This window comes from Streptomyces sp. NPDC043854 (assembly GCF_056436005.1).
This window is the reverse complement of the sequence record NZ_JBWKDK010000008.1, coordinates 115344-170532: the sequence shown is the minus strand read 5'-3', so window position 1 is coordinate 170532 and position 55189 is coordinate 115344. Positions and strand designations below refer to the sequence as shown.

General features: G+C 72.8%; 55 protein-coding genes, 8 tRNA genes, 1 other RNA gene and 1 pseudogene (1 of these 65 running past the window's edge). 32 read left to right on the top strand and 33 right to left on the bottom strand.

The genetic code is table 11. The features are described 5' to 3' along the window. Window positions 1–398: the final stretch of an ATP-dependent RNA helicase HrpA gene (gene hrpA, locus AC068A_RS10860; RefSeq protein ID WP_478583569.1), read on the top strand. It extends 3535 nt beyond the left edge of the window; 398 of the gene's 3933 nt are visible here — the last part of the coding sequence; its start codon lies off the left edge, out of view; its stop codon occupies window positions 396–398. A gap of 98 nt (window positions 399–496) precedes the next feature. Then, a tRNA-Asp gene (locus AC068A_RS10855) sits at window positions 497–570 on the top strand. Window positions 571–1169: 599 nt separating this feature from the next. Here the strand turns inward: AC068A_RS10855 and bldC are convergent. Then, complete coding sequence (gene bldC / locus AC068A_RS10850; protein ID WP_003949541.1) at window positions 1170–1376, bottom strand: developmental transcriptional regulator BldC; 207 nt, start codon at window positions 1374–1376, stop codon at window positions 1170–1172. Window positions 1377–1879: 503 nt separating this feature from the next. Beyond that, window positions 1880–2734 (bottom strand): DUF8083 family protein, encoded by an 855-nt coding sequence (locus AC068A_RS10845; protein ID WP_478583567.1) that lies wholly within the window; start codon window positions 2732–2734, stop codon window positions 1880–1882. Between the two features lie 205 nt (window positions 2735–2939). Between AC068A_RS10845 and AC068A_RS10840 the strand changes: the two genes are divergently transcribed. Further along, the gene (locus AC068A_RS10840; protein WP_478583565.1) at window positions 2940–4055 is read left to right on the top strand and encodes a Leu/Phe/Val dehydrogenase; all 1116 of its coding nucleotides are present in this window, start codon (window positions 2940–2942) and stop codon (window positions 4053–4055) included. A gap of 242 nt (window positions 4056–4297) precedes the next feature. Next, window positions 4298–4615 (top strand): DUF3073 domain-containing protein, encoded by a 318-nt coding sequence (locus AC068A_RS10835; protein ID WP_478583563.1) that lies wholly within the window; start codon window positions 4298–4300, stop codon window positions 4613–4615. Window positions 4616–4751: 136 nt separating this feature from the next. Here AC068A_RS10835 and purM read toward each other — a convergent pair whose 3' ends face one another. Both purM and purF read right to left on the bottom strand, forming a co-directional pair. Further along, on the bottom strand, window positions 4752–5822 hold the full coding sequence (gene purM, locus AC068A_RS10830; RefSeq protein WP_478583561.1) for a phosphoribosylformylglycinamidine cyclo-ligase: 1071 nt from the start codon (window positions 5820–5822) through the stop codon (window positions 4752–4754). 117 nt (window positions 5823–5939) lie between these two features. Then, window positions 5940–7457 carry an amidophosphoribosyltransferase gene (gene purF / locus AC068A_RS10825; RefSeq protein WP_478583559.1) on the bottom strand — a complete coding sequence of 506 codons (1518 nt, stop codon included), beginning with the start codon at window positions 7455–7457 and terminating at the stop codon, window positions 5940–5942. Between the two features lie 311 nt (window positions 7458–7768). On the opposite strand from purF, the gene AC068A_RS10820 reads away from it, so the two are divergent. Then, window positions 7769–8362 carry an HIT family protein gene (locus tag AC068A_RS10820; RefSeq protein WP_478583557.1) on the top strand — a complete coding sequence of 198 codons (594 nt, stop codon included), beginning with the start codon at window positions 7769–7771 and terminating at the stop codon, window positions 8360–8362. 112 nt (window positions 8363–8474) lie between these two features. Here the strand turns inward: AC068A_RS10820 and AC068A_RS10815 are convergent, their stop codons facing one another. From AC068A_RS10815 to purS, 5 genes are all read right to left on the bottom strand, one after another. Beyond that, window positions 8475–9308 carry an META domain-containing protein gene (locus tag AC068A_RS10815; protein WP_478583555.1) on the bottom strand — a complete coding sequence of 278 codons (834 nt, stop codon included), beginning with the start codon at window positions 9306–9308 and terminating at the stop codon, window positions 8475–8477. Window positions 9309–9423: 115 nt separating this feature from the next. Beyond that, window positions 9424–10215 (bottom strand): maleylpyruvate isomerase family mycothiol-dependent enzyme, encoded by a 792-nt coding sequence (locus AC068A_RS10810; protein ID WP_478583553.1) that lies wholly within the window; start codon window positions 10213–10215, stop codon window positions 9424–9426. A 173-nt stretch (window positions 10216–10388) separates the two neighbouring features. Further along, the gene (gene purL, locus AC068A_RS10805) at window positions 10389–12638 is read right to left on the bottom strand and encodes a phosphoribosylformylglycinamidine synthase subunit PurL (protein ID WP_478583551.1); all 2250 of its coding nucleotides are present in this window, start codon (window positions 12636–12638) and stop codon (window positions 10389–10391) included. Beyond that, window positions 12635–13315 carry a phosphoribosylformylglycinamidine synthase subunit PurQ gene (gene purQ / locus AC068A_RS10800; RefSeq protein WP_478583549.1) on the bottom strand — a complete coding sequence of 227 codons (681 nt, stop codon included), beginning with the start codon at window positions 13313–13315 and terminating at the stop codon, window positions 12635–12637. Before purQ ends, purL begins: the two co-directional genes overlap by 4 nt. Beyond that, window positions 13312–13557, bottom strand: a complete 246-nt coding sequence (gene purS, locus AC068A_RS10795; protein ID WP_179174904.1) for a phosphoribosylformylglycinamidine synthase subunit PurS — start codon at window positions 13555–13557, stop codon at window positions 13312–13314. The genes purQ and purS overlap by 4 nt, the downstream gene beginning before the upstream one ends. 373 nt (window positions 13558–13930) lie before the next feature. On the opposite strand from purS, the gene AC068A_RS10790 reads away from it, so the two are divergent. The 6 genes from AC068A_RS10790 (at window position 13931) to AC068A_RS10765 (ending at window position 16706) form a co-directional block, all read left to right on the top strand. Then, window positions 13931–14248 (top strand): histone-like nucleoid-structuring protein Lsr2, encoded by a 318-nt coding sequence (locus tag AC068A_RS10790; RefSeq protein ID WP_478583547.1) that lies wholly within the window; start codon window positions 13931–13933, stop codon window positions 14246–14248. Between the two features lie 101 nt (window positions 14249–14349). After that, window positions 14350–14421 (top strand) — tRNA-Gly (locus AC068A_RS10785). A gap of 80 nt (window positions 14422–14501) precedes the next feature. Then, a tRNA-Gly gene (locus AC068A_RS10780) sits at window positions 14502–14574 on the top strand. 187 nt (window positions 14575–14761) lie between these two features. Continuing rightward, window positions 14762–16000: a sensor histidine kinase gene (locus AC068A_RS10775; protein ID WP_478583545.1), complete on the top strand. Its 1239-nt coding sequence runs from the start codon at window positions 14762–14764 to the stop codon at window positions 15998–16000. Beyond that, on the top strand, window positions 15997–16608 hold the full coding sequence (locus AC068A_RS10770) for a response regulator (RefSeq protein ID WP_385431474.1): 612 nt from the start codon (window positions 15997–15999) through the stop codon (window positions 16606–16608). The genes AC068A_RS10775 and AC068A_RS10770 overlap by 4 nt, the downstream gene beginning before the upstream one ends. 22 nt (window positions 16609–16630) lie before the next feature. Then, window positions 16631–16706: transfer RNA gene (locus AC068A_RS10765), tRNA-Gly, on the top strand. 154 nt (window positions 16707–16860) lie between these two features. On the opposite strand, the gene AC068A_RS10760 is transcribed toward AC068A_RS10765, so the two are convergent. The 6 genes from AC068A_RS10760 to ffs form a co-directional block, all read right to left on the bottom strand. After that, window positions 16861–17763 (bottom strand): phosphoribosylaminoimidazolesuccinocarboxamide synthase, encoded by a 903-nt coding sequence (locus AC068A_RS10760; RefSeq protein ID WP_478583543.1) that lies wholly within the window; start codon window positions 17761–17763, stop codon window positions 16861–16863. Between the two features lie 87 nt (window positions 17764–17850). Continuing rightward, a complete protein-coding gene (locus AC068A_RS10755) occupies window positions 17851–19356 on the bottom strand; it encodes a N,N-dimethylformamidase beta subunit family domain-containing protein (protein WP_478583541.1) in 1506 nt (501 codons plus the stop codon). Window positions 19357–19554: 198 nt separating this feature from the next. Continuing rightward, entirely contained in the window at window positions 19555–21153 is a 1599-nt protein-coding gene (locus tag AC068A_RS10750) for a hypothetical protein (protein WP_478583539.1), read from the bottom strand. A gap of 297 nt (window positions 21154–21450) precedes the next feature. Beyond that, window positions 21451–22707 (bottom strand): phosphoribosylamine--glycine ligase, encoded by a 1257-nt coding sequence (gene purD, locus AC068A_RS10745; RefSeq protein WP_478583537.1) that lies wholly within the window; start codon window positions 22705–22707, stop codon window positions 21451–21453. A 60-nt stretch (window positions 22708–22767) separates the two neighbouring features. Continuing rightward, a complete protein-coding gene (locus tag AC068A_RS10740) occupies window positions 22768–24963 on the bottom strand; it encodes a DNA polymerase III subunit gamma and tau (protein WP_478583535.1) in 2196 nt (731 codons plus the stop codon). Between the two features lie 67 nt (window positions 24964–25030). After that, an RNA gene (gene ffs / locus AC068A_RS10735) (signal recognition particle sRNA small type) lies at window positions 25031–25129 on the bottom strand. 71 nt (window positions 25130–25200) lie between these two features. Between ffs and AC068A_RS10730 the strand changes: the two genes are divergently transcribed. Both AC068A_RS10730 and AC068A_RS10725 read left to right on the top strand, forming a co-directional pair. Continuing rightward, a tRNA-Ser gene (locus AC068A_RS10730) sits at window positions 25201–25285 on the top strand. A gap of 347 nt (window positions 25286–25632) precedes the next feature. Continuing rightward, entirely contained in the window at window positions 25633–26529 is an 897-nt protein-coding gene (locus tag AC068A_RS10725; protein ID WP_478583533.1) for a phosphorothioated DNA-binding restriction endonuclease, read from the top strand. Window positions 26530–26640: 111 nt separating this feature from the next. Here the strand turns inward: AC068A_RS10725 and AC068A_RS10720 are convergent, their stop codons facing one another. After that, a complete protein-coding gene (locus AC068A_RS10720) occupies window positions 26641–27006 on the bottom strand; it encodes a cupin domain-containing protein (protein ID WP_478583626.1) in 366 nt (121 codons plus the stop codon). A gap of 117 nt (window positions 27007–27123) precedes the next feature. Between AC068A_RS10720 and AC068A_RS10715 the strand changes: the two genes are divergently transcribed. Continuing rightward, window positions 27124–27762: a TetR/AcrR family transcriptional regulator gene (locus tag AC068A_RS10715; RefSeq protein WP_478583532.1), complete on the top strand. Its 639-nt coding sequence runs from the start codon at window positions 27124–27126 to the stop codon at window positions 27760–27762. 45 nt (window positions 27763–27807) lie between these two features. Here AC068A_RS10715 and AC068A_RS10710 read toward each other — a convergent pair whose 3' ends face one another. Both AC068A_RS10710 and AC068A_RS10705 read right to left on the bottom strand, forming a co-directional pair. Then, window positions 27808–28227, bottom strand: a complete 420-nt coding sequence (locus AC068A_RS10710; protein ID WP_478583530.1) for a TOBE domain-containing protein — start codon at window positions 28225–28227, stop codon at window positions 27808–27810. A gap of 151 nt (window positions 28228–28378) precedes the next feature. Then, entirely contained in the window at window positions 28379–29197 is an 819-nt protein-coding gene (locus AC068A_RS10705; RefSeq protein ID WP_478583528.1) for a VOC family protein, read from the bottom strand. Window positions 29198–29314: 117 nt separating this feature from the next. On the opposite strand from AC068A_RS10705, the gene AC068A_RS10700 reads away from it, so the two are divergent. Both AC068A_RS10700 and AC068A_RS10695 read left to right on the top strand, forming a co-directional pair. Continuing rightward, window positions 29315–29923 carry an HhH-GPD-type base excision DNA repair protein gene (locus AC068A_RS10700; RefSeq protein ID WP_478583526.1) on the top strand — a complete coding sequence of 203 codons (609 nt, stop codon included), beginning with the start codon at window positions 29315–29317 and terminating at the stop codon, window positions 29921–29923. Between the two features lie 101 nt (window positions 29924–30024). Then, entirely contained in the window at window positions 30025–30567 is a 543-nt protein-coding gene (locus AC068A_RS10695; protein WP_478583524.1) for a cupin domain-containing protein, read from the top strand. On the opposite strand, the gene opcA is transcribed toward AC068A_RS10695, so the two are convergent. Then, window positions 30516–31448 (bottom strand): glucose-6-phosphate dehydrogenase assembly protein OpcA, encoded by a 933-nt coding sequence (gene opcA, locus AC068A_RS10690; RefSeq protein WP_478583522.1) that lies wholly within the window; start codon window positions 31446–31448, stop codon window positions 30516–30518. The genes AC068A_RS10695 and opcA overlap by 52 nt on opposite strands. Window positions 31449–31542: 94 nt before the next feature. Beyond that, window positions 31543–31695, bottom strand: a complete 153-nt coding sequence (locus AC068A_RS10685) for a hypothetical protein (RefSeq protein ID WP_478583520.1) — start codon at window positions 31693–31695, stop codon at window positions 31543–31545. Between the two features lie 85 nt (window positions 31696–31780). Here AC068A_RS10685 and AC068A_RS10680 point away from each other — a divergent pair, with 85 nt between their 5' ends. After that, window positions 31781–32077, top strand: a complete 297-nt coding sequence (locus AC068A_RS10680; RefSeq protein ID WP_114058229.1) for a type II toxin-antitoxin system VapB family antitoxin — start codon at window positions 31781–31783, stop codon at window positions 32075–32077. Between the two features lie 208 nt (window positions 32078–32285). Further along, complete coding sequence (locus tag AC068A_RS10675) at window positions 32286–32939, top strand: LytR C-terminal domain-containing protein (RefSeq protein ID WP_478583519.1); 654 nt, start codon at window positions 32286–32288, stop codon at window positions 32937–32939. A gap of 91 nt (window positions 32940–33030) precedes the next feature. Here AC068A_RS10675 and upp read toward each other — a convergent pair whose 3' ends face one another. Next, window positions 33031–33666: a uracil phosphoribosyltransferase gene (gene upp, locus AC068A_RS10670; protein ID WP_478583518.1), complete on the bottom strand. Its 636-nt coding sequence runs from the start codon at window positions 33664–33666 to the stop codon at window positions 33031–33033. Between the two features lie 304 nt (window positions 33667–33970). Between upp and AC068A_RS10665 the strand changes: the two genes are divergently transcribed. The 10 genes from AC068A_RS10665 (at window position 33971) to AC068A_RS10620 (ending at window position 40941) form a co-directional block, all read left to right on the top strand. Next, window positions 33971–34912 (top strand): universal stress protein, encoded by a 942-nt coding sequence (locus AC068A_RS10665; RefSeq protein ID WP_478583517.1) that lies wholly within the window; start codon window positions 33971–33973, stop codon window positions 34910–34912. Window positions 34913–35024: 112 nt separating this feature from the next. Then, window positions 35025–35231 carry a hypothetical protein gene (locus tag AC068A_RS10660; protein ID WP_478583515.1) on the top strand — a complete coding sequence of 69 codons (207 nt, stop codon included), beginning with the start codon at window positions 35025–35027 and terminating at the stop codon, window positions 35229–35231. 414 nt (window positions 35232–35645) lie between these two features. Further along, on the top strand, window positions 35646–36191 hold the full coding sequence (locus tag AC068A_RS10655; protein ID WP_478583514.1) for a tRNA adenosine deaminase-associated protein: 546 nt from the start codon (window positions 35646–35648) through the stop codon (window positions 36189–36191). Window positions 36192–36253: 62 nt separating this feature from the next. After that, a complete protein-coding gene (tadA, locus tag AC068A_RS10650; RefSeq protein WP_478583624.1) occupies window positions 36254–36682 on the top strand; it encodes a tRNA adenosine(34) deaminase TadA in 429 nt (142 codons plus the stop codon). Between the two features lie 93 nt (window positions 36683–36775). Beyond that, window positions 36776–36860, top strand: a tRNA-Ser gene (locus AC068A_RS10645). A 148-nt stretch (window positions 36861–37008) separates the two neighbouring features. After that, complete coding sequence (locus AC068A_RS10640) at window positions 37009–37296, top strand: hypothetical protein (protein WP_478583512.1); 288 nt, start codon at window positions 37009–37011, stop codon at window positions 37294–37296. A gap of 455 nt (window positions 37297–37751) precedes the next feature. Continuing rightward, complete coding sequence (locus AC068A_RS10635) at window positions 37752–37913, top strand: hypothetical protein (RefSeq protein WP_360621039.1); 162 nt, start codon at window positions 37752–37754, stop codon at window positions 37911–37913. Between the two features lie 212 nt (window positions 37914–38125). Further along, complete coding sequence (locus AC068A_RS10630) at window positions 38126–38974, top strand: RNA polymerase sigma factor SigF (RefSeq protein WP_478583510.1); 849 nt, start codon at window positions 38126–38128, stop codon at window positions 38972–38974. A gap of 220 nt (window positions 38975–39194) precedes the next feature. Then, complete coding sequence (locus AC068A_RS10625; RefSeq protein ID WP_478583508.1) at window positions 39195–40034, top strand: RNA polymerase sigma factor SigF; 840 nt, start codon at window positions 39195–39197, stop codon at window positions 40032–40034. Window positions 40035–40143: 109 nt separating this feature from the next. After that, entirely contained in the window at window positions 40144–40941 is a 798-nt protein-coding gene (locus AC068A_RS10620) for a hypothetical protein (RefSeq protein ID WP_478583506.1), read from the top strand. Window positions 40942–41005: 64 nt separating this feature from the next. On the opposite strand, the gene AC068A_RS10615 is transcribed toward AC068A_RS10620, so the two are convergent. Then, entirely contained in the window at window positions 41006–41245 is a 240-nt protein-coding gene (locus tag AC068A_RS10615; protein WP_478583504.1) for a hypothetical protein, read from the bottom strand. A gap of 124 nt (window positions 41246–41369) precedes the next feature. On the opposite strand from AC068A_RS10615, the gene AC068A_RS10610 reads away from it, so the two are divergent. Together AC068A_RS10610 and AC068A_RS10605 are read left to right on the top strand one after the other, a co-directional pair. Further along, entirely contained in the window at window positions 41370–41834 is a 465-nt protein-coding gene (locus AC068A_RS10610; RefSeq protein WP_478583622.1) for a MarR family winged helix-turn-helix transcriptional regulator, read from the top strand. Window positions 41835–41926: 92 nt separating this feature from the next. After that, window positions 41927–43423, top strand: a pseudogene (locus tag AC068A_RS10605) (MDR family MFS transporter); the annotation flags it as partial. A gap of 167 nt (window positions 43424–43590) precedes the next feature. Here AC068A_RS10605 and AC068A_RS10600 read toward each other — a convergent pair. The 9 genes from AC068A_RS10600 to AC068A_RS10560 all read right to left on the bottom strand — a co-directional run bounded on the left by AC068A_RS10600 (window position 43591) and on the right by AC068A_RS10560 (window position 52948). Beyond that, window positions 43591–44241, bottom strand: a complete 651-nt coding sequence (locus AC068A_RS10600) for a TetR/AcrR family transcriptional regulator (RefSeq protein WP_478583502.1) — start codon at window positions 44239–44241, stop codon at window positions 43591–43593. A gap of 89 nt (window positions 44242–44330) precedes the next feature. Next, complete coding sequence (locus tag AC068A_RS10595) at window positions 44331–46586, bottom strand: ArnT family glycosyltransferase (RefSeq protein ID WP_478583500.1); 2256 nt, start codon at window positions 46584–46586, stop codon at window positions 44331–44333. Next, window positions 46583–47851, bottom strand: coding sequence for a bifunctional glycosyltransferase family 2/GtrA family protein (locus AC068A_RS10590; protein ID WP_478583498.1), 1269 nt, complete (start codon window positions 47849–47851; stop codon window positions 46583–46585). Before AC068A_RS10590 ends, AC068A_RS10595 begins: the two co-directional genes overlap by 4 nt. Window positions 47852–47876: 25 nt before the next feature. Further along, window positions 47877–49457 carry a sensor histidine kinase gene (locus tag AC068A_RS10585; protein WP_478583496.1) on the bottom strand — a complete coding sequence of 527 codons (1581 nt, stop codon included), beginning with the start codon at window positions 49455–49457 and terminating at the stop codon, window positions 47877–47879. Further along, window positions 49457–50224, bottom strand: a complete 768-nt coding sequence (locus AC068A_RS10580; protein WP_478583494.1) for a response regulator transcription factor — start codon at window positions 50222–50224, stop codon at window positions 49457–49459. Before AC068A_RS10580 ends, AC068A_RS10585 begins: the two co-directional genes overlap by 1 nt. 71 nt (window positions 50225–50295) lie before the next feature. Beyond that, window positions 50296–51180 carry an amidohydrolase family protein gene (locus tag AC068A_RS10575; protein ID WP_478583492.1) on the bottom strand — a complete coding sequence of 295 codons (885 nt, stop codon included), beginning with the start codon at window positions 51178–51180 and terminating at the stop codon, window positions 50296–50298. After that, window positions 51158–51496, bottom strand: a complete 339-nt coding sequence (locus tag AC068A_RS10570; RefSeq protein ID WP_478583490.1) for an antibiotic biosynthesis monooxygenase family protein — start codon at window positions 51494–51496, stop codon at window positions 51158–51160. Before AC068A_RS10570 ends, AC068A_RS10575 begins: the two co-directional genes overlap by 23 nt. A gap of 136 nt (window positions 51497–51632) precedes the next feature. Continuing rightward, entirely contained in the window at window positions 51633–52517 is an 885-nt protein-coding gene (locus AC068A_RS10565; protein ID WP_478583488.1) for a DUF2797 domain-containing protein, read from the bottom strand. After that, the gene (locus tag AC068A_RS10560; protein WP_478583486.1) at window positions 52514–52948 is read right to left on the bottom strand and encodes an Lrp/AsnC family transcriptional regulator; all 435 of its coding nucleotides are present in this window, start codon (window positions 52946–52948) and stop codon (window positions 52514–52516) included. Before AC068A_RS10560 ends, AC068A_RS10565 begins: the two co-directional genes overlap by 4 nt. 109 nt (window positions 52949–53057) lie before the next feature. Here AC068A_RS10560 and AC068A_RS10555 point away from each other — a divergent pair, with 109 nt between their 5' ends. Then, window positions 53058–53969 carry an SMP-30/gluconolactonase/LRE family protein gene (locus AC068A_RS10555; protein WP_478583484.1) on the top strand — a complete coding sequence of 304 codons (912 nt, stop codon included), beginning with the start codon at window positions 53058–53060 and terminating at the stop codon, window positions 53967–53969. 72 nt (window positions 53970–54041) lie between these two features. On the opposite strand, the gene AC068A_RS10550 is transcribed toward AC068A_RS10555, so the two are convergent. Next, window positions 54042–54114, bottom strand: a tRNA-Arg gene (locus AC068A_RS10550). 238 nt (window positions 54115–54352) lie between these two features. Beyond that, window positions 54353–54443, bottom strand: a tRNA-Ser gene (locus tag AC068A_RS10545). A gap of 202 nt (window positions 54444–54645) precedes the next feature. On the opposite strand from AC068A_RS10545, the gene AC068A_RS10540 reads away from it, so the two are divergent. After that, window positions 54646–55080 carry an SSI family serine proteinase inhibitor gene (locus tag AC068A_RS10540; protein WP_478583482.1) on the top strand — a complete coding sequence of 145 codons (435 nt, stop codon included), beginning with the start codon at window positions 54646–54648 and terminating at the stop codon, window positions 55078–55080. Window positions 55081–55189 lie beyond the last annotated feature (109 nt).

The following is a 55189-nucleotide window of genomic DNA, read 5'->3' as shown; positions in this document are numbered from 1 at the left end:
GGCTGAAGGCCACGCAGAGCCTGGCCCTGGTCGCCAACCTCCAGGACGTCAAGGCGCAGCTGGCGGCGCTCATGCCGGCGGGCTTCGTGACCCTGACGGGCCTGCGCCGGCTGCCGGACCTGATGCGCTACCTGGTGGCGGTGGACCGGCGGCTCCAGCAGATGCCGACGGCCGTCCAGCGCGACACCACGCGCATGGAGAAGGTCCACGAGATGCAGGACGAGTACGCCTGGCTGCTAGAGCAGCTGCCCAAGGGCCGGCCGGTCCCGCCGGAGGTCACGGAGATCCGCTGGATGATCGAGGAGCTGCGGGTCAGCTACTTCGCGCACGCGCTCGGGACGGCGTACCCGATCTCGGACAAGCGGATCGTGAAGGCGGTGGACGCGGCCGCGCCGTGACCGACGCGCCGTGACCGCCGCGGCGGCCGGTTCGACCGCACCCCCCGCGCTGATGTACAGTCTGATGCGCAGCCACACGAGAAGTGGCCGCACATCGAGGTCCTGTGGAGCAGTTGGTTAGCTCGCCACCCTGTCAAGGTGGAGGTCGCGGGTTCAAGTCCCGTCAGGATCGCAACAACAACAGGGCCCGCATCCGATCGGATGCGGGCCCTGTTGCATGAGAGCGCCCGTCGTTCGTACGCCGCCCGCAGCAGCCTCCCGGTCCGTCGGGGAGCCGCCGGGCGGGGCGGGGCGCTCCCGGGCGGCTCCGGCCCCGTACAGGCCCGCCGGGCGCCGTCGAGTCGGCCTCTGGGGGCCCACCGGCCCCATGAGCCCCGTCAGCCCCGCGACCCGTCCCGGCCGCCACGCCACGGAATGGTTCCATCCGCAAAAATCCCCCTTCCGTATGAGGCCACTGTGCGTGGGACATCCCCTTACGGGTGCATTGCGGAATGCACAAGGGTGACAGCCTGTGACAGGAGTCACCACACGAGTTTTCGGGACACACACATTTATCGCACCCATACGCGCCCTCAATTTAATATGTGCAATGGCACCCACTCCGCCGACGTGCCCCGGGGCACAAAAAAGATCGCGCTGGACCCGGCGGAGTCCAGCGCGATCGAACGGCCGGGAACCTGTTGGGGCAGGTCCGGCCGCATGAAGCCATGTGGGTTTCATCGGATTGGGGGATCCGATTCCTACCCGTTAATGCGGGGTGCTAGCGCGACCTCAGGCCTCGCTGCGCTGCTGCGGAATTCCCGCGAGCAGGGCACGGACCTCAGCCTCGCGGTAACGGCGGTGCCCACCCAGGGTGCGGATGGACGTGAGCTTGCCGGCCTTGGCCCAGCGGGTCACCGTCTTCGGGTCCACGCGGAACATCGTGGCAACCTCAGCCGGGGTCAGCAGCGGCTCGGCATCAGGGGTGCGAGCGGTCATGAGCGGCCTCCTCGGGAGAACCGAACCATCTCGGTTCTTTCCTCTAAATTCTGCACCTTGGCCCGCGTTGCCCGAAATGGACATACGCGGGCCGAGTCGGTTATAGGACGAACGGCTTGTCCTCGGCACTACAACTACACCATCCGTCCAGCCTCGACGGCCAAACCGATGGAATTGCCCTCCGAGGTGTTCATCAGCGGTCGGAAGCCGATGGACCGCCCCATAACGGACAGTCACCCCACTGTGACGATCAGTCACAGAGCGATCAGGAGTCCTCAGACCCCCCGTAGAGTGCAATGCCGAGCATTCCGCCCTTACTTGGGCGGAAGGAACCCTCCCCGGACTCCTTGTCCTATTTTGGCACGAGGGTAGGGGAACGGCGCAAGGGTGTGTTTAGTGCAGTCCGTCACGCTTGAGTCAATGGCCCGTATCGGGACGTAGGTCCCGGGCCTTCGACCCGAATAGCCGGTTTCCCGGTTTCGGCGTTCCCCCCGACGGGCGAACTAGTTGGCGAACAGTCTCTCCCGAACCTCACGCCACCGGTCCCTCAGCCCTTCGTACACCTCCGCCGCCGCCACCTCGTCGCCCGCCCTCAGCGCCGCCATCCCGGCGGCGACGTCCCGGGCCGAGCGGTCCCCCGCCAGCCGGTCCGCCGGCAGTGCGTGGACCAGCCCGCCGTAGTCCAATTCGACCATCGACCGCGGATGGAACTCCTCCAGCCAGGTGCCGACCTCCACCAGGCCCTCGGCGAGCGCCTCGTGGCCCGGCGCCTCCCGCAGGGTGCGCAGCCCCCGCGCGAGCCGCCGCCGGGCCTGCACCATCGGAGTCCGGTAGCGCAGCCGCTCACCCGGCAGGTATTCCCGCTCATCGTCGGACACGAGGACGAACCAGCGCAGTGGCACCTGCCACACCGCGGTGCGGATCCACGGCCGCGCATCGGGATTCCGCTCGCGCCAGCGCTCGTACTCCTCGGCCGCCCTCCGCCGCGCGGCCGGCGGCAGCGCCGCGTCCAGCACCGGCAGCGGGAACTGCTCGACGAGCTCCTGGAGCGCCAGCCAGCCGCGCAGCCTGGTCCGCCACGGACACACCAGCAGCACCCCGTCCACCTCCGCGGTGAAGGCGTCCGCGCTCTCGTGCGCCGGCACCCCCACCAGCGGAACCCGCACCAACTCGGCCAGCGAGCGGCGCAGTTCGTCCTGCGCCGTCGGCACCGCCCCGCGCCGGGCGTAGGCGGCCCAGTGCGTCCGCTCCGGCTCCGCGAACGCCGCCAGCGGCTCGTAGACTCGCAGGTAGGAGGCGTACGGAACGGTCGGCGCCGAACGGGCCGACGGCAACCCGGTCTCGGAGGATTCACTCACGCTCTCGTACTCCCCCGCACCACCCGGCGCTACTCCGCCGGACGGCCGGCGGACCACCGGCACGGCGAGGCCCGGTGCGGCCCGTAGACCGCGAGTGTTCCGATCCACGGACAGGTCCCCTGCGGGCGCGTTCCAGGTCTTACTCTGCTCCCAGCACGCCCTCCCCCACCCGCAGGGCGGGCGTCATTACCGCCGCATCTCTTCCATGGGAGTCACCACCGTGACCGAAATGACCGACGGCGTCCTGCACACCCTGTTCCACTCGGAGCAGGGCGGCCACGAGCAAGTCGTGCTGTGCCAGGACCGAGCCACTGGCCTGAAGGCCGTCATCGCCATCCACTCCACCGCCCTGGGCCCCGCCCTCGGCGGCACGCGCTTCCACGCGTACGCCTCGGACGAGGAGGCCGTCCTCGACGCGCTGAACCTCTCGCGCGGCATGTCCTACAAGAACGCCATGGCCGGCCTCGGCCTCGGCGGCGGCAAGGCCGTGATCATCGGCGACCCGGACCTCATCAAGACCGAGGACCTGCTGCTGGCCTACGGCCGCTTCGTCGAGTCCCTCGGCGGCCGCTACGTCACGGCATGCGACGTCGGCACGTACGTGGCGGACATGGACGTCGTCGCCCGCGAGACCCGCTGGGCCACCGGCCGCTCCCCCGAGAACGGCGGCGCCGGCGACTCCTCCGTCCTCACTGCCTTCGGTGTCTTCCAGGGCATGCGGGCCAGCGCCCAGCACCTGTGGGGCGACCCGACCCTGCGCGGCCGCAAGGTCGGCGTGGCCGGCGTCGGCAAGGTCGGCCACTACCTGGTCGAGCACCTGCTGGAGGACGGCGCCGAGGTCGTGATCACGGACGTCCGCGAGGAGTCCGTGCGCCGCATCCTCGACAAGCACCCGCAGGTGACGGCCGTGGCCGACACGGACACGCTGATCCGCACCGAGGGCCTGGACATCTACGCCCCCTGCGCGCTCGGCGGCGCCCTGAACGACGAGACCGTGCCCGCCCTCACCGCCAGGATCGTCTGCGGTGCGGCGAACAACCAGCTCGCGCACCCGGGCATCGAGAAGGACCTCGCGGACCGCGGCATCCTGTACGCGCCGGACTACGTGGTGAACGCGGGCGGTGTCATCCAGGTCGCGGACGAGCTGCACGGCTTCGACTTCGACCGGTGCAAGGCCAAGGCCACGAAGATCTTCGACACCACGCTGGAAATCTTCGCTCGCGCAAAGGCTGACGGTATTCCTCCGGCTGCGGCGGCCGACCGGATCGCCGAGCAGCGGATGGCCGACGGCCGCGCGGCCAAGGCGGCGAAGGCCTCCTAGCCCGCTCCCGGCCCCTGCCGGTGCGCCCGCCGGGGTGCGGCGAGACGGAACTCACTGCACTTCGGCGGGTCGCCCGCCAGGAAAGAGTTAAAATCGCAGCTGACCAGCGAGGACGGGGCGCCTCGATGGTCCTGTTCCGAGGCGCGTCATGCGGGCGGCGTACCGTATGGCCGCGGAAACAGGTACCGTTAAACCCCTACGGACGGTCTCTCCGAGGAGAGCCCGCTCCGAACCATGAACGCGTGTCAGACTCTGGGGCCGTCGAGCCCCGTCACCGAGGGGGTCGAGCCATGGGGCGCGGCCGGGCCAAGGCCAAGCAGACGAAGGTCGCCCGCCAGCTGAAGTACAACAGCGGCGGCACTGACCTTGCGCGTCTGGCCAACGAGCTGGGCGCATCGCCGACGGCGCCGCTGCTGCCTGTCAGCGAGCCGGTCGACGTCGATGACGAGCTGGACGACGACGACCCGTACGCGAAGTACGCGGAGCTGTACAACAACGATGACGACGAGGACGAGGACGACGAGTCCGGCCCGTCGGCTCAGCAGCGTCGCGGCGCTTGACGCCCCGCGTTCGCACCACAACGGGTGGCACTGCGTGATCGCGTGACACCGTAGGCTGGCCGGTTCCGCGTCAGCGCTCAGAGCAACATACGAAACCCGGTCCAGGGCCCGCCCCGGACCGGGTTTCCGTGCTGTCTCAGCTCGCGTACGACCCGGTCAGCGCCGCCCCGTCGGTGTGCTCGCCGCGCTCGGTGATCCCGCCGGCGACCCAGGCGTCGACGCCCCGGTCGGCCAGCGCGGTCAGGGCCACGTCCACCGACTCCTGCGGGACGACGGCCATCATGCCGACGCCCATGTTCAGGGTTTTCTCCAGCTCCAGCTGCTCGACCTGCCCGGCCTTGCCGACGAGGTCGAAGACCGCGCCCGGAGTCCAGGTGGACCGGTCGACCGTCGCGTGCAGGTGGTCCGGGATCACCCGGGCGAGGTTCGCCGCGAGGCCGCCGCCGGTGATGTGCGAGAAGGCGTGCACCTCGGCCGTACGGGTGAGGGCCAGGCAGTCCAGGGAGTAGATTCTGGTCGGCTCCAGCAGCTCCTCGCCGAGGGTCCGGCCGAACTCCTCGACGTGGCTGTCGAGCGACATCCCGGCCCGGTCGAAGAGCACGTGGCGGACCAGCGAGTACCCGTTCGAGTGAAGGCCGGACGACGCCATCGCGATGACGGCGTCACCCGTACGGATGCGATCCGCTCCGAGCAGGTTGTCGTACTCGACGACACCGGTGCCCGCGCCCGCCACGTCGAAGTCGTCCGGGCCGAGGAGGCCGGGGTGCTCGGCGGTCTCGCCGCCGACCAGGGCGCAGCCGGCGAGGACGCAGCCCTCGGCGATGCCCTTGACGATGGCCGCGACCCGCTCGGGGTGGACCTTGCCCACGCAGATGTAGTCGGTCATGAAGAGCGGCTCGGCACCGCAGACGACGATGTCGTCCATGACCATCGCGACCAGGTCGTGGCCGATGGTGTCGTACACGCCCATCTGACGGGCGATGTCCACCTTCGTGCCGACCCCGTCGGTGGCGGAAGCCAGCAGCGGGCGCTCGTAGCGCTTGAGGGCGGAGGCGTCGAAGAGGCCGGCGAAGCCGCCGAGGCCGCCGAGGACCTCGGGGCGCTGCGTCTTCTTCACCCACTCCTTCATCAGCTCGACGGCGCGGTCTCCCGCTTCGATGTCGACGCCCGCCGCGGCGTAGCTGGCACCGGTGGTCTTCTCTGTCATGACAGGAGAGAGCTTTCGTGTCGTTTGCTGCGTGAGATGCCGGTCCCTGGGAAAAGCCTGAAAGACAGGGACCGGCGCAGGTCGAGCCGGGGGCCCGCCCCCGCCCCTGGCGCGGGGCTAGGGGCGGCGGAGTGCGTCGGCGGCGTCCGTGCCGCCGGCCAGCTCGGTCTCCAGGAGCTGCTTGCCCAGCAGCTGCGGGTCGGGCAGCTCCATGGGGTACTCACCGTCGAAACAGGCACGGCAGAGGTTCGGCTTCTGGATGGTCGTCGCCTCGATCATCGAGTCGAGCGAGATGTACGCGAGGGAGTCCGCGCCCAGCGAGGTGCCGATCTCCTCGACGCTCATGCCGTTGGCGATGAGCTCTGCCCGGGTGGCGAAGTCGATGCCGAAGAAGCACGGCCACTTCACCGGCGGCGAGGAGATCCGGATGTGGACCTCGGCCGCACCGGCCTCGCGGAGCATGCGGACCAGCGCGCGCTGGGTGTTGCCGCGGACGATCGAGTCGTCGACGACCACTAGGCGCTTGCCCCGGATGACTTCCTTGAGGGGGTTGAGCTTGAGGCGGATGCCCAGCTGGCGGATCGTCTGCGAGGGCTGGATGAAGGTCCGGCCCACGTAGGCGTTCTTGACCAGGCCGGAGCCGTAGGGGATACCGCTGGCCTCGGCGTAGCCGACGGCGGCGGGCGTGCCGGATTCCGGCGTCGCTATCACCAGGTCGGCCTCGACCGGGGCCTCCTTGGCGAGGCGCCGGCCCATCTCGACACGCGAGAGGTAGACGTTCCGGCCGGCGATGTCCGTGTCCGGGCGCGCCAGGTAGACGTACTCGAAGACACAGCCCTTGGGCTTCGCTTCTGCGAATCGAGAGGTGCGCAGGCCGTTCTCGTCGATCGCGATGAGCTCGCCGGGCTCGACCTCGCGGACGAAGCTGGCGCCCACGATGTCGAGGGCCGCGGTCTCGCTCGCGACCACCCAGCCGCGCTCCAGGCGGCCGAGGACCAGCGGGCGGATGCCCTGCGGGTCACGGGCGGTGTACAGGGTGTTCTCGTCCATGAAGACGAGGGAGAAGGCGCCCTTGACCTGTGGGAGGACCTTGGCGGCCGACTCCTCGATCGTCAGGGGCTTGCCGTCGTCGTCCGTCTGGCCCGCCAGCAGGGCGGTGACCAGGTCGGTGTCGTTGGTGGCGGCCACCTGGGTGGCGCGGCCGTCCTGACGGGGGAGGTCTGCGACCATCTCGGCGAGCTCGGCGGTGTTCACCAGGTTGCCGTTGTGGCCCAGGGCGATCGAGCCGTGGGCGGTCGCGCGGAAGGTGGGCTGAGCGTTCTCCCAGACGGAGGCTCCGGTGGTCGAGTAGCGGGCGTGACCGACCGCGATATGACCCTGGAGCGAGCCGAGAGAGGTTTCGTCGAAGACCTGGGACACGAGGCCCATGTCCTTGAAGACGAGGATCTGGGAACCGTTGCTCACAGCGATGCCCGCGGACTCCTGTCCGCGGTGCTGCAGTGCATACAGTCCGAAGTAGGTGAGCTTGGCGACCTCTTCACCCGGAGCCCAGACACCGAAGACGCCGCAAGCGTCCTGGGGGCCCTTTTCGCCGGGGAGCAGGTCGTGGTTGAGTCGTCCATCACCACGAGGCACGTCTCCGAGTGTAGGCGAGATCGACCACTGGTCCGAATTGGGGACGGCCGGGAAAAGTCACAGTGCGGACAGTCGGGCAACCCCTGCGGAGGGTGACGGCCCCGATATCCGGAATGCCGTGATTGCCAAGGAGGCCGGTGGATTCGCACGGGCTTCCGCGCCTGCCTCTTCCGCCTCCGGGGACCCCGCCGTCACCCGCGCCGAGCGGCGCAGCACCGTGCGTTTCTTTTCCTTTTCTTTTCCTTTCCGCCGGCCGGGCGCCGCGGTCGCGGCCCTGGGGCAGGGCACAGGGGCTGTGGAAGGGTGTGATCATGACTGAACCCAGTGCGTACGTACGCCGGTTGCCGATCGGCGAGCCCATACCGTTCTCCGCCGACGGAATCCCGATGTGGGAGACCTTCCCCTTCGAGGGCGAGCTCCGGGTCAGGGAGCTGGAGCCGCCGGTGCTCCCCGAGCCGCCGCGGAACGGGGAGCACGGGCCGGACGGCTGCGAGTCGTGCGGCCGTCCGGACGCGGACTACCTGTGGACGGACGAGCACTGGCGGCTCCAGGGCATCCGTGCGGCGCTGCCCGCGATCGTCCTGCTCGTCCCGCGCGGCCACCACGACCTGCTGGACCTGCCGGCCGAACGGGCGGCCGAGCTGGGCGGGATGCTCCAGCGCGTGGAGCGGGCCGTGCGCACGCTCGGCGGGATCGGCCGGGTGCACGTGAACAAGTACGGGGACGGGGGCGCCCACCTGCACCTTTTCCTGTTCGCCCGGCCGGAGGGAATGCTCCAGCTGCGCGGATCCAACCTGGCCCTCTGGGACGACGTGCTCCCGCCGCAGCCGGAGGAGGCCTGGGCCGAATCCGCGCGCCTGATCGCCGCGGCGATGGCGAAGGACGGCGGCACGGCCCACGTCTGAGGCCTGCGCCTGGGGCGTTCGCCTGAGACCTCCGCCTGAGGCGATCGTCTGAGACCTCCGCCTGAGGCCTGCGCCTGAGGCGTTCGCCTGAGGCCTGCGCCGCCCCGGCGGGTCACTCGGCGGCGGAGGCGGCCCGGGCCGTGAGGCCCTTGCCGTCGGCGGCCGTCAGCGTCAGGGTCTGGGCCTGGATCCGCCAGGTGAGCGGGCCGCTGCCGAAGAGCTCGGTCAGCGTCCGCTCCAGGTCGCCCTCCGGCCCCGTACAGGCCATCCGGGTCGTGGTCAGCGGGCCGAAGGTGATCCGCGGGCCGTCGATCTCGGCCTTGGCGCTGAACCGGTTGCAGCCGAGGCTGCCGCTCGCGCCCGCGTCCGGGCCGATGGTGAACACGGCCTTGCCGGCGGCCCGGTCCGGCACGGAGGCCGCCGTGTCACCGCTGATCAGCCCGGTCACCGTCCACGCGGTGACGGTGAGCGGGGCGTCCGGCACCGGCGGCTTCGAGACCAGCTCGACGGTGCCGCCGCCTGCGGCCGTCAGGACGAGCCGCTCGGCGGACTCGCGCCGCACCTCCAGCCGGCCCTTCAGCAGCTCGGCGAGCGCCGTCTCGAACTCCATGTGCTCGCAGGCCATGGCGGTGGAGGAGCCGGGCGTGAGGACCATCGCGGACTGCGCGGACCCGGTCTCGTAGGACACGGCGGCCGTGAATCCGTTGCAGCCGTAGTTCCCCTTCACCTCCGCCGTGCGGGAGCCGGTGGGTTCGATCGCCAGGTGGGCGGCGGGCGGTGCGGTGAGGGTCCGGCCGTCCGCGGTCAGCCTCTGGACGGACCAGGATCCCGTGAAACCGGGCCCGGGGAGGGTGTCGGAGGGTCCGGAGCCGTCGGCGCAGGCCGTGGTGGCGGCGAGGACGAGTACGGCGGCCAGGGCTGCGGGGAGGTGCCGGAGTGTGGGCATGTCCCTGGGACGGACGGCGGGTCCGGACGGTTCCGCGCGCAGCTCCGGTCGGATGCCGGCCTGCTCCGTCGGCTCCGGCCTGCTCCGTCGGCTCCGTCGGCTCCGTCGGCTCCGGTCAGCTCATCACCGGCAGCAGGGCCCCCAGGTCGGCCCGCTCGCCGCTGGCCGTGACCCGGGCGTCCGCGACCGCCGAGGCCCAGTCCTCCCGGCCCGTGGCCAGCCTGATCCAGGTCAGCGGGTCGGTCTCCACCACGTTCGGCGGCGTGCCCCGGGTGTGCCGGGGGCCCTCGATGCACTGGACCACCGCGAAGGGCGGGATGCGCACCTCGACCGAGCCGCCGGGCGCCTTGAGGGCGAGGGCGTCGGCGAGCAGCCGGGTGCAGGCGGCGAGTGCCTGCCGCTCGATCGGGACGGCCAGCCCGGCGGCCCGGTTGAGGTCGTCGGTGTGCACGACGAGCTCCACGGTCCGGGTGACGAGGAAGTCGGCCAGCGTCATGTCGCCGACCCAGAGGGCGAGGACCCGGCTGCCCGGGTTCGCGTCCAGGGCCTCGGCCAGCCGGGCGCCCGCGTGCTCGAACAGCTCGGCCGGCGGGGCGCCCTCGAGGATCTCCTTGGCCGCTTCCGCGATCTTTCCGGCGAGGGAGGCGGTGGCGGAGGGCCACTCCACGGCCGTCAGCTCGGGCACGGCCGCCGGCGGGCGGGCCAGTCCGGCGGCGAGCGAGTCGGCGATCCAGGCGATGTGCGCGGCCAGGTCGGCCACGGTCCAGTCGCCGAGCCCGGTGTCCCGCCCGAGCTGTTCGGGGGTCAGTTCCCGGACGGCGTCGGCGATGTGGGCGAACTGCGCGGTGACGGCCGCACGGATCTTCGCGGCGTCGTAGGTACGGGTGCGACGGGTCCTGGATGCCATGCGGCGAGTCTGCCCGATCGGTCGCGGCCCCCGCAGCCGCTGCCGGTGCGGCGGCCGCGGCCGGGTTGCCGGCCGGGGTCTCCCGCAGCAGCCGGATGAGTCCGACGGCGCCGAACCTCCGCCCCGCAGTGGTGCGGGGCGGAGGTTCGGGCGACGGGTCGGACGGGCTCCGATCAGGCCAGCAGGGCCGGGATCGTCGCCTCGTGCGCCTCGCGGAGCTCGGCCAGCGGGATGGTGAACTCGCCCTGGACCTCGATCTCCTCGCCGTCCACGACACCGATGCGGGTGGCGGGCAGACCGCGCGCGCCGCACATGTCGGTGAAGCGGAGCTCCTCGCTGCGCGGGACGGCCACGATGGCCCGGCCCGCCGACTCGGAGAACAGGAAGGTGAACGCGTCCAGGCCCTCGGGCACCACGAGCCGGGCACCGTTGCCGCCGCGCAGGCAGGACTCGGTGAGCGCCTGGATCACGCCGCCGTCGGACAGGTCGTGCGCGGCGTCGATCATGCCGTCGCGCGAGGCGGCGATCAGGATCTCCGCGAGCAGCTTCTCGCGGCCCAGGTCCACCTTGGGCGGCAGGCCGCCGAGGTGGTCGTGGACGACCTGCGACCAGGCCGAGCCGCCGAACTCCTCGGCGGTGTCGCCGAGCAGGTAGAGCAGCTGGCCTGCCTCCGCGAACGCCATCGGCGTACGGCGGTTGACGTCGTCGATCACACCGAGGACCGCCACGACGGGCGTCGGGTGGATCGCGGTGTCGCCGGTCTGGTTGTACAGCGAGACGTTGCCGCCGGTGACGGGGGTGCCCAGCTCCAGGCAGCCGTCCGCGAGACCGCGGCAGGCCTCGGCGAACTGCCACATGACGCCCGGGTCTTCCGGCGAGCCGAAGTTCAGGCAGTCGGAGACGGCCAGCGGCTTGGCGCCGGTCGCGGCGACGTTGCGGTACGCCTCGGCCAGGGCCAGCTGCGCGCCCGTGTACGGGTCGAGCTTGGCGTAGCGGCCGTTGCCGTCGGTCGCGATGGCCACGCCGAGGTTGGTCTCCTCGTCGACGCGGACCATGCCGGCGTCCTCGGGCTGCGCGAGGACGGTGTTGCCCTGCACGAAGCGGTCGTACTGGTCGGTGACCCAGGACTTCGAGGCCTGGTTCGGGGAGGCGACCAGGGCCAGGACCTGCGCGCGGAGCTCCTCGGCGGTCTGCGGGCGGGCCAGCTTGCCCGCGTCGTCGGCCTGGAGGGCGTCCTGCCACTCGGGGCGGGCGTACGGGCGGTGGTAGACCGGGCCCTCGTGGGCGACGGTGCCCGGCGGCACGTCGACGATCTGCTCGCCGTGCCAGAAAATCTCCAGCCGCTCGCCGTCGGTCACCTCACCGATGACGGTGGCGATGACGTCCCACTTCTCGCAGATTTCCATGAAGCGGTCGACGTGCTGCGGCTCGACGATCGCGCACATGCGCTCCTGCGACTCGCTCATGAGGATCTCCTCGGGCGAGAGCGTCGCGTCGCGCAGCGGGACGGTGTCCAGCTCCACGCGCATGCCGCCGGAGCCGGCGGAGGCCAGCTCGGAGGTGGCGCAGGACAGGCCGGCGCCGCCGAGGTCCTGGATGCCCGCGACCAGCCCCTCCTTGAAAATCTCCAGGGTGCACTCGATGAGGAGCTTCTCCTGGAACGGGTCGCCGACCTGGACGGCGGGGCGCTTGGTGGGCTTGGTGTCGTCGAAGGTCTCGGACGCGAGGACCGAGACGCCGCCGATGCCGTCGCCGCCCGTGCGGGCGCCGTAGAGGATGACCTTGTTGCCGGGGCCGGAGGCCTTGGCGAGGTGGATGTCCTCGTGCTTCATCACGCCGATGCAGCCGGCGTTGACCAGCGGGTTGCCCTGGTAGCAGGCGTCGAAGACGACCTCGCCGCCGATGTTGGGCAGGCCCAGGCAGTTGCCGTAGCCGCCGATGCCCGCGACCACGCCCGGCAGGACGCGCTTGGTGTCGGGGTGGTCGGCCGCGCCGAAGCGGAGCGGGTCGACGACGGCGACGGGGCGGGCGCCCATGGCGAGGATGTCGCGGACGATGCCGCCGACGCCCGTCGCCGCACCCTGGTAGGGCTCGATGTACGAGGGGTGGTTGTGCGACTCGACCTTGAAGGTGACCGCGTAGCCCTGGCCGACGTCGACGACGCCGGCGTTCTCGCCGATGCCGACGAGCATGGCGTCGTTCTCGGGGGCCTTCTCGCCGAACTGCTTCAGGTGGACCTTGCTGCTCTTGTACGAGCAGTGCTCGGACCACATGACCGAGTACATGGCGAGCTCGGCGCCGGTGGGGCGGCGGCCGAGGATCTCGCGGATCCGCTGGTACTCGTCCTCCTTGAGGCCGAGTTCCTTCCAGGGCTGCGCCGAGTCCGGGGTCTCGGCGGCGTGCTTGACGGTGTCCAGAGTCATGCGGAGACCAGCTTCTTCAGGATCGAGGTGAAGAATCCCAGGCCGTCGGTGCGGCCGGTACCGACGAGCGGCTCCACCGCGTGCTCGGGGTGCGGCATGAGGCCGACGACGTTGCCCGCGGCGTTGGTGATGCCGGCGATGTCGTTCAGCGAACCGTTCGGATTGAAGTCGAGGTAGCGGAAGGCCACGCGGCCCTCGGCCTCCAGTTCGTCCAGGGTGCGCTGGTCGGCGACGTAGCGGCCGTCCATGTTCTTGAGCGGGACGGAGATCTCCTGGCCCTGCTCGTAGTCGCCGGTCCAGGAGGTCTCGGCGTTCTCGACGCGGAGCTTCTGGTCGCGGCAGATGAAGTGCAGGTGGTTGTTGCGGAGCATCGCGCCCGGCAGCAGGTGGGCCTCGGTGAGGACCTGGAAGCCGTTGCAGATGCCCAGGACCGGCATGCCGGCCTTGGCCTGCTCGATGATGGTCTCCATCACCGGCGAGAACCGGGAGATGGCCCCGGCGCGGAGGTAGTCGCCGTACGAGAAGCCGCCGGCGAGGACGACCGCGTCGACCTGGTGCAGGTCCTTGTCGCGGTGCCACAGCGAGACCGGCTCGGCCCCCGCGAGGCGGACGGCGCGCAGCGAGTCACGGTCGTCGAGCGTTCCGGGGAACGTGACGACACCGATGCGAGCGGTCACGACTCCACCTTGACGACGAAGTCTTCGATGACGGTGTTGGCGAGGAACGTTTCGGCCATCTTGTGGATGCGGTCAAGGGCGGCCTGGTCGACCGGGCCCTCCACTTCCAGCTCGAAGCGCTTCCCCTGGCGGACGTCGGCGATGCCCTCGAATCCCAGGCGCGGCAGTGCACGCTGCACCGCCTGGCCCTGGGGGTCGAGGATCTCCGGCTTGAGCATGACGTCGACTACGACGCGTGCCACTGGCACTCCCGATGGGTGGTTGGTGCGAAGGCGGTTCCTTCAGCGTACCCGCCCGAAATTTCTACGCGGGTAGATTTCGGAGGGGCCTCCACAAGGGCCTCTCCGGGGCGCCCCGCGGCACCCCCTTTCGGCTTCACCAACGCTTCGCAAAATCCACCGGAAAACCACGCGCCCGGGATTGCGGCGGGACACGCGGAGAGAATTAACTGGGCTTCGCAATGCAATGGGAATCGAGGTACAAAGGAATCCTCAGCAGCGCGGCATTTGTCGCTCCGCACCCGGTGGCGAAAGACGCATTGCTCCGAAACATCCACACAGGCGACATCACCGCACGTCAGCGCGCGGCGACTGTCGCGCGAAGGGACCGATATCCGTGGCGCAGCGCGTAGTGGTCACACTCTCCGACGACATCGACGGCGGAGAAGCGGCGGAAACGGTCACGTTCGGCTTGGACGGCAAGTCCTACGAGATCGACCTCAATCTGGCCAACGCCGAGAAACTGCGGAAGACCCTCGCCCCGTACGTGGCCGCCGGCCGCCGGCAGGCCCGCTCCGGGAAGGCCTTCAAGCACACCTCCCTCGCCCCCGACCCGGCGGTCGTCCGCGCCTGGGCCCGGTCGCACGGCTTCGACGTGCCGCCCCGGGGCCGGATCCCGAAGCGGGTCTACGAGGCCTACCACCAGGCCCACTGAGGCGGGCCCCCTGAGGCGGATTTGGCATCCACCCCCTCCCGTCCGCTAGTGTGTGGATCACGCCGAGGGGCGAGACAGCAGGTCAGAGCCTCGAAGGTCGTGCGGGTGTAGTTCAGTAGCAGAACATCCCCCTTCCAGGGGGAAGGCGCAGTGTGCGATTCCTGTCACCCGCTCGCAAAGGCTTTACCGACCACTCCGGTGGATCAGGTAGAGTGATGCACGCATCGCCCGGCGGATCCGCCGGAGCGGGCATGCGGACGTAGCTCAGTTGGTAGAGCACCACCTTGCCAAGGTGGATGTCGCGAGTTCGAGTCTCGTCGTCCGCTCAGAGTGCAAAGGCCCTGATCATTGATCAGGGCCTTTGTCGTATGCGCACGCAGACCACCTGTCGCGCACTGACAAATGTCATCGGGGGCGATGACCGCGCCCACTGGTGCGACGAGGGGCCCGCCGCGAGGCTGGAGCCATGGGGAACAGCACCCGCCGCAGGGTGATCGGGGGAATCGGGGAACCGTGTCGAAACTCACCGGATGGTGGAAGAACCGCAGCAGCGCGGCCAAGGTCGAGCTCTACACACGGTGGTCGCTCCACTTCTTCGTCGTCATCGAGGTCTTCTCCTTCGGCTTGGCCCCGGTGGCCCTCGCCGCCGAGAAGGGCATCTCGCGGCGGGCCGCGCTCGGGGCCCTGCTGGTCGTCCTCGCGCACGCCGTGACCACGGCGTTCCTCTCCGCCCGGGCCCTGGACTGGCTGGTGGGCCGCCGGGAGCGGCCGGTACGGCTCGCGGTGGTGACGACAGCCGCGACCGCCGCGGCCTGCCTCGCCTTCCTGGTGCTCCGCAAGACCGGGCACTTCCCCGAGGAGGCGGCCCCGTCGATGGTGGCCGGCATGGTCTGCTTCACCTGCGGATCGCTCGTGCTCTGCATGAACCGGGTCCGCCTGATGTGGTGCGTCGCACCGGCCTGGGCGCTCGGCGCGGGGGCGGCGGTGCTGGCCGTGGGCCTGCCCTGGGGGGAGGCCGTCGGGTACATGGTCGTGGTGCTGCTGACCGGCCTGTTCCTCAGCATGGCCTGCGGTTTCTCGGGCTGGCTGCTGAAGATGGTCTACGAGCTGGAGCACGCCCGGGAGCTCCAGGCCCAGCTGGCCGTCGCCGAGGAGCGGCTGCGCTTCGGCCGGGACCTGCACGACGTGATGGGCCGCAACCTGGCCGTCATCGCCCTGAAGAGCGAGCTCGCGGTCCAGCTGGCCCGGCGCGAACGCCCGGAGGCCGTCACCCAGATGATCGAGGTCCAGCGGATCGCCCGCGAGTCGCAGCGCGAGGTGCGCGAGGTCGTACGCGGCTACCGGGAGGCCGACCTCGGGGTGGAGCTGGAGGGCGCGCGGGGCGTGCTCACCGCGGCCGGGATGGACTGCCGGGTTGAGGCCGAACCAGGACGGAAGCTGCGCCCCGAGGTGCAGTCGGCGCTCGGCTGGGTGGTCCGGGAGGCCACCACGAACGTGCTGCGGCACGGCGATGCACGCACCTGCGTGATACGCCTCACGGCCCCCGAGGAGGGCGAACTGACCCTGGTCGTGGAGAACGACGGGGCACCCGAGGTGCCGGCCGGGCCGCCCGGCTCCGGGCTCGCCGGGCTGCGGGAGCGGCTCGCGGTGCTCGACGGCACCCTGGAGGCCGGCCCGGTGGGCGATGGCCGATTCCGGCTGCGGGCGCAGATCCCGGGCCGCCAACTGCGAGGACTGGAGGTGCGGGCGTGAGCCCCGTACGCGTACTGCTGGCCGACGACGAGCACCTCATCCGCGGGGCGCTCGCGGCCCTGCTGGCCCTGGAGGACGACCTGCTGGTCGTCGCCGAGGCGGCCTCGGGGCCGGAGGCCCTGGCGATGGCGCGGGCCCACCGACCGGACGTGGCCGTGCTGGACCTCCAGATGCCCGGGGCCGACGGTGTGAGTGTGGCCACCTCCCTGAAGGCCGAACTCCCCGACTGCAAAACCATGATCGTGACCAGCCACGGGCGGCCCGGACACCTCAAGCGGGCCCTGGCCGCAGGGGTGCGGGCCTTCGCGCCGAAGACGGTGTCGGCGCAGCGGCTGGCCGAGCTGATCCGGACCGTGCACGCCGGAGGCCGTTACGTGGACCCGGAGTTGGCGGCCGACGCGATCAGCGCGGGGGACTCGCCGCTGACCGCCCGTGAGGCGGAGGTGCTGGAACTCGCCGGGGACGGGGCACCGGTGGCGGAGATCGCGGAACGCGCCGGCCTGTCGCAGGGGACCGTGCGCAACTACCTGTCGTCGGCGGCCTCGAAGCTCGGCGCGGAGAACCGGCATGCCGCGGTGCGTCTCGCGCGCGAGCGCGGTTGGGTATAGTGGTTCCCGCGCCACGGCGCATGCGGACATAGCTCAGTTGGTAGAGCACCACCTTGCCAAGGTGGATGTCGCGAGTTCGAGTCTCGTTGTCCGCTCCATGAGGGAGCAGCCCCCGGTCGGTGACCGGGGGCTTCTTCGTGTTCGCGGCGGGGGCGGTCGGTCCCGGCGCCGCCGGGCGCCCGGGCCCGGATTGCCCGGCCGGCGGACGGCGCGGGCAATCCGGGTTCAGGGCTCAGGCGCAGGGCTCAGTCCTCAGGCCCAGGTCTGGCCGGTGAGCCGCTCGTAGGCCTCGATGTACTTGGCGCGGGTCTGCTCGACGACCTCGCCCGGGAGGGCCGGCGGCGGGAGTTCGCCCTTCGGGTCCCAGCCGGAGGCCGGGGAGGACAGCCAGTCGCGGACGAACTGCTTGTCGAAGGAGGGCTGGGCGCGGCCCGGCTCCCACAGGTCGGCCGGCCAGAAGCGGGAGGAGTCCGGGGTCAGCACCTCGTCGGCGGCGACCAGGGTGCCGTCCGCGTCGAAACCGAACTCGAACTTGGTGTCCGCCAGGATGATCCCGCGCTCGCGGGCGATGTCCCGGGCCCGGCCGTACACGGCCAGGGTGGTCTGGCGCAGCAGCGCGGCGGTCTCGGCGCCGGTGGTGCGCGCGACCTCCTCGTAGGAGACGTTCTCGTCGTGCTCGCCGACCTCGGCCTTGGCGGCCGGGGTGAAGATCGGCGCGGGCAGTTCGGAGCCGTCGACGAGCCCCTCGGGCAGGGCGAGCCCGCAGACCGTACGGGTCTGGTTGTACTCGGCGAGGCCGGAGCCGGTGAGGTAGCCGCGGGCCACGCACTCGACCGGCACCATCGTCAGGTTCTTGCAGACCAGCGTGCGGCCCGCCCAGTCCGCGGGGGCGCCCGCGGGGACGTCCGTGCCGAGCACGTGGTTCGGGACCAGGTCGGCGAGCTGTTCGAACCACCACAGCGAGAGCTGCGTCAGGACCCGGCCCTTGTCCGGGATCTCGGTGGGCAGCACCCAGTCGAAGGCGGACATCCGGTCGCTGGCGACCATGACGAGGTTGCCGTCCTCGTCGCGGTAGAGATCGCGCACCTTGCCGGTGTGGAGGTGGACGAGGCCTGGAACCTGAACCGGCTCGGGCTTTTCGACGAATCCGGACACGGGGTCTCCCTGTGGTTCTGTACGAGCGCAGCCCCATTCTCCCGCACCGGCCCGCGGTGGCGGACGACGGGTCCGGGTCGGCGCGGGTCAGTCCCTCTTGCAGATCCGGTCCAGGAGGTTGGCCGTGGCCCGCTGGATCCGCTCGTCGACATGGCCGGGGCGGTCCAGGGCCGGGGACCAGCCGAAGGTGCCGGACGCGAAGACGAGGGCTCCGCTGGGGGCCCGGTACAGGGAGGTCTCCTGGTGGCGTTTGGCGCCGTCGCCGTCCAGGTACGGGGAGTGCGCGAGCAGGATCCGGTCCCGGTGCGCGGGCAGCTGGGTCCGGGGGAAGTACCGGTCGGCCTCGCCCGCGACCAGGCCGGGCAGCTCGTCGTTCTCCGCGGCGCCGGTGGACTCCCAGAGCCAGTGCGAGGCGTTGCGCACGATCAGCGGCGCGGGCTCGGGCACCCGGCCCGCGTACTGGATGCCGAGCAGCTGCTGCTCGGGGCGGTCGACCTCGCGCCACAGGCTGGGGCGGCCGGGGCCGCGGCGTTTGCGGCAGGTCAGGAGCCGGTCGGCGACCCCGGACGGGGAGGGGGCCAGCTCGACCTGCCAGTACATGGTGTTGGCGGAGAGGAAGACCAGCGAGGTGCCGTGGTCGCGGGCGCGCTCGGCGGCGCGGCGCATGGCGGCCGACCAGTACTCGTCGTGGCCCGGGAAGACCAGGCCGCGGTAGCGGGCGGGGTCGACGCGGCCGGCGTGCAGGTCGCGGGTGTCGGCGTAGGCGAGGTCGTAGCCGTAGCGCTCGGCCCAGCGGATGAAGTCGTAGGCGTGGCCCACGTGCAGGGGCAGGCCCGTACCCGCGTAGGGGCGGTCGAAGGAGACCGTGACGGCGGCGTCCTGCGTGCCGAGGAGCCGGCCCTCCTCGTCCCAGGCGTGGTAGAGGCTCGCGCCGGTGCGGCCGTCCTCGGGGTAGAGGTTGTACGCCTGCCAGGTGATGTCCGGCAGCAGGAGCAGCAGGTCGGCGGGGCGGTCGTCGCGCACGGTGAAGGGGATGTGGGAGCGGTAGCCGTCGGCGGTGGTGAGCACGGCGACGTACGCCCCGACGTTCCAGTGGTCCGGGACCCGCAGCCGCCAGGAAAGCCACCAGTGGTGGCAGGAGACGGTGCGGTCGGCGGTCAGCGGCGGCGGCTGGACGATGCCGGACAGGCGCGGGCTGGTGGTGATCCGGGCGGCGCCGGCTCCGCCGTAGTGGCCGATGCGGTGGACGTCGACGGAGAACTGCTGGGGCGGGTCCACGGTGATGTGGAAGTCGATGGTCTCGCCGGGGGCCACGGCGCCGGTGGAGGTGAACCCCTTGATCTGCCGGTGCACGTCGTCGGCGGAGCGCGGGCCGTCGGCGCGGGCGGCGCGGTCGGCGCGGTCGGCGCGGTCGGCGCGGGCTGGCCGGCCGGGGGCCCCGGCCGGATCCACGTACCAGGGCAGGACCCGGCCGGTGTCGTCGACGTGCGCCTCGGCGCCGCGGAGCCACGGCAGCGGGCCCGGCCCGAAGGGATCGTTCACCGCGTGGGCGAGCGCCCCTGACTCCCAGCGCCGGATCCGGTCCGCACCCATTCCGCTCCCCTCCCTCGCTCCCCCGAACGGCTACTGCACACGGCGGCGCGGCACGGGTCCAGGACGTCCGGCCGCGGCCGGTCCCAGCACATCACATGACGCGCTCGTTCCGTCACCGTTCGCCACAACCGGGGCCAGGGATACGGTCGGCGAGAGGCTCGGGGACAGGCCGGCGAGAGGCCGGGGCCACGGCTCGGGTCAGACCAGGCGGACCGGCTTCTCGGGGCGGATGCCCAGCTCGGCCAGCCAGTCGCGCAGGGGCTCCGGATCGCCGTCCTCGACCAGGCTCAGGACGCGGGGGGCCAGGTCCGAGCGCCGTTCGCCGCCCGCCAGCAGGACCGGGCCGTCCAGCCAGTCCAGGCCCGGGGCGGCGCCGACGCAGTCCACGGCCGCGCAGCACACGAGGGCCGTCACGTGGTCGGCGAGCAGGTCCCGGCCGCTCCTCGGCGGCTGGAGGGGGAACAGGGGCACCGCGTCCGCGCCGCGGGCCACCACGGAGCCGCGGCCTGCGGAACGTTCCTCCCTGGCCAGGTCACCGCTCAGCCGCCCGGCCAGGGCCTCGCCGGGCCCGCCCTCGCCGCCGGCGTCCGCCAGGTACCCCAGGACCCGGTCCAGCGTGGGCCCCGCCCCCGGCGGCACGGCCAGGGCGTCCAGCGCCTCGTGCAGCCTGGCCGCCTCCGCGCGCCACGTGCAGTCCACGACCTCCTCCGGGTACGCCGCCCAGTCCACCGGCGCCCAGTCCGGCCCGGGCTCGGCCGGGCCGCCGTGGAAGAGCCGCGCGGCGAGCAGGGAGGCCGCCTCGTCGACGGCGCCCGGCCGCTCCAGCAGGTCGCAGGCGGGCCGCTCGCCCAGCCGGGAGGCGAATCCGTCGGCCATCCGGTCCCGCCGGGACAGCTCGGTCAGCGCGGACACCACCCCGGCGTCGAGGTGCGAGGGCCAGCGGCCCATCCGCCACGCCGGCAGCGCCACCCGGGTCAGCAGCCGGTCCCACCCCGCGTACGCGAGGCCGACCTGCTCCTGGGCGGCTACCCGCACCCCGTAGTCCACCCGCTGCGCGCGGTCCGAGGCGGCCGCGGCCACCCCGCGCTCCATCTCGGCGGCGTCCTCCCGGCAGAGCCGCAGCAGCAGCCGCGCCGGGCCGGCGATCCAGCCGAGGCCGGGCCGCCCGGCCACGCCCACGGCGGCGTCCAGCCCGCGCACGAAGCCACGGGCATCGGCTATGTCCGGATGCGCCGAGGGTCCCGTACCGGCGACGACCGGGGCGAGCACGGCCCGCAGCTCGGCGACCCTCATCCACCACAGGAAGGGCGAGCCGATCACCAGCACGGGCGCCGCGCCCGGCTCGGTCCCGGGCCCGGAGGCCGCGCCGCGCCGCCGGTGGGCCGCATGCGTGCGGTCCTCCAGCCAGCTGTCGCAGTCCGGCGTCAGGGCTATCGCGGAGGGCGCCGGCACCTCCATGCGGTCCGCCAGGTCCCGCACCAGCCGGTACAGGTCGGGCGCCTCGGCCTCGGCCAGCGGCACGGTCGGCGTCACGACCGGGCCCGCCCGCACCACCACCGCGGTGAAGATCCCGCCCACCAGCAGCACCAGCACGGCGACCGCGCACACGACGAGGGTCACCAGCGGCCAGGGGTCCCCGGCCAGCCGGCCCGTCATCCGGGCGGAGACCAGCACCACCGCGAGGGCGGCGGGCAGCAGGCCGACGGCCAGCACCCTGCTGCGCACGCGCAGCACGGCCAAGGCCCGGGAGCGCGCGGACGGCGGGCTCCCTTCCCGATACGAACCGGTTCCGGACACGACCGGACCTCACCCCCTCTGCCCTGCGGCGGTTTTGCTCACTCCCCCACTGTGACACCCGCCACTGACATCGCAATGCCGGTGGGCCAAGTGCCGGAATGCTTGCGCCGCACCCTAGTTGGGGAGCGTCCGGCAGTCAGCCAGACGGTAGGACGATCACCCGATGGAATGGCTTTGGCTAAAGCTGCTGCGTTCGAACGCGGCCGGATGCACTCGTACACGCACATGCGCGCGGGCCCGGTCCGCACCTGTGTGCGTACCGGGCCCGCGTCGTGACCGCGCTGCCGCTCGGCGTCCTCAGGCCCGGCCGTCCGCCGCCCTGGCCGCGATGTCCGTCCGGTGGTGCGAGCCGTCCAGGCGGATCCGCGCGACCGCCTTGTACGCCTTCTCGCGGGCCTGCACCAGGTCGGAGCCGGTCGCCGTCACCGACAGGACGCGGCCGCCCGCGCTGACGACCGCGTCGCCCTCGCGCCGGGTCCCGGCGTGCAGCACGTACGCGTCGGGGCCGTCCTCGGCGGCCACCTCGGCCAGGCCCTCGATCGGGTCGCCGGTGCGCGGGGTGCCCGGGTAGTTGTGGGAGGCGATGACGACCGTGACGGCCGCGTCCTCCCGCCAGGTGAGCGGGGGCTCGGCGTCCAGGGTGCCCTTGGCGGCGCTCAGCAGCAGGCCCGCGAGCGGGGTCCGCAGCCGGGCCAGGACGACCTGCGTCTCGGGGTCGCCGAAGCGGGCGTTGAACTCGATGACGCGCACGCCGCGCGAGGTGATCGCAAGTCCGGCGTACAGCAGCCCGGAGAAGGGGGTACCGCGGTGGCGCAGCTCGTCCACGGTCGGCTGGAGCACCGTCTCCAGGACCTCGTCGACGAGCTTCGGGTCGGCCCACGGCAGGGGCGAGTACGCGCCCATGCCGCCGGTGTTGGGCCCCTCGTCGCCGTCGAGGGCGCGCTTGAAGTCCTGCGCGGGCTGGAGCGGGAGGACGGTGGTGCCGTCGGTGACGGCGAAGAGCGAGACCTCGGGGCCGTCGAGGTACTCCTCGATGACGACGCGGTCGCAGGCCAGGGCGTGCTCGCGGGCGGCGTCCCGGTCCTCGGTGACGACGACGCCCTTGCCAGCGGCGAGGCCGTCGTCCTTGACGACGTAGGGCGCGCCGAAGGAGTCGAGGGCCGCGTCCACCTCCTCCGGGGTGGTGCACACGTAGCTGCGCGCGGTCGGGACGCCGGCCGCGGCCATCACGTCCTTCGCGAACGCCTTCGAGCCCTCCAGCTGCGCCGCTTCGGCGGACGGGCCGAAGACGGGGACGCCGGCGGCGCGGACGGCGTCGGCGACACCGGCGACCAGGGGCGCCTCCGGGCCGATGACGACCAGGTCGGCGCCGAGCTCGGTGGCGAGGCCCGCCACGGCCGCGCCGTCGAGGGCGTCGACCGGGCGCAGCTCCGCCACCTCGGCGATGCCGGCGTTGCCGGGGGCGCAGTAGAGCGCGTTGACGTCGGGGTCGAGGGACAGAGAGCGGCACAGGGCGTGTTCGCGGGCGCCGCCGCCGATGACGAGGACCTTCACGCCATGCAGCCTAGCCCGCCGGGCGACCGGACCTTCGTGCGGCCACCCAAACGCGGGTCCCTACTCGTTCGTGTATTCCTCCACAACCGTGGCGCCGAGCTCGCGCACGATCAGCTCGTGCCCGGTGAGGGCGCTGTCGACGAGGTCGGGGTCGTCCTCCTCCGGTACGTCGTCCTCCGGCGCCACCGGCGGCGCCTGCCGTACGGGCGGCTGCGGCGCGGGGGCGGCCTGCGGGGGCTGCGGCGGCCGGGGCTGCTGCGGGGCGGCCGGAGCCTGCTGCACGGGGGCCGGGGCGGGTGCGGGCGGCGGCGGGCTGTAGGCGGGCGCGGGCGCGGCCGGGGCGGCGTACGCGGAGGCGGCGGCCTGCGGTGCGGGCTGGCCGCCACCCTGGCCCACGACGGCGTCGATCTTCCAGTTGACCTGGAACTGCTCGGCCAGGACGGCCTTGAGCACGTCCTCGCTGCCGCTGCTGGCGAAGTTGTCGCGGGCTCCGGCGTTCGGGAAGCCCAGCTGCAGGGTCGTCCCGTCGAAGCCGGTGACCTGGGCGTTCTGGCTGAGCAGGATCCAGGTGAAGCGGCGGCGGTTCTTGACGGCCTCCAGGACGCCGGGCCACATCGCCTGCACCTGCCCGGCTCCGGCGGCCATGCCGGGGGACGGCGCGGCAGCGGCGGCAGGCGCCGGGGCCGTGGCCTGGGTCTGTGCCTGTGCGGCGGGCGCGGGGGCCGCGGCGGCGGGCGCCGGGATCCCCTGGCCGGGGGCGGCCGCGGTGGGCCAGGCCCCGCGGACCCCGGACCCGGGCTGCGCGGCCCCGGGCCAGGCCCCGGGCTGCGCCGCGGGGGCGGCGGGAGCAGCAGCGGGAGCGGCCGCAGCGGGCGGGGCGGCCGCCGCAGGGGCGGCGACGGGCGCGGGCGCGGCGGGCGCGGGGGCGGCGGGCGCGGGCGCGGCGGGCGCGGGGGCGGCGGGCGCGGCCGGGGCCATGGCGTGCGCCTCGGGCCCGGGCACGTACCCCATGGCCGGGGCGGCGGCCGCGGCGGCGACGGGCACCCGCGCACCGGCAGCGGCACCGACACCGGCAGCCGCGGCGGCGGCGAGGGCGGCACCCCCGCGCTCGAGCCGCTCCAGCCGGGCCTGGAAGGACCGCTCGTCGTCGAAGGCGGCGGGCAGCAGCACGCGGGCGCAGATCAGCTCCAGCTGGAGCCGCGGCGAGGTCGCTCCCCGCATCTCGGTGAGCCCGGTGTTGACCAGGTCGGCGGCGCGGCTCAGCTCGGCCGCCCCGAAGACCGAGGCCTGGGCCTGCATCCGCTCGACCACGTCGGCGGGGGCGTCGATGAGCCCCTTCTCCCCGGCGTCGGGCACGGCGGCCAGGATCACCAGGTCGCGCAGCCGCTCCAGCAGGTCGGCGACGAACCGGCGCGGGTCGTTGCCGCCCTCGATCACCCGGTCGACGACCTCGAACGCGGCGGCCCCGTCCCCGGCGGCGAAGGCGTCCACGACGGAGTCCAGCAGCGACCCGTCGGTGTAGCCGAGCAGGGAGGTGGCCATGGCGTACGTCACGCCCTGGTCGGCCGCGCCCGCCAGCAGCTGGTCCATGACGGACATCGAGTCACGCACCGACCCGGCGCCGGCGCGCACGACGAGCGGCAGCACGCCGTCCTCGATCTTGGCCCCCTCGCGCCCGCAGACCTCGCCCAGGTAGTCCCGCAGCGTCCCGGGCGGCACGAGCCGGAAGGGGTAGTGGTGCGTCCGGGACCGGATGGTGCCGATGACCTTCTCGGGCTCGGTGGTCGCGAAGATGAACTTGAGGTGCTCCGGGGGCTCCTCGACCACCTTCAGCAGGGCGTTGAAGCCCGCCGAGGTGACCATGTGCGCCTCGTCGATGATGTAGATCTTGTACCGGCTGGCGGCCGGCCCGAAGAAGGCCTTCTCGCGCAGGTCGCGGGCGTCGTCCACGCCACCGTGCGAGGCGGCGTCGATCTCGATGACGTCGATCGAGCCCGGGCCGTTGCGCGCCAGGTCCCGGCAGGACTGGCACTCGCCGCAGGGGTCGGGCGTGGGGCCCTGCTCGCAGTTCAGGCACCGGGCGAGGATGCGCGCGCTGGTGGTCTTGCCGCAGCCGCGGGGACCGCTGAACAGGTACGCGTGGTTGACCCGGTTGTTCCGCAGGGCCTGCATCAGCGGGGCAGTGACATGCTCCTGCCCGATGACCTCGGCGAACGACTCGGGACGATAGCGGCGGTACAGCGCAAGGGACGACACGTCTACGAGGTTATCGGGGCCCGCCGACAAAGCGGGCCCGCCCGCCCTCCGGAACGCCCGTCCCGGAACGCAAAGCGCCCCTCACGCACCCGCCAGAGCCCACTTACCCTTGCTGCCTTCCGGCCCTGGGGGAGTTGGGTGAGATAGCGCCACGTGAGGGGCTGCCCCCACCCTAGCGGATGGAGCCCCCGGGATCGAGTTCGCTAGCACCCCTCATCGTCTTGTATTGTTCGTCGCGGAGGATTCGCCTAGAGGCCTAGGGCGCACGCTTGGAAAGCGTGTTGGGGGCAACCCCTCACGAGTTCGAATCTCGTATCCTCCGCCTCTGCCCACCAGGGCATACGAAGGACCCGACCGCTCAGCGGCCGGGTCCTTCGTCGTTCGGGGTCTCCCTTCGAGTCAGGAGTGCGCCTGATCGCGCCAGATGCTCGATGTTGCGGCTCACCAGAGTCCAGCCGTTCGCCAGGGCGGTGGCGGCGATCAGCGCATCGGGGGCGACCGCGCCTACGACCGGGCCTGGCAGGTCCAGGAAGCAATCGCCGCCGTGACGGGCCAGCCCCTGCAGTGGTATGGCCCGGAGCCCGGCAGGTAGGTCGGCAGTGGTTGCGGTTCCGGCAACTTGATCATTGGTCCCGGGTGGCCGTCCGTTGCTCGGTACGCTCGCCGGTCATGGACTGGCTGGAGCGGACCGCGACGTTGAGGCAGTGGACCAGGGGCGGGGCGCGCGCTCCGCACAAGCCGCTGCTCTTCCTGTACGCCCTCGGCCGGTTCCAGGAGGATGCCGACGGCGAGCTGTTCTACAGCGCGGTGGAGGAGGACCTGAAGCGGCTGCTGGCCGAGTACGGTCCGCCGAACAAGACGACGCCCGCCTACCCCTTCCACCACCTAGTCAGCGACGGGGTGTGGGAAGTGCGCACCGACCGCGGACCCGGCAGTCCCGGAAGCGTCGTGCGGGAGCTGCGGGCAGCCAGGGCCGCGGGGCGGCTGGCACCGGGGCTGCGGGCAGCGCTGCGGCAGGATCCGTCGCTGCTCGGCCGCATGGCGCGCGTCCTGCTCGACCTGCACTTCCCACCCTCCCTCCACGGTGAACTGTGCGAAGCGATCAGCCTGGAGCTGGAGCCGGCGGACAGCGGACGGCTGTCGCCGGCGCGGCGGCAGAGGGACCGCCGGATGCGGGAGCTGGTGCTGGCGGCTTACGAGTACCAGTGCGCCTTCTGCGGTTACGACGGGCAGATCGGGACGGTGCCGGTCGGGCTGGAGGCCGCACACGTGCGCTGGTGGGCGTTCGGCGGTCCGGACGAGGTCGACAACGGCCTCTGCCTGTGCTCGCTGCACCACAAGCTCTTCGACAAGGGCGTCCTCGGCGTCGGCGACGGCTACCGCATCCTGGTCTCGCAGCGCTTCGTCGGCCGAAGCCCCGCGGCCCGCGAGCATGTCACAGCCCTCGCGGGCCGTCCGCTCATCGGCCCTCAACCGGGCACCCGCCCCATCGCGGCGGTCCACCGCACCTGGCACACCGGCCAGGTCTTCCACGGCGCCCCGCGCCCCGGCACGGATCTTCCGTGAAGCCGCGCCACGTGCCTGCTGCACCGGCCCAGGCCCATGTGCCGCTCGCAGGCGACAGCTGTTCCCCGCACGTCGCACTGCGGCTGGTCCGGGCGCCGGGACCCGCCGGTCTCAGGAGGCCCAGGGCAGGGGGCGGGTGCCTTCGGCGCCGGGGACGGAGACGACGCCGTCCGCGCGCATGGCGACGTGCGCCTCGGCCGCCTGCGGGGCGTGGACCCGGCGGATCCGGTCTGGCGGGAGGACGAGGGTCTGGCCGGCCGTGATCGTCTCGGTGCGGCCCTCGCAGGTGACCTCCAGGGCTCCGGCGGTCACCGTCCAGACCTGTTCGCGGCTGACGGAGTGCTCGGGGCCGGTGCGGCCGGCCTCGATGGCCACGGTCCAGGTGCTGATCTCGGTGCTGCCCCGGCTGGGCGCGGCCAGGCCGGTCATACGGGCGTTCGGGGTCTCGGTGACGTTCCCGGCGGCCGGGGTGATCACGCGCAAGGCGCCTCCTCAGGACGAGCCCTTCGGGCAATTCTTGCCTCGGGAGTAAATTTACGTCTGGGCGACGTCGGCGAGCAAGGGGAATTTTGCTACGAGGGTAAGATTTGGCCCATGGCTACTACCGAGCTGGGGCTCCGTGAGTCCAAGAAGCAGGAGACCAGGCAGCTGATCTCCGACTGCGCCACCCGGCTCTTCATCGAGCAGGGCTTCGAGCAGACGACCATCGCCGAGATCGCCGCCGCCGCACGCGTCGCGAAGAAGACGGTCACCAACTATTTCCCGCGCAAGGAGGACCTGGCCCTCGACCACCACGAGGTGTTCACGGAGCGCCTGGCCCGGACCGTCGCCGAGCGCGCCCCGGGCGAGGCGCCGCTCCTCGCCCTCGGCCGGACCTTCCGCGCCACCCTCGTCGAGCACGACCCGGTCGCCGGGTTCACCGGGCTCGCCTTCGCCCGCATGGTCGCCGACAGCCCCACGCTCTGCGCGCGCCTGCGCGAGCTGCACGACCTGCGCGAGGAGGCGCTCGCCGAGGCCCTCGCCGCCGCGACTCCGCAGACGGCTCCGGCCGGCGCCCCCCGGATCGCCGCGGCCCTGATCGCGGCCGCGGACCGGCTGCTGTTCCGGCGCGTGCAGGAACTCACCCTGGCCGGGCGGACCGACGACGAGATCGAGGCCGAGCTGACACCGGAGGCGGACCACGCGTACGCCCTCCTCCTCGCGGCCCTGGGCGACCACCCCGCGACCGCCTGATCCGGCGGGCCAGTCGGCGGGCCAGTCGGCGGGTCAGGCGGTGGGTCAGTCGGCGGCCAGGGCGACCTCCGTCGCCTTGACCAGCGCGACCACCGGCGACCCGGCGGCCAGGCCGAGCGCTTCGACGGCGTCCTTGGTGACGGCGGCGGTGAGCACGTTGTCGTTGACGACCACCGTGACCGTGGCCATGGCGGCGCCGGTGGAGATGCCGGCGACGGTGCCGGCCAGCTGGTTGCGGATGCTGATGGCGTCGACGGCTTCGTTGGCCAGGGCCACTTCGGTGGCCTTGACCAGGGCCCTGACGGCCGAGCCGACCGTGAGGCCGAGCTCCCGGGCGGCATCGCTCGTGATGGCGGCGACGATGTCCTGGCCGCCCTCCAGCCGGATCTTCACCGTGGTCATGGCCTCGCCGGCGGTGACGTCGGTGACGGTGCCGACCAACCGGTTGCGGATGCTCAGGCTCATGGAAGGTGTCCCCACTCGTGCAGGTGGTGTCGTGCGGATGTCGTGCGGGTGGTGTCGTACAGGTGTCGTACGGCGGCGCGTCGGCCGGGCACCGGCTGCGGGTGGCCGGCGGTGCGCCGGCCACCCGTGCTCCTCGGGTCCGGACGGCCGGTCAGACGTCCGTCATCTGCGGCATCTCGCCCACCGTCGTCGACATGTCGATGACCGCGAACGCCGCCCCCTGCTGGTCCGTCAGCGCGGCGAACCGGCCGAACGGGCTGTCCATCGGCCCGAAGTGGAGCGCGCCGCCCAGCTTCTTCGCCTTCGCCACGGCCTCGTCGCAGTTCGGAACCGCGAAGTAGACCTGGATGTACGAGGGGATCTCGGGCGGGAACTCCTCGCCCATCAGCATCCGGCCGAGCACCGGCTTGTCGGGGCCGCCGGAGCTGAAGACCCGGAAGTCCATCCCGGCCGTCTCGGGGCTGTCGCCCGGTTCCATCTGCCGGGCGCCGTACGGGAAGACCCGCGGGAGGAAGCCGTCCACCTTGTCCACGTCCCGGGTGAAGACCTCGGCCCACGCATAGGACCCCGGCTCCCCCATCTTCTCGAAGCCCTTGTGGTCGCCGGGCTGCCAGACGCCGAAGACCGCGCCGCTCGGCTCCTGCGCGATCACCATCGTGCCGAAGCTGCCGACCTGCATCGGGCCCATCATCACCTCGCCGCCGGCCGCCTTGATCTTCTCGGCGGTGGCCGCCGCGTCCGGCGAGGCGAAGTACAGACACCACTGCGACGGGGCGTCCGCACCCGGCATCGGCGGGACGACGGCCGCGACCGCCTTGCCGTCCGAATAGGCCTGCGTGTAGTTGCCGTACTCACTGGAAGCCTCGCCGAAGGTCCACCCCAGCACCTCGCCGTAGAAGGCCTTCGCGCCCTCCACGTCCTTGAACATCGCGTCCACCCAGCAGGGTGCGCCTTCCGAGAACTCAGCCATGATCGATCGACTCCTGTGTCGTGCTCGTTCGTGGTCGTGACCGTTTTCCGGCTACTCACGCTAGGCGGGCGGTGCGCCGACCGCGCGGGGAACGCGGCCACGCGAGAGGCTGGATCCATGGACATCACGATGCGGCTGGCCCAGCAGCCGGAGGCCGACGAGCTGCTCGGCCGCAGTCCCCTCGCCGCGCTGGTCGGCATGCTGCTGGACCAGCAGGTGCCGATGGAATGGGCGTTCTCCGGCCCGTACACCATTGCCCGGCGGATGGGCGCGGACGACCTGGACGCCCACGCGATCGCGGCCTACGACCCCGAGGCATTCGCCGCGCTGCTCTCCGAGAAGCCCGCCGTGCACCGCTATCCCGGGTCGATGGCGAAGCGGGTCCAGCAGCTGTGCGCGTACCTGGTGGAGCACTACGACGGGGACGCGGCGGCCCTGTGGGCCGATGCCGGCACCGGGTCGGAGCTGCTGAAGCGGCTCAAGGACCTGCCGGGGTTCGGGGAGCAGAAGGCCCGGATCTTCCTGGCGCTGCTGGGCAAGCAGCTCGGCGTACGCCCCGAGGGGTGGCGCGAGGCGGCCGGGGGCTACGGCGAGGCGGACGTCTACCGGTCGGCGGCCGACATCACCGGGCCGGAGTCGCTGGCCAGGGTGCGGGCGTACAAACAGGAGATGAAGGCCGCCGCGAAGGCTGAGACGAAGACGAGGACGGGCAAGGCGAAGGGCTGAGGCAGGCCCCGGGGCCCGACCCGAGGCCTGCGAATTGACCGGGGAAAGCGTGCCCCGATTGCCCCCTGCCGCCGGTCAACCGGGGGCCTAGATTCGTGGTCATGAACAGCGAAGCGACGAAGCAGACGACGCCGAAGACGCAGACGACGCAGACGACGCAGACGACCGGAGGACACGAGGTCCTCACCCGCGCCGCCACCGCCGAGACCATCACCGACGGCCCCGGCAGCACCATCACCCTGCTCACCGACACCGCCGAACTCACCTGCAACACCGCAGCCTTCGAGGAGGGCGCGGCGGGCGCCCCGGTGCACTTCCACACCAAGGCGACCGAGTTCTTCCACGTCCTCGCCGGGCGGCTGGACGTCCTCGTCGGCGACGAGGTCCGCACTCTCACGGCCGGCGACTTCCTCTCCGTCCCACCCGGCGTGAAGCACGCCTTCGCGCCCCACCCGGGCCACACCGCCGAGGTCTTCGTCGGCTTCACGCCCGGCATGGGCCGCTTCGACTACTACCGGCTGCTCGGCCGGGTCCGCGCAGGCGAGGCCACCGTCCAGGACATCCTGGACAGCCAGCCGGTGTACGACAACCACTACGCGGAGAGCGACGCCTGGGCCGGCCGCCTCCGCAGCGCCGACGCGTAGACCTCGTCCGCGGCCAGCCGCCGCAGCTCCTCCGAGATCAGCTCGGCGGTGCTGCGGATCTTCAGGGCCACCTTGCGGTCCGGGCTGCCCGGCAGGACCAGGGCGGCCAGGGCCCCGTCGGGGCGGTTCACGCGGATCGGGCCCTGCGCGGTGTCCAGCCGGACCCCGGTGATCACCGGCCCGTCGGTGACGACCCGCTCCACCGGGACGCCCAGCCGGTCCTCCAGCCAGCGCGCCAGCAGTTCGGCGCTCGGATTGCCGGCCTCGCTCTCCACCGCCCCGCCGGTCACCGGCAGCGGCTTCTGGTCCATCGCCGCCGCCAGCAGCGCCCGCCAGGGCGTCAGCCGGGTCCAGGCGAGGTCGGTGTCGCCGGCGGCGTACGAGGCCGCCCGCTCGTCCAGCACCGCGAGCGGGTCCGCGGCCGCCTCGGCGTCCGTGATCCGGCGCTGCGCCAGCGCGCCCAGCGGATCCCCGGCCGGGTCGGCGGGGGCGTCGACCGGCCACCACGCCACCACGGGGGCGTCCGGCACCAGGAGCGGCAGGACCACGGAGCCCGCCTGGCCGGTGAGCGCCCCGTGCAGGCGCAGCACCACGATCTCCCCGCTCCCGGCGTCCGAGCCGAGGCGCAGCTCGGCGTCCAGGCGGGTCTGGCGCAGCTTGTGCGGGCCGCGCGAGGTGCGGTTGATCACCGCGATGATGCGGCACGGGTGTGCGCGCGAGGCCTCCGAGGCCGCGCGGAGGGCGTCGTAGGCGTTCTCTTCGTCGGTCACGATGACGAGCGTCAGCACCAGGCCCATGGCGGGGCTTCCGATGGCCCGGCGGGCGTCGAGCAGGGCCCGGTCGGTCTTGCCGGACGTGGTGTCGATGAGTTCGGTCCGCATGGCGGAAGTCTGTCAGCGCCCGCCGCACCGGTGTCATCCGGCCGTGCGGCCATCCGTCACCTGCACTCGCCGGCGGATCGGCCTCGAATCGGCGCTACTTCGCGAGGGGGACGCGGATCTGCCGGTCCGGCAGCCAGGTTCCGTCCCGGAGCAGAGCACCCGGGTCGAGCGCGCGTCCGGTGACGACGTATCCGGCGGCGATCCGGGCCGCCGGCGACGCGGTTCGGTGCTCTCGCCGATACGACACTCACTCCCGATATGGCCCTGGCTGCCACCTTTGCACCGCCGGTACGAGGCTGCGCCCGCTGCCACCGGCCCGGTAGGCTTTCCGTGTGATCTTCAAGCGCATCGGAAACGGGCGGCCGTACCCCGACCACGGCAGGGAAACCACCCGGCAGTGGGCGGATGTCGCCCCGCGCCCGGTCCGGCTCGACCAGTTGGTGACGACCAAGGGGCAGCTGGACCTCGAGACGCTGCTCGCCGAGGACTCGACCTTCTACGGGGACCTCTTCGCGCACGTCGTGAAGTGGCAGGGCGACCTGTACCTGGAGGACGGCCTGCACCGCGCCGTGCGCGCGGCGCTCCAGCAGCGCCAGGTGCTGCACGCGCGCGTCCTCGAAATGGACTGACGCCGCCGGCTCGCCCCCGGCGGCACACCGGCCCGCCCGCACCCCGTGCGGCACGCCGCCCTGCCCGCGCGCCCGTGCGCGCCCGCGCGTTCCTGCATCCATTCCCATGTAGAGCCTTTTTTGCGCGAATTGCGCCTTTCGGGTCGGCCTTGCCCTATCAACAGATCATTTGGTGGGCATCGACGGCGGCCGGTATTACGCTGCGCCCATGAGCATGCTCACTCCCCCCGGCATGGGCGGAAAGTACCGCGTCACGGGGACGGCCTACCCCCGTCTGAGCCGACCTCGGCGCCGCCGCAGGATCGTCTTCACCGTGCTCGGCGCAATCCTCGGCCTCGCCCTGCTTGGCTACGGATCACTGCAGCTCATCCACGTGTTCCGGGGCGACGGCGACGACCAGGGCAAACGCGGCACCACCGCCGCCGGGAACTGCCCGAGCGCCAGGCCCAAGCCGGGCGCGGCCCCCGCGAGCGCGGCTCCGGCGGTCGTGCTCCCGAAGCCCGGCGACATCACGGTCAACGTGTACAACGCCACACAGCGCACGGGTCTCGCCAAGGCCGTCGGGGACGAGCTGAAGAAGCGCGGCTTCACCGTCGGGCAGGTCGGCAACGCTCCCGCCGACTTCGACAAGAAGGTCCCCGGGACCGGGATACTGCTCGGCTCCGCGAAGACGGACAAGGCGGTCTACTCCGTCCTGGGCAGCCAGATCGAGGGCGACACCCTGCAGAACGACGCCCGCGAGGGCGCGGACGTCGACCTGATCATCGGCGACGCCTTCATGCAGCTCAGCCCGCAGGGGGCCGCGGACAAGGAGCTGGCGCTCCTCGCCAACCCGCGGCCGGCGCCCGCCACCACCTGCTGACGCCGTCGGGGCACGGGGCCGTCCCCGCGCCCCGACGTCAGGACTTCCGGCGTGTCGGCGTGCCGGACAACCGGACTCCGGTCCGTACGGCCTACTCCGCCGAGCCGTACATGCGGTCGCCCGCGTCGCCCAGCCCCGGCACGATGTAGCCCTGCTCGTTGAGCCGCTCGTCCACCGCGGCCGTCACCACCGTCACCGGCGTGCCCGCGAGCTCGCGCTCCATGACCTCGACGCCCTCCGGCGCGGCCAGCAGCACCACGGCCGTCACGTCGTCGGCGCCGCGCTTGATCAGCTCCTGGATCGCCGCGACCAGCGTGCCGCCCGTGGCCAGCATCGGGTCGACCACGTACACCTGGCGCCCGGACAGGTCCTCCGGCATGCGCGTCGCGTACGTGGAGGCCTCCAGGGTCTCCTCGTTGCGGACCATGCCCAGGAAGCCCACCTCGGCGGTCGGCAGCAGCCGCACCATGCCGTCCAGCATGCCCAGGCCGGCACGCAGGATCGGCACGACCAGCGGGCGCGGGTGCGAGAGCTTCACACCGGTGGTCGGGGCGACCGGGGTCTCGATGTCCGACTGCTCGGTGCGCACGTCCCGGGTGGCCTCGTACGCGAGGAGCGTCACCAGTTCGTCGGCGAGACGGCGGAAGGTGGGGGAGTCGGTGCGCTTGTCGCGCAGAGCGGTCAGCTTGTGCGCCACCAACGGGTGATCGACGACCTGCAAACGCACAACATCCTCCAAGGCTCAAGAGTCGGGTTTCGACCTGCGACCTGCAAAAAAACGGCCGCAACGTTTGCGCGACCCACATCCGAAAGGCTACGCGGTGCGCGCACCCCCGTGCGCCGGGACTGCGCGCCGCGCCCGGCCGTGCTTCCCGTGGCTTCCCCGCACGCCCACCGTGATTCCCCCAGCCGCCCCCCGCGATCCCCCGCCCGCCCAGCCTGGTACTCCCGCCCGCACACTCTGATACCCCCGCCCGCCCACCCGCAGTCCCTGGGATGCGGCCCGCCCCCGCGCGCAGCACGCTGGACGGGTGAGCAGCAACGCACCGGTGATCGCGGCCGTCGACGGTTCCGACCACAGCCTGCGCGCACTGGAGTGGGCCCGACAGGCCGCCCTCCGGCACGGCGCCGGCCTCCTCGTCGCCCACGTGCTGCCCGACACCTCCCAGCTGTACACGGCCCGCCGCCAGGCCGTCTCCGACCCGGCGGCCCCGAAGACGTACGCCGATCCGCTGGAGGAGCGGATCCGGAACCTGCTCGCCGAGGCCCCCGAACTGCCGGAGGAGGTGCGCTACGAGGCCCTCACCGGCTCCGTGCCGGAAGCGCTGCGGGTGATCGGCTCCGAGGCCCGGACGCTGGTCATGGGGTCCCGCGGACGCGGCGGCTTCGCGACCCTGCTGCTCGGCTCGAACAGCCACGCCGTGGCCGCGACCGCGCGCTGCCCGGTGGTGGTCGTCCCGCACGAGGCGCGGACCGCGGAGGCCGGTCCGGACTCCTCGGCCGGCCGGGTGGTGCTCGGCCTGCACGCCGCCGAGACCCCGGACGACGTCCTGGACTTCGCCTTCACGGAGGCCGCCGCACGGGGGACCACCGTCCAGGTGGTCTCCGCGTACGCCATCCCGCCGACGCCCGTCGTGATCGTCGACACGCCGTTCGCCGTGCTCACCCCGGACGGTCTCGCGGACGGGGCGGACGTGGTCCCCGCGGAGCGGGAGATGCTGCGCGCCCAAACGCAGCGGCTGGCCCCCTTCCGGGAGCGCTGGCCCGGCGTACCGGTCGTCCAGGCCGCCGTGCCCGGGGACGCGGCTGGCCGGCTCGTCGAGGCCTCGCGCGCCGCGGCCCTCGTGGTGGTGGGTCGGCACCACCCGCGCCGCACCATCCGGAACGTGATGATCGGCTCGGTGGCGCACGCCGTCCTGCACCACGCGCACGGCCCGGTGGCCATCGTCCCCACCCTCTCGGACGACCCCTGACCTGCAAGGGGGTGGCATCAATCGGCCCGACCGAGGGAAGGTGGGGGTGCGGGGGGTCTGCTTCGCGCCGGCGGAGGAGGACGACCGGACCAGCCAGGGTGGGTGGTGGCCGATGCCCGAGACGCAGCCGAGAAGAAACGACCGCGGCAGCGGCGGCGAGGACGAGGTGCCGGAGACGGCGGCGCAGCGCAGGGCGCGGCGCGCGCAGTTCCTGCGCGACCTGATGGAGGCGCGCGCCCTGCGTGACCGCGTCCAGCCGCGCCGCGCCCGCGCGGCCCGTATGCGCCAGCAGATGCGGATGCGCACGTTCCGCTGGTGACCGACGGCCCGGGCGGCGGCAACGGGCGTCGGCGCCCCCGGGAGCCGTACCCGACTCGGTGCCCCCGGGAGCCGTACCCGACCCGCGCGGCGCACCGCACCCGCGCGGCACGCCGCGCCGGAGCCACGCGCCCGGGCGACCGCCGGTCGGCGGTACGCGCCGCAGGCCCGGGGAAACGCTCCGCCGCGCCGTACGCCCGGGAGCCGCGGGCGGTCGGCGGGCCGTCCGGCACGCGCCGCCGCACACGGCGCGGCACGACGCAAGCGCGGAAGACCTCTCGCAAAGCCGCTGTTTCTGCCACGATGCCGATTGGGCGGGGCACGAAGCGGCGAGCAGCACAGCCGTTCCAACCCTCCCCACCTCCGGCCGGGGGGACCTCCAACCGGCACGCCTATGACCAGTGGGAGAGTCACGGTGTATTTCGCCGCACTGCTCGCGCGCACCGAAGACGGGTGGGAAGCGAGCGACATGGAACTCGACGACGTCGAGTCCCTCAGTGATCTGATCGATCTCGCCCGTGCCGCCGCTGTCGACGACGACACGGTGGTCGCCCTCATCGAGCAGGAGGACGCCTGGTTCGGCGTCGTCCGCGTGGACGGCGAGGAGGACCCGCGGTACTTCGTCTCGAACGCCGCCCTGGCCTCCCGCAGCTCCTACGGCTCGATGCTGACCGACGAGCTGCTGGGCAGCGACGAGGAGGACGACGAACTCGACGAACTGGACCTGGACGGCACCGAGGACGGCGAGGAGGACGGGATCGCCGCGTTCGCCGACGCGGACGACCACGCCGAGGATGCCGGAACGGGCGCCGAGCCCGTACCGGCCGGCCCGCTCGGCGACCCCCGGCTGCTGGACGACCTCGGGGTGAGCCACAAGGAACTGACAGCCCTCGACGGGGACGCCCTCTCGGAGATCGCCGACTCGCTCGGCGCGACCGAGGTGCTGGAGGCCGTCCGCTAGTGATCACCGAGCACCACCCCGCGCACGGGCCCGATCCCGTACGGGACCCGTGGCGGGACTCCATGCGCCTGGCGCTCCGGGAGGCCGCCCGGGCGGTGCCGGCCGGCGACGTGCCGGTCGGCGCCGTCGTGCTGGGCCCGGACGGGGAGCTCCTCGCCGCCGGGCACAACGAGCGCGAGGCCACCGGCGACCCGACGGCGCACGCCGAAGTGCTGGCGCTGCGCCGGGCCGCCGCCCGGCTCGGGGAATGGCGGCTTCCGGGGTGCACCCTCGTCGTGACCCTCGAGCCGTGCGTGATGTGCGCCGGGGCGCTCGTACAGGCGCGGGTGGCCCGGGTCGTCTACGGGGCGGGGGACGAGAAGGCGGGCGCCGCGGGGTCGCTGTGGGACCTCGTACGGGACCGCAGGCTCAACCACCGTCCGGAGGTGATCCGCGGGGTGCTCGCCGAGGAGTGCGCGCAGCAGCTGACGGACTTCTTCCGGGAGCTGTGAGAACCCGCCGCGCAGCGCCCCGCACGGCCGCTCGGCGCGGCGGCGGCGATACCGATTTCGGAACTGGGGCGTCCTTGGGCTAGGATCTCTCTCGGTAGCGTGTCCGAGTGGCCGAAGGAGCTCGCCTCGAAAGCGAGTATGGGGCAACCCATCGGGGGTTCAAATCCCTCCGCTACCGCTCCGATCGAGAGCCTCGTCCCGCAAGGGCCGGGGCTCTCGGCGGTTTCCGGGCCGGAATCGGGTGCCGCCGCGCCCGCGCGTACTCCGACCGGTGAGCGCGCCCCGGGCCCCGCGTGACCGGCCGCCCGCTCGGCCGTTGTCACGGCATGACCAAGACCCAGCGCATGCTCGCCGCCATCGCCCTCGCGGGGGCCGCCGCGGGCCTCGCCGCACCCGCGGCCCTCGCCGCCCCCGCGGCCCCGCTCACCCTGCCCGACCTGCCGCAGGCGGCCCCGGGCATGCCGGAGGGGGCCGTGCCGGGCTCCGTCCAGGAGATCGGCGCCAAGCTCAACGACCTGAACCAGCTCAACCAGCTGATGACGCTGCCGGACCAGCTCGCGCCGGTGGTCGCCCCGGTGGAGCCCGCCCTCGGCCTCCTCGGCGGCATCGAGTAGCTCCGCCGGGCCGCCGCGGCACCGGCCGCGGCCACCGCCACGGCCACGGCCACGGCCACGGCCACGGCCACGGCTCAGCGGGCGCCGCCGCACACGCGGCAGGCCCCGGCCGGAGCCGGGGCCTGCCGTACGCGGGACGGGAGAAGCGCCGCCGGGAGAAGCGCCGCCGGGGGACGGGCCGCTCCCCCGGTGAGGACGGGACCTGCATGTCCGGGCCGCAGTCAGGGGAACGCGCACGGCCCGGACCCCGCGGTGAGGCCCGGTCCCTCACCCGCCGGTTTCCTGCCGGAACCGGTGGGCCCGCCTCCCATCCTGGGTCGCTGCCGCCCGTGCGGACAGTGGCAAACGGCCCGGAACGGAGGGCCATTGGTCCATAAAGTCCGGGTGAGTGCCCTCATGCGACCGGTTAGACTCACCCGACTTCGCAGGACCGGTTGGGGAGGCCGACACCGCTCATGGAGACCAAGAAGATGATCACGGGAGGGCTCGTGGTGTTCGTGCTCTTTGTGATCATCACCCAGCCGGTGAAGGCGGCCGACATCGTCAAAATAGGCTTCCAGGGCATCTCCGACGCCGCTCACGGCATAGGCGCGTTCATGACCGAACTGGTGAGCTGAACCCGTACGCTGATGCGGTTTCCGGACTAACCGGCCCCCCACTCCGACGGGTGGGGGGTTTTGCGTTCCCCGCCCTCGTGGCACCCCCATGCAGAACACACCATTATGCCCAACTTGCCCTCAACACGGCGATATACGGTGCTTGCACACAGTGCACATGTCTTGTGATGCTATGACCGCTTTTGACGGATGAGTTGACTTGAAGGGGTGGCGTGACCGTGTCGGCCAGTACGGCGCCTCAGGTGCCGCCCCAGCAGGACGCCCCCGAGGAGCCCCCTGCGCCCGCGAGACCGCAGAGCCGGGGCGCGGACACCCGGGCCCTCACCCAGGTCCTGTTCGGGCAGCTGAAGGGCCTGCAGCCGGGCAGTAGCGAGCACAACCGGGTGCGCGGGGCCCTCATCGAGGCCAACCTCCCGCTCGTGCGGTACGCGGCCGCCCGCTTCCGCAGCCGCAACGAGCCCATGGAGGACGTGGTCCAGGTCGGCACCATCGGCCTGATCAACGCGATCGACCGGTTCGACCCGGACCGGGGCGTGCAGTTCCCCACCTTCGCCATGCCGACCGTGGTCGGCGAGATCAAGCGGTACTTCCGCGACAACGTGCGCACCGTCCACGTGCCGCGCCGGCTCCACGAACTGTGGGTCCAGGTGAACGCGGCCACCGAGGACCTCACCACTCTGCACGGGCGCACCCCGACCACGCCCGAGATCGCCGAGCGGCTGCGGATCAGCGAGGAGGAGGTGCTGTCCTGCATCGAGGCCGGGCGCAGCTACCACGCGACCTCGCTGGAGGCCGCCCAGGAGGGCGACGGCCTGCCCGGGCTGCTGGACCGGCTCGGCTACGAGGACCCCGAGCTTGCCGGGGTCGAGCACCGCGACCTCGTACGCCACCTTCTCGTACAGCTGCCGGAGCGCGAACAGCGGATCCTCCTCCTGCGGTACTACAGCAATCTGACGCAGTCACAGATCAGCGCGGAGCTCGGCGTCTCCCAGATGCACGTGTCGCGGCTGCTCGCCCGGAGTTTCGCTCGACTCCGATCCGCAAACAGGATCGAGGCGTAACCGGATCGGGTGGAGATCGCCGCCCGGTTTCCCGACAGAACCGGCTCATTCCGCTCTATCGCTGGAGTTATATGTCGACTTGGCGCTACAGCGCGTTGCCGACATGTGACATTCTGCTGGAACCGCGTTTGCCGCAGCCCCGGCTCCGGTATTCAGGTGGAGGCTGCGTTCCTCTGACGGACGCGCCGTACGCGACCGTCCGCGACCTCAAGGGGGTGGCATGTCCGCAGACCAGGGCAGCTCCAAGGTGCTCACGCTCGTCAAGAGCGAGGCGCCGGCCGTGTCCGAGCACTCGGAAGCCATCGACACCCGCACCCTCTCCCGCTCCCTCTTCCAGCGTCTCGCCGCCCTGGACGCGGACAGCCCCGAACGGGCGTACGTACGCGACACCCTGATCGAGCTGAACCTGCCCCTCGTGCGGTACGCCGCCGCCCGCTTCCGCAGCCGCAACGAACCCATGGAGGACATCGTCCAGGTCGGCACAATCGGCCTGATCAAGGCGATCGACCGGTTCGACTGCGACCGCGGGGTGGAGTTCCCGACCTTCGCGATGCCGACGGTCGTGGGCGAGATCAAGCGGTTCTTCCGGGACACCTCCTGGTCCGTGCGCGTCCCGCGCCGCCTCCAGGAGCTGCGCCTCGCGCTCACCAAGGCCAGCGACGAGCTCGCCCAGAAGCTCGACCGCTCGCCGACCGTGCCCGAACTCGCCGCGGTGCTCGGGGTGTCGGAGGAGGACGTGGTCGACGGGCTCGCCGTCGGCAACGCCTACACCGCCTCCTCGCTCGACTCGCCCTCACCGGAGGACGAAGGCGGCGACGGCTCCCTCGCGGACCGCCTCGGCTACGAGGACAGCGCGCTCGAAGGCGTCGAGTACCGCGAGTCGTTGAAGCCGCTGCTCGCCAAACTCCCCGCCCGGGAGCGGCAGATCATCATGCTGCGGTTCTTCGCCAACATGACGCAGTCGCAGATCGGCGAAGAAGTCGGCATCTCCCAGATGCACGTCTCGCGCCTGCTGACCCGCACCCTCGCGCAGCTGCGCGTCGGCCTGATCGGCGACTAGGCGGGCGCATGCGGGCGGCCGGACCGGCGCCTTCCGCACACGGGCCGGCCGACGCGCCTTTCCTGCGGCGGGGGTTCCGATGTGACGCATCATCAGCCACACTGCGGCGATGCGACCGGGACACCGCCGCAGGGCCGCGCTGCTCGCCGCCCTGTCCTTCTGCACGGCAGCCGCAGGCCTGACCGCCTGCGGTGGCGCCGCACGCGACGGCCACACGGCCGCAGGAGCCGTGGCCCCGGGCCCCGAGCGGCGCCCCGGCGACAACACGGCCCCGCAGGGACCGGTGGAGTTCCAGCAGCTCGGCGGCCCGGCCGCGGCGGGCGGCTCCGCTTCCTCCGCCGGTACGCCGCCCACCTCCCCGGATGCGCAGACCCCGGCCGGCTCCGGCCGGGGCGGAGGCACGGCGACGCCGGGCGGCATCCCGGCCCCGGGCCCGGACACCCCGCAGGGCGGCGCAGCCACCACTGCACCCGGCACCCCCGGCACCCCGGGGACACCCGGATCCCCCGGCCCCGCACCGGGCACCACCCCGGGGACACCAGGGACACCGGGAACCCCGGGAACCACGCCGCCCGGGACCGCGCCCCCGCCCGCGTCCACGCCGGCGAAGCTGGTGCTGACCGTCCCGCAGCGGGCGCCGGCGCCGGACCGCTGGTGCGAACGCGTGACCGTGGGGATCACCAACACCGGCGGCACGGCGGCCCGTTCGGGCGCCATCGGCTTCGAGACGCACGTCATCGGCGCCCTCGGCATCGACTGGGCCACCCTCACCACCGCCCAACCGCTCCCGGCACCCCTGGCCGGCGGGGAGACGCGGACGCAGACCTACACGGTGTGCGTCGAGTCCTGGCGGGTCCCGCTGGGCATGCACGTGGAGACCCGCAAGGTCACGGCCACCTGGAGCTGACCGGCCGCGGCGGCCGGTCGCCGGCGCATGGCGCCGCGGCCGTCAGCGCGTGGCGCAACGGCCGTCAGCGCACGGTGAGCCACATCGCGATGCCGAACATCACGGCCAGCCCGACGGCGAAGGCGATCCACGCGCCCGCCTTCCCGGAGCCCGCGGCCTCCTTCTGCCGGCGGCGGCCGGATCCCGGCACGCCGGCCGCCTCGCGGGACGGCGTCCCCTCCTCGACGAACGCGCGGAACATCTGGGTGCTGCCCGCGACGTCGTGATCGGCCTCCGGGGCCGGTGAGTTGTGGTTCGAAGCCATGCCCAGGACCCTAGCGGGCTTTCCGATTCCTTTACCGCCCCCACTCGCAGATTCATTTGCCTGTAGCAACCAACCTCTCCTACGGTTGCCTGGAGCAACGAAACGGAGGGGGACCCCGGTGACCATGCAGGCGGCCGCGGACCAGAGCACCCGCTACGAGGAGCTGGCCCGCCGGCTCACCGGCGTCGGCGCCGTCAAACGGGAGCTCGCCCGCCACCTCCCCCCGGAGTGCCCGCCGGGCTCCGCGGCCGTCCTCACCCTGATCGACCGCCACGGCGAGATGCGGCTCAGCCGGCTCGCCGACCTCATGGCGATCGACATCTCGGTCACCAGCCGCCACGTCGCCCATGTCGCCGACCGCGGGTGGATCACGCGCGACGCCGACCCCGGCGACGGCCGCTGCCGCATCCTTCGGCTCACCCCGGCCGGGTCCGCACTCCTGGCCGAGGCCTCCGCCCGGTACACCGACGCGCTGGAGCAGGCCCTGGCCGACTGGTCCGCGCACGACATCGACGTACTCAACAGCCTGCTTGCCCGGCTCCGGTCGAGCTTCCGGACAGTCGAGCTCCCAGACGAAGGAACTCCATGACCACCACACCCTCCGGTGTGCGGGGAGGCGACCCGTCGCAGACCTCCTCCGGCGACTCGGCCGCGACCGGGTCCGCACCCTCCCCCGCGCCGATGACCCACCCGCAGATCATGAAGGCGCTGTCCGGGCTGATGCTCGGCATGTTCGTGGCGATCCTGTCGTCCACGATCGTCTCCAATGCCCTGCCCCAGATCATCGGCGACCTCGGCGGCACCCAGTCCTCGTACACCTGGGTCGTCACCGCGGCCCTGCTGTCGATGACGGCGGCGACCCCGCTGTGGGGCAAGCTGGCCGACCTCTTCAGCAAGAAGCTGCTGGTCCAGGCCTCCCTGATCATCTACGTGCTCGGCTCCGTCGTGGCCGGCATGGCGCAGAACACCGGCACGCTCATCGCCTGCCGCGTGGTCCAGGGCATCGGCGTCGGCGGCCTGTCCGCGCTCGCCCAGATCGTGATGGCCGCGATGATCTCCCCGCGCGAGCGCGGCCGCTACAGCGGCTACCTCGGCGCGGTCTTCGCCGTCGCCACCGTCGGCGGCCCGCTGCTCGGCGGCGTCATCACCGACACCGACTGGCTGGGCTGGCGCTGGTGCTTCTACGTGGGCGTGCCCTTCGCCGTCATCGCGCTGATCGTCCTCCAGAAGACCCTCCGCCTCCCGGTGGTCCGCCGCGACGTCAAGGTCGACTGGCCCGGCGCCCTCCTGATCTGCGGCGCCGTCTCGCTGCTGCTGATCTGGGTCACGCAGGCCGGCGACTCCTACGCCTGGATCTCCTGGACCACGTCGGCCATGACCGGCGGCGCCGTCGTGCTCGGCCTGCTCTTCCTCCTCGTCGAGTCCCGGGCGAGCGACCCGGTCATCCCGCTGCACCTGTTCCGCAACAAGACCATCAGCCTCGCCTCCGCGGCCTCGCTGTTCGTCGGCATCGCGATGTTCTCGGGCACGGTGTTCTTCAGCCAGTTCTTCCAGCTGGCCCGCGGCGAGTCCCCCACGATGTCCGGGATCCTCACCATTCCGATGATCGGCGGGCTCTTCGTCTCCTCCACCGTTTCCGGTCAGGTGATCAGCAAGACCGGCAGGTGGAAGGCCTGGCTCGTCTCCGGCGGCGTGCTGCTGACCGCCGGCCTGGGGCTGCTGGGCACCCTGCGGTACGACACCCCGTACTGGCACATCGCCGTCTCCATGGCGCTGACCGGCCTCGGCCTCGGCCTGATGATGCAGAACCTGGTCCTCGCCGCGCAGAACCAGGTGGCTCCCGAGGACCTCGGCGCGGCCAGCTCCGTCGTCACCTTCTTCCGCTCGCTCGGCGGCGCCCTGGGCGTCTCGGCGCTCGGCGCGGTGATGGCCCACCGCGTCGGCCACTACGTCCAGGAGGGCTTGGCCGCCCTCGGGCCGGAGGCGGCCGCGCTGGGCCACGGCGGCACCGCCGGCGGCGGGATCCCCGACCTCGACACGCTGCCCGCGCCGCTGGGCGAGCTCGTCGAGGCCGCGTACGGGCACGGCGTCGGCGACGTCTTCCTCCATGCCGCGCCCGCAGCCCTCCTCGCGCTGCTGCTGGTGGTGTTCATCAAGGAGGTCGCCCTGAAGTCGAAGCCGTCGGCGCACACCCAGGCTGCCTCCTCCAAGGAGTAGCCGGAGTCGGCGCCCGAGGCCGGCGCCCGAGGCCGGCGCCCGGGGCCGGCGCCCGGGGCCGGGGCCCGGGGCCGGGGCGGGGGCTGCAACTGGGGCCGGGGCCGCAATGTCGGGGGTGCTGCCCGGCACTACGGGCCGGCCGGCCGGGCGGGCTCGGCGGCGGCCTTGGCCTCGATCCCCGCGATCAGCACGTCGAGAGCGAGGCCGAAGTCCCCGTCGGGCACCCGCCGGGCCGTGCCCCCGCAGCCGTGCAGGAACTGCCAGACCGCCAGATGGGCACCGGTCCGGCCGGAATCCGCCAGGCCGGTGGCGTCGAGCAGCCGCTGCAGGGCCGCGTCGAAAGCGCGGGCGTGCGGCCCGATGTTCGGGTACGCGGCCGCCAGCGGCCCGACCCAGGGGTGGTCCGCCAGCAGTCGGCGGTATCCGCAGGCCAGCAGCCGCAGTCGGCCCGGCCACCCCTCGCGCGCGGTGTCCGCGGGCCCGGCGGGCGGGAGCGGGAGTTCGCCGAGGGCCCGGTCCAGGGCGAGTTCGAGCAGGTCGTGTTTGGTGTCGACGTACCAGTAGAGGGACATCGCGGTGACCCCGAGCGCGGCCGCCAGCCGCCGCATGGAGAACCGGGCCAGGCCCTCGGTGTCCAGCAGCCGCACCGTGGCTCCGGTGATCCGCTCCCGGTCGAGCCCGAAGGCGCCCTCGCCACTGCGGCGTCTGGCGGGCGCGGCAGGACGGACGGACAGCCACACGCTGGTCCGGGTGTTGCCGGGATCGGCCGCGGTCGCCATGGAGGCACCTCCTCACAACAGAAGGATCAGCCCGGAATGCCCGGTCCGCCCCCTTGATGCTAGAGGGTGCCCCTCGGATTCGGGCACGTTCAGGACGGGGCGGACGTGGCGCTCAGGGGAGCGGTCAGGTCGTGGAAGGCGGCCCCGCCGATGGTGACGGAACGGAAGTTCGCCTTCACCCAGGTCTCGATCGCGCTGCTGGTGGAGCCGCCCGGACCGCCGCGCATGCCCGGACCCTCGCCGCCCGCACCGCCGCCCGCACCGCCGCCCGCACCGCCGCTTGATGCGATGAAGTAGTGGACCTTGCCGGCCCTCACGTACTCCTGGAACGCCGCGAGCGTCGGCGACGGATCACTGCCGTTGAACCCGCCGATCGGCATCACCGGCTCACCCGAGGCGAGTTGGTAGCTCGCCGCGTTCTGCGCGCCGACGGCGGCCGCCGCCCACGTGTACCGGTCCGCGTCCTCGCGCAGGGCGGCCGTGGCCTCCTTGCTCACCTTGGTGCCGCCCAGCAGGCCGCCCATACCGCCGACACCCGGCCCACCCGGAGCACCCGGAGCGCCCGGAGCGCCCGGGGCACCCGGAGCGCCCGCGGCGCCGCCGGTGTTCTGCCCGCCGCGGCCGTCGCGCCCGGCGCCTCCGCCCGGGCCGCCCGGGAAGGCCTGGCCACCGCCCGGCATGCCCTGCGGCGCAGCGCCCTGCCGGCCGCCACGGAAGCCGCCGCCCTGCGGGCCCGCGCCCGGCGCGAGTTCACCGCCCGCGAAGTACCCCATGCCCCTCCCCGCCCGGGCGCCCTGCACCGCGGGACCGGCCGTCACGATCGATCCCGCATGCCCGGAGTCCACCGTGGTCAGGCAGTAGGCGAGGGGCCCGGCCAGGGCCGCGCCCAAGCCCAGCGCCGCCGCACCGAATGCCGCCCCGCGGCCGAGCCGCGCCCCGAGGAGCAGCCCGGCGGCCGCGGCCAGACCGGCCGCGAGCACGGCCCAGCGCAGCCACGGCAGGTAGTCGGGGGAGCGCCCGAGCAGGACGTACGACCACCAGGCGGTCAGCGCGAGGGTGCCGGACAGGGTGAGCGCGGCGGGCGTGCTGCCCCGCTCCTCCCACAGCACGGCCACGCCCATGCCGACCAGCGCGGCCACGAACGGGGCCAGCGCCACCGTGTAGTACTCGTGGAAGATGCCCTGCATCCAGCTGAAGACAGCCGCGGTGATCAGCAGCGCGCCGCCCCAGGCCAGGAAGGCTGCGCGGGCCGTCCCCTCGATCGTGTCGGCGGCCCGGCCGGCCCGCCGGGTGGTCACCAGCCCGGCGACCAGCATGATCAGGGCCGCGGGGAGCAGCCAGGAAATCTGTCCGCCGATGTTGGCGGAGAACAGCCGGTCGATGCCGGTCTCCCCCCAGCCGCCCCCGCCGCCGGGGCGTCCCCCGCCGACGCTGCCGGTCTCGTTGCCGTTGATCCGGCCGAGGCCGTTGTAGCCAAGGGTCAGCTCCAGGAAGGAGTTGGTCTGCGAGCCGCCGATGTACGGGCGTGAGGACGCGGGCCACAGCTCCACGATCGCCACCCACCAGCCGCCGGCCGCGACCATCGCGGCCCCCGCGAGCAGCAGTTGGCCCAGCCGGCGGCGCAGCCGGGTGGGCGCGCAGACGGCGTACACGAGGACGAGCGGCGGCAGGATGACGAAGGCCTGGAGCGTCTTGGTCAGGAAGGCGAAGCCGATCGCCGTGCCCGCCGCCACCAGCCAGGCGGTGCGGGCGCCGTCGAGGGCGCGCAGGACGCAGTGGACGGTGACGGTGAGCAGCAGGGTCAGCAGCGCGTCCGGGTTGTTGAAGCGGAACATCAGCGCGGCGACCGGGGTGAGGGCGAAGACGGCGCCGCTGATGAGGGCCGCCGCGGGGCCGAAGTGGCGGCGTACGGCGGCGTACAGCACGGCGGTGGTGGCGACGCCCATCAGGGCCTGCGGTACGAGGATCTGCCAGCTGCCCAGCCCGAACAGCCGGACGGACAGGGCCATCGGCCACAGGGCGGCCGGGGGCTTGTCCACGGTGATGGAGTTCCCGGCGTCGGAGGAGCCGAAGAAGAAGGCCTTCCAGCTCTCGCTGCCGGCCTGGACGGCGGCGGAGTAGAAGGAGTTGGCGTAGCCGGAGGCGTCGAGGTTCCACAGCAGCAGGACGGCGGTGGCCAGCAGCATGGCGGTGAGGGCGGGGAGCTCCCAGCGGGGGCGGGGCACGGCGGCCGGGTGTGCCCCGGAGTGGGAGCCGGAGCCGGAGCCGGTCTCCCGGGCGGCGCGGTGCGGGGCGGCGGCCCGTTCGGGGAACGGGGAGTCCATGGGCGGTACGGCGGTGGTCATCGGATGTCGTCCTTGGCAGCAGGGGTGCGCCGTTCGGGGAAGACCCAGGCGCGGAAGAGCAGGAACCGCAGCACGGTCGCGGCGAGGTTGGCGGTGATCAGGACGGCCAGTTCGGTGCCGTGGGCGGGATCGGCCGTCGCCGCCCCGAGGGCCGCCAGCGAGCCGCTGGTCAGGGCGAGGCCCACGGCGAACACGACCAGGCCCTGGGCCTGGTGGCGCACGGCCCGCGCCCGCCCGCGGACACCGAACGTGAGGCGGCGGTTGGCGGCGGTGTTGGCGACGGCGGACAGCAGCAGGGCGGCCGCGTTGGCGAGCTGCGGCCCGGTCCCGAGCCGGAACAGGGAGTACAGCGCGAGGTAGCAGAGGGTGGACAGCAGCCCGACGGTGCAGAAGCCCAGCAGCTGGCGGGCCAGCCCGCGCGGCACCCCGGGCAGGGCGCCGCGGTCGCGCGGGTCGTCGCCGAAGGGGCGGGCGAGCCGGTCGAGGGGCAGCGTGCCGAGGGCCAGGGCCCGGCCCACCCGCCAGACGCCCTTGAGGTCCTCCACCGCGGTCCGGACGATGTGGACGGTGGAGTCCGGGTCGTCCACCCAGTCGACCGGCACCTCGTGGATCCGCAGCCCGGCCCGCTCGGCGAGGACCAGTATCTCGGTGTCGAAGAACCAGCCCGTGTCCTGCACGAGCGGCAGCAGCCGCTCGGCGACCTCCCTGCGGATGGCCTTGAACCCGCACTGGGCGTCGCTGAAGCGGGCCGCGAGGGAGGAACGCAGCAGCAGGTTGTAGGCGCGGGAGACGAACTCCCGTTTGGCGCCGCGCACCACCCGCGAGGATCGGGCCAGCCGGGTGCCGATGGCGAGGTCGGAATGGCCCGAGATCAGCGGGGCGACCAGCGGCAGCACCGCGTTGAGGTCGGTGGACAGGTCGACGTCCATGTACGCCAGGACGGGGGCCTCGGAGCGGGACCAGACGGTGCGCAGGGCCCGGCCGCGGCCCTTCTCCTCCAGCCGGGTGCTGCGTACCCCCTCGAGGCCGGCGGCCAGGCCGTCCGCCACCTCGGGGGTGCTGTCGGTGCTCGCGTTGTCGGCGATCGTGATGCGGAAGGGGTACGGGAAGGTGCGGGTGAGGTGGTCGTGGAGCCGGCGCACGCACGGGCCCAGGTCCTTCTCCTCGTTGAAGACCGGGATCACCACGTCGAGTACGGGCTCGCCCGGCACGGGCGCGAGGTGCGCCCGTGCCGGGAGGGCGCCGGTGGAGGTGTCGGTTGGCATGGTCCGAGCCTCGCGGCGCGGGCTGTCACCGCTGTGTGGTGAGCCTGTGCCCTGTCTGTGAGTCCGCCGGGCGGTCCGCGGCGGCGCCCGACGGGACGTACGCCGGGGACGTCTTCGGGGCGAGCGGGAGCCTGACCTCGAAGCAGGTCCGCCCCGGCTCGCTCTGCACGCCGACGTGTCCGCCGTGCGCGGCGACCACGGCCGCGACGATGGCGAGCCCCAGGCCGGTGGAGCCGGCCGCCCGCGAGCGGGAGGCGTCGCCGCGCGCGAACCGCTCGAAGACGTGCGGGAGCAGGGCGGGCGGGATGCCGGGGCCGTCGTCCGTGATGCTCAGCAGGACGGTGGTTGTTTCACGTGAAACACGGGCGGTGACCGTGGTGCCGGGCGGGGTGTGGGTGCGGGCGTTGGCGAGCAGGTTGACCAGCACCTGCTGGAGCCGGGCCGCATCGGCGCGGACGGGCGCGGGCGCGTCGGGGAGGTCGAGCCGCCAGTGGTGGCCGGGGCCGGCCGCCCGCGCGTCGCTGACGGCGTCGACGACGAGCGGGGCCAGGTCGGTGCCGGCCAGGCAGAGGGGCCGGCCCGCGTCGAGCCGGGCGAGCAGCAGCAGGTCCTCGACAAGGCCGGTCATGCGCGTCGCCTCGGACTCGATGCGGCCCAGGGCGTGCCGGGTGTCCGGGCCGGGCTCCTCCCGCCCCCGGCGGGTGAGTTCGGCGTATCCGCGGATGGAGGCCAGGGGGGTGCGCAACTCATGGCTGGCGTCGGCGACGAACTGCCGGACCCGCATCTCGTTCTGCTGGCGGGCGGTGAGGGCGGAGGAGACGTGCCCCAGCATCCGGTTGAGGGCGGCTCCGACCTGGCCGACCTCGGTCCTCGGGTCGGCCTCGGCCTCGGGGACGCGCTCGTGCAGGACGGGTTCGCCGCTGTGCAGGGGCAGTTCGGAGACCCGGGTGGCGGTGGCCGCGACCCGGCGGAGCGGGCGCAGGGCGACGCCGACGAGGGCCTGCCCGGCGAGGGAGGCCGCGATCAGCCCGCCCAGGGTGACGCAGACCTCGACGGCGATCAGCCTGCTCACGGTGGAGTCGACCTCGCTGAGCGGGTAGCCGAGGGCCAGGGACCCGTCAGGGGAGGCCAGGACCCGGTACGTGCCGAGGCCCGGCAGCTCCAGGTCGGCGGGGTCGGTCCGGCCGTGGCCGGCGGCCTTGCGGGCGGTCCCGGAGAGGGCGTCGGCCTGGGCCGGGGTGAGCTGCTGGCGGTGGTCGTACCCGGGCCCGCCGAGCGCGACGAGGCGGCAGCCGGTGACCGTGCCGTCGGCCGCGATCCGGATCCCCGCCGCTCCCAGCGGGGTGCCGGGGGCGACGACGAAGCCGAGGCTGTTCTCGGCGGGGGACTTCCCACCGGGGCCCCGCAGGCTGGCCATGTCGACGGAGGAGCGCAGCTGCTGGTCGACCTTGTCGACGAGGTATGAGCGCAGCGCGAGGGTGGTGACGGTGCCGATGGCCGCGCCCACCACGGCGATCAGCAGCACCGCGGAGGCCACGAGGCGGGCCCGCAGGGACCAGGAGCGCAGGCGCCGGGGCCGCTGCGGGCGGAGGGACGACGACGGCACTAGTCGGCCGGCTTGATCAGGTAGCCGGCGCCGCGCCGGGTGTGGATCATCGGCGGCAGGCCGGGCACGCTCTCCAGCTTCCGCCGCAGGTAGGAGATGTACAGCTCGACGACGTTGGCCTGGCCGCCGAAGTCGTACGACCACACCCGGTCCAGGATCTGGGCCTTGCTCAGCACCCGCCGCGGGTTGCGCATCAGGTAGCGCAGCAGCTCGAACTCGGTGGCGGTCAGGTGGATCTCCCGGCCGTTCCTGGACACCTCGTGGCTGTCCTCGTCGAGCAGCAGGTCGCCGACGGTGAGGACGGAGCCCCCGCGCGCGGCCTGCGCCGCCCCCGAGCGGCGGACCAGTCCACGCAGCCGGGCCACGACCTCCTCCAGGCTGAACGGCTTGGTGACGTAGTCGTCGCCGCCGGCGGTCAGCCCGGCGATCCGGTCCTCGACCGAGTCCTTGGCGGTCAGGAACAGCACCGGGATGTGCGGGATGGCGCGTCGCAGCTGCCCGAGGACGGTGAGGCCGTCCATGTCGGGCAGCATGACGTCGAGGACCACCACGTCGGGGCGGAACTGCCGGGCGGCCCGCACCGCGCCCGCCCCGTCGCCCGCGGTGCGGACCTCGCAGCCCTCGTAGCGCAGGGCCATGGAGAGCAGTTCGGAGAGCGCGGCCTCGTCGTCGACGACGAGCACCCTGCAGGGCCCGCCGTCGGCGCGGACGAGGGCGGCGGTGCTGCCGGTGGACGTGGACGCGGGGGAGGCGGTCGTCGCAGTCATACGACCACGCTGGCGGCTGCCTCTGAGAGCGTTCTTGCGCCTGTCTGTGAATTTCCTGAGAAACGCGCTGGTCAGTCCAGGCCGAACAGCCGGGCCCCGTTGTCGTGGCAGACGGCGCGCAGCCAGTCGTCGCCGAGGCCCAGCCGTTCCAGAGCGGCGAGCTGGTGATCGTACGGGTAGGGGATGTTGGGGAAATCGGTGCCGAGCAGGATCCGGTCGCCGAGGTCCGCTAGCCGCCCGAGCTCGCCGGCGGGGAAGGTGCTGAACTGCTCCGAGAAGTCGGTGAAGGCCATGGTGGTGTCGAGGCACACCCGCTCGTACCGCTCGGCGAGGTCGAGGAACTCCCCGTACTCGGGCATCCCCATGTGGGCGATGACCAGCGCCAGCCGCGGGTGGCGGGCGAGCACGGCGGAGACGGGCCCGGGGCCGGTGTGCTTGCCGGGGACGGGTCCCGAACCGCAGTGCACCACGATCGGGATGCCGGCCTCGGCGAGCAGCCCCCAGACCGGGTCGAGCAGCTCGTCTCCGGGGTCGTAGCCGCCGACCTGGAGGTGGGCCTTGAAGATCCGCGCGCCGGCGTCGACGGCCTGGCGGGCGTACGCGGCCGCCGCCTCCTCGGGGAAAAAGGTCGCGGTGTGCAGGCAGTCGGGGGTGCGGGCGGCGAAGTCGGCGGACCAGGAGTTGAGCCAGGCCGCCATCTGCGGCCTGTGCGGGTACAGCATGGCGGTGAAGGCCCGGACCCCGAACTCCCGCAGCAGCGCGACCCGCTGCTCCTCCTCGTGCCGGTAGGTGATGGGCCATTCGACGCCGGTCAGCGGCCCGACCGCGTCGAAGTAGTCCCACACCTTGTCCAGGACCCGCTCGGGCATGAAGTGCGTGTGGACGTCGACCAGTCCGGGCAGGCCGAGCCGCTCCCGGAAGGCTCGGACCGCCTCAGCCGTTGCGCTCAAAGCCATGGCTCCGCTCCACGGTCGCGACGTGCAGGGTGTAGCTCTCGTACCAGTCGGCGCGGCCCTGCTTCATGGCCGCCTTGTGATCGAGGTCCTGCCGCCACCGGGCGAGGGAGTCGTGGTCGCGGAAGTAGCTGACGGTGATGCCGAGGCCGCCGGGGGTGCGGGCGGACTCGTAGCCGAGGAAGCCGGGGATCTCACGGACGAGCTCGTTCATCCGGGCGAAGGTCTCCGGGTAGCCGCTGTCGTCGGCGGTGCGGACGGAGCTGAAGACCGCCATCAGGTACGGCGGTTCGAAGGCGGGCACGGGCGTGATGGTCATGAACACACCCTCGGCGGCGCCCCGGCGCGATGTCCACCGGAATGCGGTCCGGGCGGCCGACGGGATCCAAGATTTGACCTTCGGGCGCGGCGGGCGGGCACCGGGGCCGGGAAGGGGGGCCGGGGTGTGGCCCGCCTCAGAAGAGCCCGTCCTGCCCTGCTGCGGTGCCGGGCGGAAGGGCTGCGGCGGCTGTCGGCACATCGGTCGTCCGGGCGGGGCGGGGGGTGACGAGCTCCCAGCCGGCCAGCAGGCGGGTGTCGACGACGAGCCCGTCGGCCAGGTGGAGATCGGGGCCGGCCGCTCCGGCGAGCCGGCCGACGACGGCCCCGCCGGGCACCATCGCGGTGGCCACCCGCACCGGGGCCGGCAGCCCGGCCAGCCCGAACGGCCCGGCATGGTCGGCGACTTCGCAGGCCAGCGGCTCCAGCGACGAGGGCCACCCGGGCAGGCCGACCGCCCGGGCGTGCAGTGCGGCGACCTCGCGGGCGCGGTCGGCCGGGGCCGGGAGGTCGGACCGGACGGCGCGTTTGCGGGCGTACGGGATCCGGTCGGGCACGCCGAGGGCGGCGCGCAGCAGTTCCTCGGTGCGCCGGCCGGCCATCAGCGGGCCGCGGCCGAGCCAGGCCCAGGTCACCGCCCCCTGCTCCAGGAGCCGGGCGGGGCCGCGCTCCTCGGCGGTGATGCCGACCTTGACCATGCCGGGCCCGAACCAGGCCAGGTAGACGCGATAGGTGCGCGGGTCGGCGGCGTTGGTGTCGGCGGCCACCGAGAACGACCGGTCCAGGCGGGCGCATTCGGGGCACTGGGCGCTCGTGGCCCGGCCCGGGACGCGGGCGGCCGTGGGGCACGGGGTCCGCTTCCCGGCGCGGCGCACGCCGAGGCAGATCCGCTCCCCCTGCGCGGCGAAGGCGAGGGGCCGGCCGTAGGCGAGCGGGCTGCTCCGCTCACCGCGCCCCTCGGCGTACCAGCCGATGGCCGGACGGCCGCCGCTCCACCGGATCCCCGTGCACCGCCAGGTCACAGCGGGAGGGGCCGCTCGAAGAAGGTCTCCAGGACGACGGTGGCGTGCGTGCCGCTGACCCCGTCGATGGCGTAGAGCCGGCGTAGGACGTCCTGCAGCTGCCCGGTGGTGGCGGTGCGCACCTTGACCAGGACCGATGCGCTGCCGGCGATGACATGGGCCTCCTGGATCTCGGCGATCGCCTCGAAGGCGGCGGCGGAGTCCCCCATCCAGGCGTTGGCGTCGACCATCACGTAGGCGAGCACGCCGCTGCCCACGGCGGCCGGGTTCACGTCGACGGTGGTGCGCCGGATGACCCCGCGCTCGCGGAGCTTGCGCACCCGCTCGTGGGCGGCGCCGGCGGACAGCCCGACGGCGGCGCCGAGGGCGGCGTACGACTGGCCCGCGTCCTGCTGGAGGCACCGGACGAGCGCCCGGTCGATGTCGTCCACGCGGTCTTCCTCCCCTGTGTCGGGCAATCCCTTGCATCGACAGTACATGATCATGCAATCTACCCGCACAGCAGAACGCCATTCGGCAGTTCAGTCACAAGGGGGAATTGTGTCATCCATCGCCGACCTCAACCTGTACGAGATTCTGGACGAGCGCTTCCGCACCGGCCGCTGCGCCAACGGCGACGCCCGCCTCGAACGGCTCCACGACGACTGCCGCTGGGCGGAGGGCCCGCTGTACCTGCCGGCCTGGCGGCAGGTGGTGTGGAGCGACATCCCCAACGACCGGATGCTGCGCTGGGACGAGGCGACGGGCGCGGTCTCGGTCTTCCGCTCCCCGGCCGGGCACCCGAACGGCAACACCCTGGACCGCGAGGGCCGCCTGATCACCTGCGAGCAGGGCAACCGGCGCGTCACCCGGACCGAACCGGACGGCAGCATCACCGTCATCGCGGACCGCTTCGAGGGCAAGCGGCTCAACAGCCCGAACGACGCCGTGGTGCGCTCGGACGGCTCGATCTGGTTCTCGGACCCGGACTTCGGCATCACCAGCGACTACGAGGGCGTGCGCGCGCCGTCCGAGATCGGCGCCTGCAACCTCTACCGCGCGGACCCGGTGACGGGCGAGGTGCGGATCGTCGCGGACGGGTTCCGCGGCCCGAACGGCGTCGTGTTCTCGCCCGACGAGAGCGAGCTGTACGCGGCGGACACCGCGGCCGGCCACATCCGCGCGTTCAAGGTGGGCGAGGACGGCACGCTCAGCGGCGACCGCGTCTTCGCCGAGTGCCGTCCGGTGGACAACATCCGCTTCGACGACGAGGGCCGGCTGTGGGTGGCGGCCATGGAGGAGGGTGTGCGCTGCTACGCGCAGGACGGCACCCCGATCGGCCGGATCCGCGTCCCCGAGCCCGTCTCGAACATCGCCTTCGGCGGCCCGAAGAACAACCGCCTCTTCATCACCGCCACGACCTCGCTCTACTCGCTGGTCCTGTCGGTGACGGGCCTCCCCCGCGTCCGGTAGCCCCGGTCGGACCGGGCCCGTACCCGCCCAACGCAAGAGGCCCCCCGGCGAACCGGGGGGCCTCTTCGGCTGTGCACTCGGCAGGATTCGAACCTGCAACCTTCTGATCCGTAGTCAGATGCTCTATCCGTTAAGCTACGAGTGCTTGGGCTTCCCGGGGTTTTTCGCCCCGTTGGCCTTGCGAGAACAACAATACATGGACCTTGCCGGGACGCGAAATCCGTTAACCAAACCGGCCCTGACCTGCGAAAACACCCCGGAGGGTGATCGTCCGGACGGATGCGCGCCCCGACCGGGCGCCTACGGACCCCGAACACGGCAGCGGGTTCGCGCCGGAAATGCAGCGAAGCCCCGGTCCGTGAGGACCGGGGCTTCGCCGATTGCGGAGGCGGAGGGATTTGAACCCTCGATGGGGGGTAAGCCCCAAACCGCATTAGCAGTGCGGCGCCATAGACCGGACTAGGCGACGCCTCCAGCACACCCCCGCGTACGGGGTGCGTGCAGATGATGACACAGCCGCAGGGCCGGTCACCAATCCGCTCCCACGGTACTAGGCAAGCTGGCCGCAGAGCAAAGGCTTAATCACTCCCGGCACACGGTCCGCGGTGGCCGTCACGCACCGCGCCCGTATGTCGTTGGTCAGGCGTACGACGTACGGACGACCTGGAGTGCCCCCATGTTGCGACTCGCCGCCTTCGCCGTCACCTCCCTCCTGGCCACCACCGCCGCCGGCCCGCTGCCCCCGCTGACCCCGCTGCCCCTCGACCGGCTGCTGTCCTCCCCCGACCGCCTCACCGTCTCCGTCTCCCACACCGGCAACCCCCGGGCGGACGGGGAGTACCTGCTCGAGTGCAACCCCGCCGGCGGGGACCACCCCCGGGCGGAGCAGGCGTGCGCCCGCCTCGACCGGTTCGCCGAGGCCGGCGAGAACCCCTTCGCCGCCGAGTCCGAGCGTCGGGTGTGCACCCAGCAGGACGGCGGACCGGCCAGGGCGAGCATCACCGGCACGTGGCAGGGGCAAAAGGTGAACGCCTCATTCCGGCGAACCGACGGGTGCGAGATCGCGCGGTGGCGCAACCTGGAACCCGTGCTTCCGGCCGGGCACTCCTGACCTGGGAGGATGCGGCGGATGCCCGGAGTACCCGGAACATCCGCCACCTCAGGCCGGGGCCGTGCCCTTAGACTCCTCCCGTGACATGCCGGTAGTCGTGGTCAGGGAG

Bases quoted from the DNA above. Each gene is read 5' to 3' on its own strand.
- AC068A_RS10700 (WP_478583526.1), top strand. From the start codon at position 29,315: ATGGACATCACGATGCGGCTGGCCCAGCAGCCGGAGGCCGACGAGCTG.
- AC068A_RS10635 (WP_360621039.1), top strand. From the start codon at position 37,752: ATGGAGACCAAGAAGATGATCACGGGAGGGCTCGTGGTGTTCGTGCTC.
- opcA (WP_478583522.1), bottom strand. From the start codon at position 31,448: ATGCGGACCGAACTCATCGACACCACGTCCGGCAAGACCGACCGGGCC.
- AC068A_RS10570 (WP_478583490.1), bottom strand. From the start codon at position 51,496: ATGACCATCACGCCCGTGCCCGCCTTCGAACCGCCGTACCTGATGGCG.
- AC068A_RS10725 (WP_478583533.1), top strand. From the start codon at position 25,633: ATGGACTGGCTGGAGCGGACCGCGACGTTGAGGCAGTGGACCAGGGGC.
- AC068A_RS10715 (WP_478583532.1), top strand. From the start codon at position 27,124: ATGGCTACTACCGAGCTGGGGCTCCGTGAGTCCAAGAAGCAGGAGACC.
- purL (WP_478583551.1), bottom strand. From the start codon at position 12,638: ATGACTCTGGACACCGTCAAGCACGCCGCCGAGACCCCGGACTCGGCG.
- AC068A_RS10620 (WP_478583506.1), top strand. From the start codon at position 40,144: ATGCGACCGGGACACCGCCGCAGGGCCGCGCTGCTCGCCGCCCTGTCC.
- AC068A_RS10640 (WP_478583512.1), top strand. From the start codon at position 37,009: ATGACCAAGACCCAGCGCATGCTCGCCGCCATCGCCCTCGCGGGGGCC.
- AC068A_RS10695 (WP_478583524.1), top strand. From the start codon at position 30,025: ATGAACAGCGAAGCGACGAAGCAGACGACGCCGAAGACGCAGACGACG.
- AC068A_RS10610 (WP_478583622.1), top strand. From the start codon at position 41,370: ATGCAGGCGGCCGCGGACCAGAGCACCCGCTACGAGGAGCTGGCCCGC.
- AC068A_RS10595 (WP_478583500.1), bottom strand. From the start codon at position 46,586: ATGACCACCGCCGTACCGCCCATGGACTCCCCGTTCCCCGAACGGGCC.
- AC068A_RS10675 (WP_478583519.1), top strand. From the start codon at position 32,286: ATGAGCATGCTCACTCCCCCCGGCATGGGCGGAAAGTACCGCGTCACG.
- AC068A_RS10625 (WP_478583508.1), top strand. From the start codon at position 39,195: ATGTCCGCAGACCAGGGCAGCTCCAAGGTGCTCACGCTCGTCAAGAGC.
- AC068A_RS10710 (WP_478583530.1), bottom strand. From the start codon at position 28,227: ATGAGCCTGAGCATCCGCAACCGGTTGGTCGGCACCGTCACCGACGTC.
- AC068A_RS10840 (WP_478583565.1), top strand. From the start codon at position 2,940: ATGGGAGTCACCACCGTGACCGAAATGACCGACGGCGTCCTGCACACC.
- purM (WP_478583561.1), bottom strand. From the start codon at position 5,822: ATGACAGAGAAGACCACCGGTGCCAGCTACGCCGCGGCGGGCGTCGAC.
- AC068A_RS10600 (WP_478583502.1), bottom strand. From the start codon at position 44,241: ATGGCGACCGCGGCCGATCCCGGCAACACCCGGACCAGCGTGTGGCTG.
- AC068A_RS10590 (WP_478583498.1), bottom strand. From the start codon at position 47,851: ATGCCAACCGACACCTCCACCGGCGCCCTCCCGGCACGGGCGCACCTC.
- AC068A_RS10810 (WP_478583553.1), bottom strand. From the start codon at position 10,215: ATGGCATCCAGGACCCGTCGCACCCGTACCTACGACGCCGCGAAGATC.
- AC068A_RS10815 (WP_478583555.1), bottom strand. From the start codon at position 9,308: ATGCCCACACTCCGGCACCTCCCCGCAGCCCTGGCCGCCGTACTCGTC.
- AC068A_RS10660 (WP_478583515.1), top strand. From the start codon at position 35,025: ATGCCCGAGACGCAGCCGAGAAGAAACGACCGCGGCAGCGGCGGCGAG.
- AC068A_RS10575 (WP_478583492.1), bottom strand. From the start codon at position 51,180: ATGGCTTTGAGCGCAACGGCTGAGGCGGTCCGAGCCTTCCGGGAGCGG.
- AC068A_RS10615 (WP_478583504.1), bottom strand. From the start codon at position 41,245: ATGGCTTCGAACCACAACTCACCGGCCCCGGAGGCCGATCACGACGTC.
- AC068A_RS10580 (WP_478583494.1), bottom strand. From the start codon at position 50,224: ATGACTGCGACGACCGCCTCCCCCGCGTCCACGTCCACCGGCAGCACC.
- tadA (WP_478583624.1), top strand. From the start codon at position 36,254: ATGCGCCTGGCGCTCCGGGAGGCCGCCCGGGCGGTGCCGGCCGGCGAC.
- AC068A_RS10820 (WP_478583557.1), top strand. From the start codon at position 7,769: ATGACTGAACCCAGTGCGTACGTACGCCGGTTGCCGATCGGCGAGCCC.
- bldC (WP_003949541.1), bottom strand. From the start codon at position 1,376: ATGACCGCTCGCACCCCTGATGCCGAGCCGCTGCTGACCCCGGCTGAG.
- AC068A_RS10755 (WP_478583541.1), bottom strand. From the start codon at position 19,356: ATGGGTGCGGACCGGATCCGGCGCTGGGAGTCAGGGGCGCTCGCCCAC.
- AC068A_RS10540 (WP_478583482.1), top strand. From the start codon at position 54,646: ATGTTGCGACTCGCCGCCTTCGCCGTCACCTCCCTCCTGGCCACCACC.
- AC068A_RS10705 (WP_478583528.1), bottom strand. From the start codon at position 29,197: ATGGCTGAGTTCTCGGAAGGCGCACCCTGCTGGGTGGACGCGATGTTC.